The 57,671-nt window shown below is 35.8% G+C and carries 43 protein-coding genes (1 of these 43 running past the window's edge); 19 read left to right on the top strand and 24 right to left on the bottom strand.

What is annotated here, in order from left to right:
* Positions 1 to 263: 263 nt before the first annotated feature.
* A complete protein-coding gene (locus tag HNS40_RS09720; RefSeq protein ID WP_172280200.1) occupies positions 264 to 6,344 on the bottom strand; it encodes a LamG-like jellyroll fold domain-containing protein in 6,081 nt (2,026 codons plus the stop codon).
* Between the two features lie 350 nt (positions 6,345 to 6,694).
* On the opposite strand from HNS40_RS09720, the gene HNS40_RS09725 reads away from it, so the two are divergent.
* Positions 6,695 to 8,464, top strand: coding sequence for a tetratricopeptide repeat protein (locus tag HNS40_RS09725; protein WP_172280202.1), 1,770 nt, complete (start codon positions 6,695 to 6,697; stop codon positions 8,462 to 8,464).
* Between the two features lie 63 nt (positions 8,465 to 8,527).
* Positions 8,528 to 9,121, top strand: a complete 594-nt coding sequence (locus tag HNS40_RS09730; RefSeq protein ID WP_172280205.1) for a hypothetical protein — start codon at positions 8,528 to 8,530, stop codon at positions 9,119 to 9,121.
* Between the two features lie 18 nt (positions 9,122 to 9,139).
* Here HNS40_RS09730 and HNS40_RS09735 read toward each other — a convergent pair whose 3' ends face one another.
* The 6 genes from HNS40_RS09735 to HNS40_RS09760 all read right to left on the bottom strand — a co-directional run bounded on the left by HNS40_RS09735 (position 9,140) and on the right by HNS40_RS09760 (position 19,678).
* Complete coding sequence (locus tag HNS40_RS09735; protein WP_172280207.1) at positions 9,140 to 12,388, bottom strand: FtsX-like permease family protein; 3,249 nt, start codon at positions 12,386 to 12,388, stop codon at positions 9,140 to 9,142.
* Positions 12,389 to 12,842: 454 nt separating this feature from the next.
* A complete protein-coding gene (locus tag HNS40_RS09740) occupies positions 12,843 to 13,541 on the bottom strand; it encodes an ABC transporter ATP-binding protein (RefSeq protein ID WP_172280209.1) in 699 nt (232 codons plus the stop codon).
* Positions 13,541 to 14,827 carry a glycosyltransferase family 4 protein gene (locus tag HNS40_RS09745; protein WP_172280211.1) on the bottom strand — a complete coding sequence of 429 codons (1,287 nt, stop codon included), beginning with the start codon at positions 14,825 to 14,827 and terminating at the stop codon, positions 13,541 to 13,543. The genes HNS40_RS09740 and HNS40_RS09745 overlap by 1 nt, the downstream gene beginning before the upstream one ends.
* Before the next feature lie 566 nt (positions 14,828 to 15,393).
* Complete coding sequence (locus HNS40_RS09750; RefSeq protein WP_172280213.1) at positions 15,394 to 17,739, bottom strand: TonB-dependent receptor; 2,346 nt, start codon at positions 17,737 to 17,739, stop codon at positions 15,394 to 15,396.
* A 147-nt stretch (positions 17,740 to 17,886) separates the two neighbouring features.
* Positions 17,887 to 18,642 carry a LytTR family DNA-binding domain-containing protein gene (locus HNS40_RS09755; RefSeq protein WP_172280215.1) on the bottom strand — a complete coding sequence of 252 codons (756 nt, stop codon included), beginning with the start codon at positions 18,640 to 18,642 and terminating at the stop codon, positions 17,887 to 17,889.
* On the bottom strand, positions 18,623 to 19,678 hold the full coding sequence (locus tag HNS40_RS09760; protein ID WP_172280217.1) for a sensor histidine kinase: 1,056 nt from the start codon (positions 19,676 to 19,678) through the stop codon (positions 18,623 to 18,625). The genes HNS40_RS09755 and HNS40_RS09760 overlap by 20 nt, the downstream gene beginning before the upstream one ends.
* A gap of 547 nt (positions 19,679 to 20,225) precedes the next feature.
* Here HNS40_RS09760 and HNS40_RS09765 point away from each other — a divergent pair.
* The 4 genes from HNS40_RS09765 to HNS40_RS09780 all read left to right on the top strand — a co-directional run bounded on the left by HNS40_RS09765 (position 20,226) and on the right by HNS40_RS09780 (position 24,588).
* Positions 20,226 to 20,402 carry a MarR family transcriptional regulator gene (locus HNS40_RS09765; RefSeq protein WP_172280219.1) on the top strand — a complete coding sequence of 59 codons (177 nt, stop codon included), beginning with the start codon at positions 20,226 to 20,228 and terminating at the stop codon, positions 20,400 to 20,402.
* Positions 20,403 to 20,514: 112 nt separating this feature from the next.
* Complete coding sequence (locus HNS40_RS09770; RefSeq protein ID WP_216664168.1) at positions 20,515 to 21,537, top strand: acyl-CoA thioester hydrolase/BAAT C-terminal domain-containing protein; 1,023 nt, start codon at positions 20,515 to 20,517, stop codon at positions 21,535 to 21,537.
* Between the two features lie 78 nt (positions 21,538 to 21,615).
* Positions 21,616 to 22,524: a cation diffusion facilitator family transporter gene (locus HNS40_RS09775; protein WP_172280221.1), complete on the top strand. Its 909-nt coding sequence runs from the start codon at positions 21,616 to 21,618 to the stop codon at positions 22,522 to 22,524.
* A gap of 180 nt (positions 22,525 to 22,704) precedes the next feature.
* Positions 22,705 to 24,588, top strand: a complete 1,884-nt coding sequence (locus HNS40_RS09780) for a LysM peptidoglycan-binding domain-containing protein (RefSeq protein ID WP_172280224.1) — start codon at positions 22,705 to 22,707, stop codon at positions 24,586 to 24,588.
* A gap of 116 nt (positions 24,589 to 24,704) precedes the next feature.
* Here the strand turns inward: HNS40_RS09780 and rsgA are convergent, their stop codons facing one another.
* The 17 genes from rsgA to HNS40_RS09865 all read right to left on the bottom strand — a co-directional run bounded on the left by rsgA (position 24,705) and on the right by HNS40_RS09865 (position 43,169).
* A complete protein-coding gene (gene rsgA / locus HNS40_RS09785; protein ID WP_172280226.1) occupies positions 24,705 to 25,769 on the bottom strand; it encodes a ribosome small subunit-dependent GTPase A in 1,065 nt (354 codons plus the stop codon).
* A gap of 59 nt (positions 25,770 to 25,828) precedes the next feature.
* On the bottom strand, positions 25,829 to 26,206 hold the full coding sequence (locus HNS40_RS09790; protein WP_172280228.1) for a hypothetical protein: 378 nt from the start codon (positions 26,204 to 26,206) through the stop codon (positions 25,829 to 25,831).
* Between the two features lie 342 nt (positions 26,207 to 26,548).
* Positions 26,549 to 26,989, bottom strand: a complete 441-nt coding sequence (locus HNS40_RS09795; RefSeq protein ID WP_172280230.1) for a C-GCAxxG-C-C family protein — start codon at positions 26,987 to 26,989, stop codon at positions 26,549 to 26,551.
* A gap of 24 nt (positions 26,990 to 27,013) precedes the next feature.
* Positions 27,014 to 28,648 (bottom strand): M28 family peptidase, encoded by a 1,635-nt coding sequence (locus tag HNS40_RS09800; RefSeq protein WP_172280232.1) that lies wholly within the window; start codon positions 28,646 to 28,648, stop codon positions 27,014 to 27,016.
* Between the two features lie 118 nt (positions 28,649 to 28,766).
* Entirely contained in the window at positions 28,767 to 29,303 is a 537-nt protein-coding gene (locus HNS40_RS09805) for a TetR/AcrR family transcriptional regulator (RefSeq protein ID WP_172280234.1), read from the bottom strand.
* A gap of 133 nt (positions 29,304 to 29,436) precedes the next feature.
* Positions 29,437 to 29,913: a hypothetical protein gene (locus HNS40_RS09810; protein WP_172280236.1), complete on the bottom strand. Its 477-nt coding sequence runs from the start codon at positions 29,911 to 29,913 to the stop codon at positions 29,437 to 29,439.
* A gap of 85 nt (positions 29,914 to 29,998) precedes the next feature.
* Positions 29,999 to 31,069, bottom strand: coding sequence for a 3-isopropylmalate dehydrogenase (gene leuB / locus HNS40_RS09815; RefSeq protein WP_172280238.1), 1,071 nt, complete (start codon positions 31,067 to 31,069; stop codon positions 29,999 to 30,001).
* A gap of 14 nt (positions 31,070 to 31,083) precedes the next feature.
* Positions 31,084 to 32,652: an alpha-isopropylmalate synthase regulatory domain-containing protein gene (locus HNS40_RS09820; protein ID WP_172280241.1), complete on the bottom strand. Its 1,569-nt coding sequence runs from the start codon at positions 32,650 to 32,652 to the stop codon at positions 31,084 to 31,086.
* Between the two features lie 9 nt (positions 32,653 to 32,661).
* Positions 32,662 to 33,261 (bottom strand): 3-isopropylmalate dehydratase small subunit, encoded by a 600-nt coding sequence (leuD, locus tag HNS40_RS09825; protein WP_172280243.1) that lies wholly within the window; start codon positions 33,259 to 33,261, stop codon positions 32,662 to 32,664.
* Between the two features lie 12 nt (positions 33,262 to 33,273).
* On the bottom strand, positions 33,274 to 34,659 hold the full coding sequence (leuC, locus tag HNS40_RS09830) for a 3-isopropylmalate dehydratase large subunit (protein ID WP_172280245.1): 1,386 nt from the start codon (positions 34,657 to 34,659) through the stop codon (positions 33,274 to 33,276).
* Between the two features lie 184 nt (positions 34,660 to 34,843).
* Complete coding sequence (locus HNS40_RS09835) at positions 34,844 to 36,361, bottom strand: 2-isopropylmalate synthase (protein ID WP_172280247.1); 1,518 nt, start codon at positions 36,359 to 36,361, stop codon at positions 34,844 to 34,846.
* 102 nt (positions 36,362 to 36,463) lie between these two features.
* On the bottom strand, positions 36,464 to 37,510 hold the full coding sequence (gene ilvC / locus HNS40_RS09840; RefSeq protein WP_172280249.1) for a ketol-acid reductoisomerase: 1,047 nt from the start codon (positions 37,508 to 37,510) through the stop codon (positions 36,464 to 36,466).
* A 44-nt stretch (positions 37,511 to 37,554) separates the two neighbouring features.
* Complete coding sequence (ilvN, locus tag HNS40_RS09845) at positions 37,555 to 37,911, bottom strand: acetolactate synthase small subunit (protein ID WP_172280251.1); 357 nt, start codon at positions 37,909 to 37,911, stop codon at positions 37,555 to 37,557.
* An 11-nt stretch (positions 37,912 to 37,922) separates the two neighbouring features.
* Positions 37,923 to 39,620 carry a biosynthetic-type acetolactate synthase large subunit gene (gene ilvB, locus HNS40_RS09850; RefSeq protein WP_172280254.1) on the bottom strand — a complete coding sequence of 566 codons (1,698 nt, stop codon included), beginning with the start codon at positions 39,618 to 39,620 and terminating at the stop codon, positions 37,923 to 37,925.
* A 13-nt stretch (positions 39,621 to 39,633) separates the two neighbouring features.
* Complete coding sequence (gene ilvD, locus HNS40_RS09855; RefSeq protein WP_172280256.1) at positions 39,634 to 41,454, bottom strand: dihydroxy-acid dehydratase; 1,821 nt, start codon at positions 41,452 to 41,454, stop codon at positions 39,634 to 39,636.
* A 574-nt stretch (positions 41,455 to 42,028) separates the two neighbouring features.
* The gene (locus tag HNS40_RS09860) at positions 42,029 to 42,778 is read right to left on the bottom strand and encodes a copper homeostasis protein CutC (RefSeq protein WP_253916309.1); all 750 of its coding nucleotides are present in this window, start codon (positions 42,776 to 42,778) and stop codon (positions 42,029 to 42,031) included.
* On the bottom strand, positions 42,762 to 43,169 hold the full coding sequence (locus HNS40_RS09865; protein WP_172280260.1) for a YkvA family protein: 408 nt from the start codon (positions 43,167 to 43,169) through the stop codon (positions 42,762 to 42,764). Before HNS40_RS09865 ends, HNS40_RS09860 begins: the two co-directional genes overlap by 17 nt.
* A 194-nt stretch (positions 43,170 to 43,363) precedes the next feature.
* On the opposite strand from HNS40_RS09865, the gene HNS40_RS09870 reads away from it, so the two are divergent.
* From HNS40_RS09870 to HNS40_RS09930, 13 genes are all read left to right on the top strand, one after another.
* The gene (locus HNS40_RS09870; RefSeq protein WP_172280262.1) at positions 43,364 to 45,016 is read left to right on the top strand and encodes a DUF6377 domain-containing protein; all 1,653 of its coding nucleotides are present in this window, start codon (positions 43,364 to 43,366) and stop codon (positions 45,014 to 45,016) included.
* A gap of 316 nt (positions 45,017 to 45,332) precedes the next feature.
* Positions 45,333 to 46,802, top strand: coding sequence for a glycoside hydrolase family 30 protein (locus tag HNS40_RS09875; RefSeq protein WP_172280264.1), 1,470 nt, complete (start codon positions 45,333 to 45,335; stop codon positions 46,800 to 46,802).
* Between the two features lie 250 nt (positions 46,803 to 47,052).
* A complete protein-coding gene (locus tag HNS40_RS09880; protein WP_172280267.1) occupies positions 47,053 to 47,259 on the top strand; it encodes a hypothetical protein in 207 nt (68 codons plus the stop codon).
* 375 nt (positions 47,260 to 47,634) lie between these two features.
* Complete coding sequence (locus tag HNS40_RS09885) at positions 47,635 to 49,488, top strand: glycoside hydrolase family 2 protein (RefSeq protein ID WP_172280269.1); 1,854 nt, start codon at positions 47,635 to 47,637, stop codon at positions 49,486 to 49,488.
* Between the two features lie 199 nt (positions 49,489 to 49,687).
* Positions 49,688 to 50,332: a B12-binding domain-containing protein gene (locus HNS40_RS09890; protein ID WP_172280271.1), complete on the top strand. Its 645-nt coding sequence runs from the start codon at positions 49,688 to 49,690 to the stop codon at positions 50,330 to 50,332.
* 10 nt (positions 50,333 to 50,342) lie between these two features.
* Positions 50,343 to 50,804 (top strand): hypothetical protein, encoded by a 462-nt coding sequence (locus HNS40_RS09895; RefSeq protein WP_172280273.1) that lies wholly within the window; start codon positions 50,343 to 50,345, stop codon positions 50,802 to 50,804.
* A 55-nt stretch (positions 50,805 to 50,859) separates the two neighbouring features.
* On the top strand, positions 50,860 to 52,116 hold the full coding sequence (locus HNS40_RS09900; protein ID WP_172280275.1) for a sensor histidine kinase: 1,257 nt from the start codon (positions 50,860 to 50,862) through the stop codon (positions 52,114 to 52,116).
* Positions 52,117 to 52,118: 2 nt separating this feature from the next.
* Positions 52,119 to 52,757: a response regulator gene (locus HNS40_RS09905; protein WP_172280277.1), complete on the top strand. Its 639-nt coding sequence runs from the start codon at positions 52,119 to 52,121 to the stop codon at positions 52,755 to 52,757.
* A 146-nt stretch (positions 52,758 to 52,903) separates the two neighbouring features.
* Positions 52,904 to 53,311, top strand: coding sequence for a cell wall metabolism sensor histidine kinase WalK (locus HNS40_RS09910; protein WP_172280279.1), 408 nt, complete (start codon positions 52,904 to 52,906; stop codon positions 53,309 to 53,311).
* Between the two features lie 409 nt (positions 53,312 to 53,720).
* Positions 53,721 to 55,487: a tetratricopeptide repeat protein gene (locus HNS40_RS09915; RefSeq protein ID WP_172280282.1), complete on the top strand. Its 1,767-nt coding sequence runs from the start codon at positions 53,721 to 53,723 to the stop codon at positions 55,485 to 55,487.
* 184 nt (positions 55,488 to 55,671) lie between these two features.
* Positions 55,672 to 56,649: an NAD(P)-dependent alcohol dehydrogenase gene (locus HNS40_RS09920; protein ID WP_172280284.1), complete on the top strand. Its 978-nt coding sequence runs from the start codon at positions 55,672 to 55,674 to the stop codon at positions 56,647 to 56,649.
* A gap of 103 nt (positions 56,650 to 56,752) precedes the next feature.
* Positions 56,753 to 57,466 carry a YafY family protein gene (locus HNS40_RS09925; protein WP_172280286.1) on the top strand — a complete coding sequence of 238 codons (714 nt, stop codon included), beginning with the start codon at positions 56,753 to 56,755 and terminating at the stop codon, positions 57,464 to 57,466.
* Between the two features lie 67 nt (positions 57,467 to 57,533).
* On the top strand, positions 57,534 to 57,671 hold the start of the coding sequence (locus HNS40_RS09930) for a WG repeat-containing protein (RefSeq protein WP_172280288.1). Its footprint extends 930 nt past the window's final position; only the first 138 of its 1,068 coding nucleotides appear in the window; its start codon is at positions 57,534 to 57,536; the stop codon falls past the right edge of the window.

The following is a 57,671-nucleotide window of genomic DNA, read 5'->3' on the forward strand; positions in this document are numbered from 1 at the left end:
TAAATCACAAATACTATCTGCTAATGTAGGTTCCTTACGTATTTTCATACCATAAAAATACAACTTATTTATCTGATATACAATTATATAAGGTGATTTATTTTGTTAATTACCATGCAACGGTCTTTAATAGTTAAAATTGAGTCTGCAAAATGAATGATCTGTGAGATCCCAATTTTTGCTATAAATATCAGGCTTATTAATATTAGATATGATGTGTTTATTTTCATTTTTGCAAAGATTTTGTCTGTCAAGGTTTAAATCTAATGAGCTACAAGCATTTTTTTTGTTTTTGTGTGGTTGGGGGTTTTTAGTGTATAAAAGTATATTCCTGGTTTTAGGACAGAAGTATTTATATCTATTTGATATTCACCTGGTCTTAGGTCTTGTTGGAGTATGTTACCAACAACAGTTCCATTGATGTCGTAAATATCGAGAATAACTGGAGTGTTATTAGGTAGATAGAATTTAATGCAGGTATTGTGAGTACAAGGATTTGGAAAATTCTGTTCCAAAACAAAATCTGCATTTTCTATAATCTCATCTTTAATATGGAGTAAATATCCTTCATCTACATTTTCAATTTCGCCATCTTCGTTTATAACAAAAGACCTTAAAACAAGATTCATTTTTGGATTTGCAAACTGGACCCCATTCGTTGGGACATAATCCATATTACTGGCAACCATAATAAACTCGTGGCTTAAAATCAATAGGGTATCACCTCCAGCATAAGCAATGTCTATATCAGAAATTTGTTTGGTGGTATCACATACAAGTTTGTTAGCCTCATAATGATTCCAATTTTTAAAAGACTTAGAAATATCACCTACAAAGAGATCTATCTGACTATATCTGATATCAGCACTTTGCAAACCGGGTTTCCCAAGTTTGATGGCTATGGCAGCATTATTTTGGTTACCAATGGTCATTTTTGCTAAATTGAGCTCATTCTGTCTGTCGCTGTAAATTTTAAAGGGAGGCTCCGAACTCCATTCTGAACTTGTGTTTTCCCATGGAAGTATATAAAGGCCTTCTTCGTAATCCGTATTTATATCATTTGAGAAAGTGGTAAATACAAGCGCACCATTGTCATTCTCGAAACAGATGTCAAATGATTTATAGAAAACACTGGTGTCTAATGCAAAAACAGCCTGAGGTTCAGACCAATGTTCACCATTAAAATAAGAAGTGTATAATTCATTGTCAATATTCCCATCATTAAAAAAGTTTTGCCAAATGGCAACGGCGGTATTTTCTTTTGGGGAGGCAATTCTGATATTGGTTTGTATTCCTGGAGGTTCAGCAAATACTTCTGGACTCGAAATACTCCAATTTGAGTTTGCCTTTTCAATTATAGAATAATATAGGTCAGATTTATTCGATTCCAGATTACCTACATGCCATGTTATTAGTGCTTTGTTTTCTGATATTTTTGTGATGTGAGGATTGGCTTCAGCACGTCCTGAGTATAGGCTGGATCTATCATCATCAAGGTTGGAAATAAATACGATTGAGTCAACATCTTCAGCATAAACCGCTACATATATGTCTTGAGATTGTGCAATGTTTTCTAAAATATTTTCCGGGTCTGTTCCTTGAATTGAATAAGGAGTATGACGTGATTGCATCCAAGTATAAATAACTTCTTTACTGCTGACTTGTGCAGTTGATGGGTTATGAATCAGATTCTTATTGACAGCAATCGTTTTTACACTATCAAATTTTGCATTAGCTATTGAAAACTTCCTCATTTGAAGTTTGCGCTCCCCATAATGACTCCCCTCTTCTATCCAGCTAAATAACAGCGAGTTGCTGTTTCTGTCTATTTCTTGATTGGGTTGTGGTAAAGGAATTTTATGATACCAACCTACAGGGTTGATTTGAGACATGGTTATATCAAAATCTGAATCTACCACATTTATATTGGTCTTATTATCATAAGGAGGGAAAGTGGATCTCATATCATCACCAATTTTCCATCTAAATAGTGGTTTGGGGCCGTATAAATCTACCTCGTACCAATCCCATAGGGCTGTTGCATATACTCTCCAATACATTTGTACTACTGCCCCAGCAAGGAAGTGTTTAGCGTTTTCAGGAATATCTGTATATGAATAACCCATGCCAATATATGCTCCGAGTGATAAGCCTACATAAAAATCAATTAAGCCAGATGCAATGGTTGCTCCTATTGACAATTCTCCGCTTATTCCCATATCACCAAAGTGGTATGATGCACTATTATTATGTTCTTCTTCATGGTTTGGATTGGCATCAACTTTTAATTCTCCTTGAGAACCCCATCCACCATTTACAGTATCGGTAATATAATTTAATCGTGATGCATATCCCAATGCAGGAGAAATCGTGAAGTTGGCTGTGGGACCAACAATTTCACTTGCTTTATAGCCTTCGGCCAATTTTGAAAATTCTTTAAATGGATTTTCTACAATCCGCTTAATGCTTAGCGTAAGGTCAACAGAATTAGCAAAATCTTGTTTTGCTATTAAATCATTGTCTTCATCAAGAAAATAAAAATCTTGTTCGGTAGATTGAAAATCTAGTTTCACTAGTCCGGGATTTCCAAGATGAAAATTAAACAATTCCCTATGGAATTCAGGAGGACCGTCTAACATTAATTTGTTCTGAGATTTTGTAAATTTTAAGTTTGCTTTTATGGAAGGTGTGGGGCTTTCGAAATCAGTACCTCCTAATAAGGGTACCATTTGTGGAATGGTAAAGTTATTTTCCACTACTTTATTGTTTTTACTCAAATAGGTAGAGATAGAAAAGCTAACTGTATCTCCGATTTCTTGAATGTCCTCAAAATCGGAATTATCCATAAAATCGAACCATTTTGGTCTGGTCCTGTGAATGGTTATTGAAAAAGGACCCTGTATAATCACAGGTTCTGTATCATCACCAAGATAGTATTCAACTTTCATAAACGAATGTGGAGGTTTTAAGCTGGCCATATCAAAGCTTAGATGCCAGATGGTATCATTTATTTTCACCGCATCTGCTTGCCCTAATTCATGCTTGTTATTGGTATAGAACACCCCTCTTATTTTGCTTATATCGTTTAAGTGGCTTTGTGTTTTTATGGTAAAAGTATTAGTCTGAGCCATGGTACCTGGAGCTATGGATTCTTCAAAAGGGCCATCAAAATCACCACTTATGGTTGGAGCCACCATTTTATTAATGTTTATTGGTAGAGGAAAGGAATGCATTACGATGTTTCCTAAGCTGGTAACATAACCTGTTTCAACACTCATATAACTGCCCTCAGGTGCATCTCCCATATCGAATGTAAATTCTACTTCATGCTGGCCTGTAAATGTTTGTGTTTGTTGATCGATGATAGTATGGTCGGGAGTAACAAATACGAAACTTATAAAATCACTTTCGTAATACTCATAAGCTGAACCTGTCCAGTCGGTTGCCGCATTAAAACGATTTTCAACTCTCATGCCTTCATTAAAATATCCAATACCCATGCCTGGGGAGTAGGAAAAGTAATGATTAGGAATGGGGTCTTTAATATGAAAACGCCCTAAATGATAAGAGACACCTTCTTCTGGCCCTCCTCTATAAAATATTTTAGTAGTGAAATTATAATTTCCTGGGTTTTTATTTAGCAGGTTTCCTTCCCATTTTATGAACGAAAGTTTGTCTGAAGTATTACTCCAGTCTGGGCTTCCCCCTATTATGTTGCCCTTATTGTTTCCCGAATGGTCTTGAACCTCTGTACCCAATGCATCATTTAGCTTATAATGTGTTTCAGAAGGACTACTCCCGGTTTGAATTATTTTTATTTCAGCGAGTGTCCCCTTGAAATAGTTGGATATGTTTTTCTGTTGCTGAAATTTTGTTGATGCATTCTTTCCTATTATCCAATAGCCTGAATAGGATTCTAAATCTTCACTATTTTTAGAGTCCACCACCGACCCATCCATAAATAATTCAATTTGGGGATACCCATAACTTACTACGATATGATGCCATTGACCGTCATTATAGGGGTGGTTTGCGTATAATTGTAGTTCTTCGCCTGCATTAAATTCGATAACACCCGTTTTTAGCATGGTAATTTCTCTTTCATTACGACTGCTATTTTCTCCGTTTTGAGTTTCGGAAAATCCAATGATTTTACCTCCAGATTGACTAGATGTTTTAAACCATAAATCAATTTGACCTTGTGGTGGTGCTGTTACCTGATGATTGGTTTCTATATAATTGTCTGTTCCATTAAGAGTTAAAGAATAAGCATATGGAATACTACTTTTAGTAAAACTTAGGGTATCATAATATTCCCCATCCTTTTCCAGTGAAATGAATACTTTATAGATGTCATCGGGGAAGTTGCTGCATAAAATATCAGTATTTAAAACATCTGATTCGCTATCGCTTTGGTAAACTTGGCTCCAATTAAACTTTGGAGTAGCAATAGGTGCCGGAGGATATATGGATAAATCATAGTTGGTCATAAATCCTGAATCAGGACAACCCGGATAGTATTCATTAATATTTAGATGGTCTACTTTATATGTTTGATTAGAAATATCATCAATTAATTTGGCCATACTTTCCTCTGGCAATACGGTTTTTGAAAAAATAATTCCGTCATTTTCATCAATAAATCTAAACATGATGGAATCCACATCAGCATGACTTGAGATGAGGCTTAGCGTATCTTTCATCCTTGCTAAATCTGCTGGCTGTGGAGAAAAATAGGCGCCTTTTTTTAATACTCCTCTATTGTTTTTATAACTCAGGTCGGAAACCAGATTTTGGCGGTTTCGTAAATCATCAAAATTCCAATAGCCTACAATACTATCATTTTGTAGCATGGTTTGATACCTATTGTTGATAATCATTTGCTGACTAATGTCTACATTCCAAATTCTTAATTCATCAATGGCAGTAATGAAATTATTCATGATTCCTCCGCCACCAATTTTTAGAGGATAGGTCTTTAGTTTATTTTGGTAATGCGGGTAATTTTGTTCAATAGATTGAACCATATTTTCATCTATATACACATCGAGAGCCAGTCCATCGATATAAAATTGGGGCTGTTTCCCTTTGTTAGCTGTAAATGTAATGGCCACATGGTGCCAATCAGTTTTTTCTAATTTGGAATATTCAAAATCTCCCTCATAAAGCATATCGAAAAAACCTCTAGCACCTGTATAAATTCTGAGTCCAATTAAATCACTTTCCATTTGGATGATTAGAGATGCAGCAAATGCTGTGTCAACAGAAACAAAATAAAATTCTCCATTCGGATTGGAGTTGATTTCTACAGTATCAAATCTTAACCAGGCTTCTATAGAAAAACTCCCCTGAAGCACATCTAAGCTATAAGGACCCATATACATATCAACATTTCTTTCTCCTGGTCCATTGCTGACCAATGCGTATTTTGCTGTATCTATATTTAATATTTGACCGGAATTTTTATTCTGTATAAATGTGGGAATAGAATCATTGAAATAGCCTTCATAAGCATTGCAAATTAGTTTGGGTTGTTGTGGGTTTATTATAAGTTTATTCCATCTTAACAATCCATTATCGGGCCCGCCATCACAATAAATAGCTGTTTCTAAGTATCTTGTCGACAAGGGAAGCTCATCCATCCTGATATTGTTATACATGGCGGAATCAAGGTAGAAACCTTCTTCAGCATTTACTATCAAAGAGTCTATTACGGTGGTGTCCTTACTGAGAATGTTAAACTTTACACTTGTAGTGCGAGGAGGTAGGTTTTCGACTTTAATGGAATTGCTTATTTCTGGAACAGGCTGCCAATAGTCGCTTGTAAAGGAATAATTATTAGAAGTAAAAGGCCCCCAGCCTTCGCTTGCCTGTATGAATAAGGTGTCGGGATAAACAACATATGGTATGCGATAGGTAGCATTACTGTCACTCTGATAAACAACTTCTACTTGTAGAGTAGGAGAAAGCGGAAACCCCATGGTGTCAGATTCAAATTCCCAATTGGCTGATTCCAAATAATTACCCTCCTCAATATATGGTTGATTTATGATTTGATTTTCATTATCCAGCATTTTAAAAGTAATTTTTGAAGTATTTGTTGGTAGGCTATAAACCATTATGTAATTACTTCGTTCTGTTCCGATGGTATAAGGGCCGTATCCATTCAGGGAGTTGATGGTGATTTTAGGAATTTTATTGGTATCACTATCGTTTAATGCTGTTAGTATTTGAGGATATTTTAAATGAGCTGTTTTATAGATTTCGGACGTCTGGGCAAATCCACTTATGAATTGCAAAAACAGAATAAAAGTGAGGAGAAGATTTATTGAAATTGATTTCATAAGGATATTTATTTGGTACGAATAATTTCTACAGGATTTTTTTGGAATGGCCACCTCAACAATTCAATTTTATAGCGGTCATTTAGATTTAGTAAAATTAAAGCAAACGCAGGATTTAGGTCAAAATATCACTACGGTATGACTACTGTAATCTTTCATTTTAGCTTATTAGGATTCAATATAAATAACAGGCTCATGTATCTAGTAATACCCACTGCGACAGTGTGTTGTAATTATTGAGTTTTGATTCAGAGCAATGTTTTATGTGTTTTGATTGAATTTATTTACTATTGTAAAGTAGAATTTTACTACAGTAATATAGTTTCTATCATTTTTAAAGGAAATATAAAATGCGCATCCTATATAAATTATTGTTAATAGTTTTATTACTATTCATCCACTTTAATTTAGCATCGCAAGAGCAAAATGAAGATGTATTTTTAGATGCTAAAGATTTACCCTTCGAAGAACAGCCCGTATTTTTGCATCGTTCTGCAGAGCGATATTTCAGATCGGATATAAAACTGGCTGATACGCTATGTAAAGAGGCGCTGAGAATTTCCGAAGATATAGGAAATGATACACTGATTGCAATCTCCAATAAATATCTTGCATTTATTAATAGAAATATGGGGATGTATAAACTCGCATTGAATTATGCTCATCATTCTCGTGAAGGGTTTGAAAAACTAAAAGATAGTCTTGAATTGGGATTTACATATAGTTTAATAGGCTCAATAAATAATCAATTGGGGAGTAAAGATAAAGTATTGAATGCTTTTTTAAATGCTGAGAATATTTATTTGAATCTGTATAAGAAAGATAATAGTAACAAACCCTATATCAGCCATTTGGCGGTTTTGTATAATGATATTGGTTTGTTTTTTTTATCACCAATTAATGATTATGAAAAGGCACATTCCTTTTTTAATAAGGGCTTAAAGCTAGCAGAGCAGATTCCAGATAGTATGCAAATTACTTCTTTGATAGCAAATATCGGAATGACTTATCTTAAAGAGAAAGATTATGAAAATGCGCTTGTGTATTGTGAGCAAGGATTGGAACTATCAACTAGTTTAAAGAACCATATCTTTTCTGCAAATATTACTAATAATATGGCACAGATTTATGAAGAACAGGGTAATATTGAAACGGCTAGAGAATACTATTTGAAAACCCTAGATATTTATAAAAAACAAAATTCTGTTTATTTATGTGGCCTTACAAATAAAAGTATTGCAGATTCTTATTTAATTGAAGAAGAATATGAAAAAGCACGTAAATATTATTTGAAGGCCAAACTATACTTTGAATCAAGTGGAGCAAATCGGAAATTAATATCAACATATAATCAATTATCTGATATTTATAGTAAACAGCATAAATTAGATTCAGCCTATTATTATTTAAAACAATATTCTGTTTTGAATGATTCGATAAACAAAAATGAAAATGAAACCCGCTATCAGGAATTGAACATTAAATACGAGACAGAAAAGAAGGAAAAGGAAAATGCAATTTTGAAAAAAGACAATGATAAACAAATTGCCATTCAAAGGTTTTTATTTCTATTGATTACGGCAATCATTATCATTGCTAGTATCATGATGCTTTATTATCGTCAATCGAAGAAGTTGCTCATGCATAAAAAATTAATAGCTGATAAGGAGAATAACGACCTCAAATTAAATTTAGAATTTAGAAATAAAGAACTTACTAATAATGCCTTGAAATTAGTCAACCTTAGCGTTTTTACAAATAAGATATTGGTTAACATAAATGAGGTTTTACCAGATACAAATGACCATGGAAAAAAGAAATTACAGGATTTAACCAAAGAAATAGAAACAAATTTTCAGTTAAGGAATTGGAAAGAGTTTGAAACCCATTTTATTGAAGTACATAATGGATTTTATGAAAGGTTACAAATGAAATACCCCAAATTAACACCTACCGAAGTTAAAACTTGTGCTTTTTTGCGACTAAATATGTCAAGTAAAGACATAGCTGCTTTAACCTATAAAAGTCTTCGAACTATTGAGAGCGTTCGAACAAGCATTCGAAAGAAAATGGCTTTGTCACATGATGTTAATCTAGTGAGCTTTTTGATGAAACTCTGATCATAAAATGTTTAAGCGACCAGCTGTTATCCCGTGTCATTTATTGCTAAATTATCAAAGGAAATGAGTATTGAAGATTACTATAAAACGCTAGGCTTAAAACCTAATGCTGGTCAAGTTATAATTGCTGTTCATTATTTAAAACTGGTGAATAGTAATTACTCAATTATTGAGATGAATGGAAATAAAGAAGATTTTTATAGAATTAATAGGGCTATTGAAGTATTACGAAATGAAGCAATACGTAAATACTATGATATAATCTATAATGAAAAAGAAAATAATACTCTGGATCAAAACAACCTGACAATTAAGAAATATTTGAAAGTAATAAATAAGGCGGTAACTTTAGCCAATAAAAAATCGGACATGCTACTCGCAAATTCAGAATATCGTAGTCTTTCTGGAAAAATTCAAAACACAACTACTTTTTGGTTGAAATATCTAGTTTATGCCATCCCCCAACAAACTTTAAAATATATTTCCCTGCCAATACTCACTTTGGTCTATTTATTTTTTGGATTGACGCTAATTTTCAAACAAATAGAAATTTTCGATAGAGATTACTTAATAATCGGTGTAATGGTAAGTTTGTCCAGTATTGTTTTTTTATACCTCAGTTTTGTATCATATATTTTTAATAAAATCAATAAATAAGAATGGTTCAATAAATCCTCACCCCCTACCAAAAACAACCCGCCAAGCACCAACAACAATCCAAAATAAACCACTAATAAACACTCCCAATAGCAACACAAATAAAAAGTCACTGGGAATATGAAAAGCTGGGGAAATTAAACTGGGCAATATGCCAATTAATGCAGAAACCAGGCCAATAAAAATACCTAAAATGAGGAGGGCAATATTTTCAGTAAGGACTAAATTTAGAATCTGTTTCTTATCATAACCAATGGCCTTTAATAGGTCGAGTTCTTGGCGTCGTTCGAGCATATTGCGTACTAATACTATTCCTAGGCCAATCGTTCCTAAAATCACTCCTAAGCCACCTAGAATCATAAATATGCTCAGGTAGGTATTGGTGACCGAATAGAAATTAGCCAAACGAGTAGGCGCAGCTGTGATGACCATTCCATAGTCTGATAAATCATTATTCAAGACTTGTTTTAAGTCCTCCGCTTGAGCTTCTCCACAGCCTATCATCATATACTTTGAACCTGCTGCCGAAGGGAAATTGTCAATAAAAGCCTCCTCCGAAATCAAAATATTCCCTTGAAAAACACTGGCATTTAATCCGCCCACCAAAACCAATTTTATGGATTTTCCAGCTTCATTAAAATAAGTCAAAGTATCACCTATCTTTTTCATCAATCCCCATTGTATCACCGTTTGGTCGGCAATGGCAGGAATGATTCTAGCTTCTTTTTCACCTTGCAAAGAAAGCCAAGGATGTGAACTTTCTTCCAGTTGAGTAGCAAAAGAAAAGGCAGCCAAACTATCAAATAATACTGCATCTACACCTAAAATTTGTGGCTGCTGTACTTGATTTAAATTTAAACAACTGGCATCGTCACCATTTCTGCTGTGGAATTGAACAAAACTCGTTTGCTCAAAAAGCTCTTCTTCAAATAATCCTAAAGCTTCCCGGCCTTCTGCAGTATTTAGATTCTGCAAAATGGGAACTGTGGTCTCTGCCCAAAACTGAAATCCTCCGGTCCCAGAACTTCTTTGATTCTCACTGCCATCAAAAGTCTTTCTGTTGGCTCCAGTCACCATAATGGTAAATGTTCCGATGGCCAAAAGCGCAATGACGGCAATGCTCCTATTCTTGTTTCTTCGGGCATTAATAAAAGCCAATTTCCATTTATTGAATCCTCCAGAATTATTTGCTCCCAATTTAGGAAGTAGAAAAGAGACTAAAGCTGTCAGACCAGTAAGCAATAAAAATCCGGCCATCAACATTAAAGAAGCATTTTGTGCAATAGATTGGAAAATGGTATAAGCCAAAATTCCAACAGTTGAGATGATTCCAATTAAAGCCAGCCACAAATCTAATTTCCCAGATTTTACAGAAACGATTTCATCTTGTCCTTGGATGATAGAAATCGCTTGCTTCTTCAACATCTTTCTAATGACGAAATAAATAGAAAACAATGATATGATGATGGAAACTACTATTCCAATCATTAAGGTTTGGGGTAAAATAAAAACGGCTAGCATATCGGCATGTACCGCCTGATTCCAAACGCCATTTAATCCAGCTATCATCCATTGATTATAAAGAATCCCCACAAAACCACCTAAAATGGAACCTAGGATGATGGTAGCTAGAGATTCTTTTATTCTCAGCTTTAAAATCTGCTTTCGAGAATATCCCATGGCAAAAAGCAAACCTACTTCATGGCTTCGACTTTCCATATTTAGTCTATACATGAGCACCATCAGGAGGATGGCTGCCGCAATCACAAAAAAGCTCAGACTTAAGAATAGCTCTCCAAAATCCACTCCACTACTGGCGGCTCGTTTGCCTTCTGCTCTTACATTTTGAAAGCGGAATCCTAAATCTAAGGGACTCAAAGCTCCCATGATAGAATCCTCTAGTTTTTCTTTATTAGTTTCTTGGCTTGAAAATCGAATGGCCGTATAATTCCCATAAAGATTATTCCAAAGTTTTAATCCCATATTTAAGGAAATGATGGCTTTTGGAGTTCCTTGAAAATCATCCCAATAATCCTCGTCTTTATCTTTGATTTTTTTCAAATCGATGGGGATTCCTGCATCCCATTCACTACAATTTCCTGCGGAGGAAAGGCCCGGAAAATCGGGCATTAAATCTCTAGTGAAAGGAGCAGTCTCTAGAGGAAGAATATCCTTAATAATAAAATAGCTTTGCTGTTCATCTAGAGTTCTCAAAGGACCAATAATATAATACTTCAGCAAAAGGCTATCACCAATTTTTACATCTAAATCTTCTGCCAACCATTTATTAATAATGATTTCATTATCTGATATTGACACGCCTATAAAATCATCAGAAGCAGCAGTGACAAAGGAGTAGGGACAAGATTTCTGGTCAGAACTCAAACTATTTACGAAATAAGTGAGGATGTCTTGCTTTTGCAGTGCCAGTTTGTTCACTTTCTCAGCTATGGAATGATCAATAAATACTCTATCCGATAGCAACTCAAATTGCTTTTCCTGCTCTAAATATCGGAGCTGAAGGGCAGCATCTTTTAAGGTCCAGTTTTTCTGAAAAGCCTCCTCTAGTTTTTGAATATTTTCGTTTTCTTGAGCTAGAATAAGATTCGATAGCCCTGCTAAGTCCATTTCTTCTGCTAAAAAATCTAGGTTTAAAAATACGTTATAGGTATTGGCTTGTTGGTTTCTTAAACTGAAATTTGCTAATTGTTCTGAGGAGGCTATTCCAGCAACTTTTAGTCTTAAGGCTATAGATGGGTCTTCGTCACTGTTAAATGGAGCATTGAGAGGAATAATATCAGCATTTTGAATGCGTAGTAAAATGGTTTCCCCAGTTTGTAAATGAAGTTCACGAGCCACCTCCTCCGAGAGAATTACCTCGTTCTTCTTGATGTCAAATCCTTTATCATCAGAGAATTTCCAGAATTTATCATCCACACCTAAAACCTGAGTTCTGTTGATTCGTCTATCCGCATCGGGATTTATGGCAATTCCCTGAACCAATAATACAGAAGCTAGATTAGATTTGGTTTCTTTTGAAATCTCCTCAGCTAATTCAGAACGAACAAATCTATCTTGAGTAGAAAGCGCAAAAGTAGTTTTCCCCAATCGTTGGTCCACATTATTCTGTAAGCTCAGCTTTACACTATCTCCAACAATTAAAGCTCCAGTGAGCACTGCCGCACTTATTAATGTAGCCAAGAGTACCGCCAAATGTTGCTTTTGGAAGAAGCGTAGGCTTTTGGATATGTATGTGTTTTTGTTCATGGGACTTAAGGTTTTATTGGGCTTGGAAGTTCTTTGAGACAGATGACAGATGTTGGATGCTCGATGACGGATGACCGATGAAGAGTAACCACATACTTTGGGCTATTGTTAATCGTGTAGAGTTAGTTATTAACTTATTAGCTAGCGCGGATTTGCAATCCGTGCAATTTAACATATTTACAATGTGCAAATTACTCATATGTTTTTAACTCTGGTGTTTCTAATACAATATTTTAAAGAATCTACAATAGCAAATTTGTGGTTCTTTCTAGTAAATATATCTATCCATCCAACCGTGGTCATGGTGATAAAATATGCTTTATCTAGCTCGTACGTTTTATATTTGTCTGACATGAATTAAAAATAAAGTTCTTATGTTATACGCACAGATTGCAAATCCGCGCTAGCAGTAACTAATAATAATCACAAAGTTTCACAGAGAAACTGCACTAATCTAGCTCGAACGGAATTGCAATCCGTTCAACACTCCACCCTTCAATTCATAAACCTCACCAAACTTTTCCGCAATTGCAATAGAATGTGTTACCAGAACTAAAGCGACATTCTGCTCCTTAGTCAGTCTCAACAACAAATCCCCAACAATCTCTGCCGATTCTGAATCCAAAGAACCTGTGGGTTCATCGGCTAATATCAAATCTGGCTGATTGATGAGCGCTCTTATTACTGCTACTCTTTGGCATTCTCCACCGGAGAGATTTGAAGGAAACTGTGCTACTTTATCTGATAATCCGACCTCCTCCAGCCATTTTCTGGCTCTATCTTCTGCTTCCTGTCTGCTCTTTTTATCGCCATAAGCTATACTTGGAAGTAGGATATTCTCCAAGACATTCAATTGTGGCAGAAGATGATGGGACTGAAACACAAATCCTATTTTCTGATTTCTAAACAATGCCAATTGCTGGTCTTTAAAATCTTTTAGCTCTTTTCCATCATAAGAAATGCTTCCAGATGTGGTTTGGTCTAATGTCCCTAGGAGATTTAATAAGGTGCTTTTCCCAGAACCCGAAGGGCCAATAATAGCGATGGCTTCACCTTGTTTTATATTTATTGTAATCCCTTTTAATACTTCTTGCTCAAGTTTAGCATCCTTGTTAAAATAGGATTTGCATACATTTGATAATTCTATATTCATTATACAAGACTTTCGTAGATTTTCAATACCTGTTCACTCACTGGGTCGATGGCATACTTTTCTCGTACTGCTTGACTACCCATTTCACTCATTCTCTCAATTCCTTCTGGATTAGACAATACTTCTTTCCACTTGGCTACCAGAGCCTCAACAGTGTTTGGTGAATAAACGACTCCTCCTCCGGTTTGTTTGATAATCTCAGGGAAAGCGCCCAAAGCGGGCTGAACCAATGGAATACCTGCAGCCATAGATTCCAACTGATAGGTTCCAAAGGCTTCTCCTTTTAAAACAGGCACAGTAAGAAGCGTCAACTGATTAAAGAATTTGAAACGACTTTCTGCTTGATAGTCTTCAATAATCATCACATCCTCAAAAATGCCAGCCTTTTTCAATTTCTTCATTTGCTTGCCCACATATTTCTTGTCATCTGCGGTATATCCTCCCGACAGTTTCAATAATACATGCTTGAATTGCTCATCTTTTTTAAGCTCGATATAGGCATCAATTAATAGTCCAAAACCATGCTCTTCGTACATTCTAGAGATATACCCAATGGTTTGCGGTTCTTTTAATGGTTTGGCATATTTATATAAATCAGCCTCTACTCCAATGGGTACAATATGCATCTTGGAATCCGGAATTCTCATCTTCTGCTTCATCTCTTGAGCATAATAATCACTCACTGCAATAAAGGCATCCACATCCTCTCCTTTTTCGCTCATCAGATCCCAAACTATCTTTTTATAATGGTCGTTCATGGCATCTACCCAAACATCCTCATCTTGTAAAGAACAAACCACAGGTACGTTCAATTGTTCTCTGATTTGTTTGGCCAAACCCAGTAATAAAGCATTAGAAAGATGCACCACATCAGGTTTTTCATGAACCTTCAGAAAGTCTATCAGTTCCTGTAAATCTTCCCCTTGATTTCCATCTTTACCCTGAAGCATGGAGATGGTCATGGGCTCTAAACCTTCAGTACGAGTGGAACCCGCTTTTTTGGCCGCATAACGAAGCATAGATGAGGAGTTGAAAAGCTTTTCCATCCAATTAGGCATCTTTCTAAAGATTTTGAAATTCTGCTTGAGGTAGATGTTCACGGCGCCATAAAATATGGGAGCTGTATTTTCTTCTACACCATGTTCCATAGTTAATGGCAGATATATCGGCAGCATCATAGCATCATGGCCCAGCTTTATCAATGATTTGGTATATCCGCTATCGCGCAGACAATTACCACAATAAAAGGTACCACCAAAACCGGGAACTATATTTACAATCTTCATTTGGGATGTTTTTGTTTCTTGAGATTGTAAAGATAGGAAAGTTAATTATTTCTTGAGCTGACTTGTTTTAATCTTTATGGCCACAAAGACTCGAAGACACAAAGAAATACACCAATTAACTTCACAAATAAGCTTTTTCATTTAGTATGAAACAAAATTTCATCAATAACAAAAGAACTAGCCACGAATACTCGAATGAAACTAAGCATAATATAGCTTCTATCTCCACGAATATTCCATCACACACAAGCGCCTTAGAATCTCATCGTAAATATTTTACACCTCTCTAACATAATATTAAACCACCACAGAGACACTGGGACACAAAGGAAACACAAAGACCTCTTCACAAACATTTCCCTACATGAATATTTGCATTAATATTTCTTTGCGGCTTTGCGGCTTTGCGGCTTTGCGTGAGCAATATAATCTTCCACCATTGTGAATAACCACCACAGAGGCACTGAGACCCAAAGAAACACAGAGAAATTAAGACTACATGATTTCGCTAAATACTATATTATACGAATATCTCTTTGCGCCTTTGCGGCTTGGCGTGAATTATATTAAAACTGAATCTTATAGCTAACATATGGATAGATAATTTCTAGTCCATAGGGCTCCACAGTTTTGGTTTTGTAATTATAAGCATGACCTAAATTCTCTTCTTGCATTAATAGATTTTTGGCTTGCAGAATAATAGAATGGGCACATTTGGGTCTGTTGATGGTATAATTCAAACTCAAATCGACATAATAGCTAGTGGGTAATTGGTCTTCATAAAGTCTCGATTCATCATAGATAACGAATTGGTTTTCTAACGATTTCTCCATATCGACTGGCGATTGTCTTTTGCCTCCCAAAATGGTGAACTTTCCATTGATTCCAAAAGTGTGGTTCTTTTTTGTCTGCCATTCTTTACCTGCCAATACATTAAAAACAAAATTCTGATTATAACGGGTATTTCTCTCTATGCCATCCCCTCCTTTAAATTTCGATTCGTAGAGCGAGGCGGTCACCATATAGTAAAATCCATTATTGATGAATTGCTCTAGAGTGAAGTCGATTCCCATATTGGTTCCTGTTCCAGAATTGTCTAGTTCATCAGTAAAGAAAGTCTCACTGCTATAATTGATCATAGAAAATGAGCTATCAGGTGTTGTGGGAACATCATAAAGCATTTGATAATAAGGCTCGATGGTGAAATGTGTATTGGCTCCCAATTTCATATCATAAGACAAAACAAAGTGATGGGCTTTGGTCACATTTAAATTCTGGTTTAGTAGTTCGTAGCCATTAGTTGTTGGAACTTCTGTTTTATATATCCTGAGCGGTTCTATTCTGCTGTGCTTTCCATAAGCCAAGCTTAAAGTTTGCCTTGGGGTAACTTCCCAGTTAATCCCTAGTCTCGGCTCTGGAATAAACTCATTATTGGTATTAAAATAAACAAGGTGAAGGCCAGCATTGATATTCAGGTTCTCTCGTAGGTAGTATTTGGACTGGGAGTATAATTGTACACTCATCGCATTTCCTTTACTATCTACAAAGTAATCGGCCACCTCATTTTCTCCCACATTGGTATTATTGGCAATGTCTAAATCGTAGCTCAAGCGACTCACCACCACTCCAGTTCTATTGGTATGCCTGCTGTTAAATTTCACATTTAAATAGGAAGACAAACTCGCTTTGGTATTGATTTCATTCTGATTGGTGACAGGAATTTCCTGCAAGTTCAGATTATAATAATCATTTTTATTTCCATAGTCTGTAGCAGAAAAAGAAAGAGAACTAAATAAATAAGCCTTTTTGTTTAGGAAATATCTATGACTTAAACCGGAGGAGGTCAAGCGATAGGAAATATCGTATTGATAGCTGTCCATGGTGGTTTCCCATTTGCTGGTATCGGTTTCCATATCACTTTTAATTCTACCTATACCATTAATGCTCCAGAGTGAAAATACTCCTGCATTTTTGGTGGGGAGGTTAATCTTTAGAGATAAATCTTGATAGGTTGGCAAGCCCGTAATTTGAGGCATTAATACTTGTAAAAGTCCGATGGTGGAGTAGCGATAGTTGACGAGATAAGAAGCTCGTCCTCCCTTTTTAAAGGGGCCTTCTAAAGAGAAATCCACGCCTTGGGTTCCCACCTGAAAAGCATACTCTCGCTTATCGGCATTGCCGTTTCTAAAGCGCATATCGAAAACCCCAGAAATGGCATTTCCATATTCTGCTGGGAATGCTCCAGTGAAAAAATCGGAAGTGACCAACATATTATTGCTGAACATGGTATTAATACCACCACCTGAAAACATACCAGCTAAATGGTTTGGTGCAGGAATTTCCATGCCCTCTAATCGCCAGAGAATTCCTTTGGCTGCATTTCCTCTAATTACGATTTCGTTATTATCTACAGTGCTTGGCGTAACTCCAGCAAAAGTAGAAGCCAGACGAGATGGGTCATCCATACCTCCTGCAAAGCGCTTGGTTTCTTCAACAGAAATAGCTCGTGCAGAAACTGTAGCCATTTGATTTAAGGCTTCATCTTTACGCTCTGTAGCTTTCACTTCCACTTCTTGTAGACTCGCAAAGGATTCTTTTAGGGGAATATTCAAATCGAGCTCTTTACCTGAACTCAATAAAACTCCTGATATCACTGCATCTTCGTAACCCACATATGATACTTTTAGGGAAATTCTTCCTACGGCAACCTCCTCAAAACGAAACACTCCATTTTCATCGCTTATGGTTCCCAAAGGAGGATTGGTGTTTAATATCATCACCGATGCAAAAGCCAATGGCTGTTCACTTTCATTGTCTATTATTGTTCCTTTAATACTTTGAGTGGTTTGTGATTGCACCATCAAAAAACAAAGCATAAGGGTGGCCGTTATTATTACTTTTATTGTTGTCATTTGTTTAAGGATTATCTTGTTGGAAATCATATTTTCTTAGTGTTAAAACCTAGTATCATCCTGTATTTCAATTCGATTGCCCCGACCCTAAAGGGAGCGAATTGATTTTATCTAGAAATATAATATTCGGCTAAGCATCATGAGTTTCTAGTTGTTGAGCCAATCTTTAAACTCCTTAACTTTCTCTCTGCTAACAATGAGTTCCGTAGGTTCTTTCGGACTAGTTTCTATTTTTAATCTGGCATTGAACCAGCTACTTATTTTTTTTATTGAGGATGAATGTACTATACATTTTCTATTGATTCTGAAAAACTCATTCTCATCAAGCTGTGAAACCAAATCATTCATAGATAAATCGAGAGGAAACTTTTCATTCTGAAGATTATAGGCAAAACTCAATCCATATTCGAAAATGATAAAAGCAATTTGGTCAGTGGGTAAAACCTGATAATTTTCACCAATTTTAATCAAAAACCTCCTCTTGGCAATGGTTTTCTTTTGGCTAATAATATTCTCTAATAATTGATTTTCAGGCATTGAAAAATGCGATTTCATTTTCCCATATTTCTTAAAAACCTCTGCGATATCCTCTTTATCATAGGGCTTCACCACATATGCAATACTATTGAGCTCAAACGATTTTAAAGCATATTCGCTAAAGGCTGTTGTAAATACAATGGGCGCTTCAATCTTCTGTTGTTCGTAAATCTCAAAGCACAATCCATCGCCTAATTGAATATCCTGGAAAATCAAATCTGGTGCATCATTCTCTCTAAACCACTTCAAAGAATTCTCCACTGAATCGAGAATAGCCATCACTTCAATGTTTGAATCATAGGCTTTCACCAAACTCTCCAAATGATTGGCCGTGTGTTTTTCATCTTCAATAATTAAAATTCTCATAATCTTCTTGGTTTAAAATGGGTAGTTTCACAATAAACAAGTCGTCTTCTTCTCTAGTTATAACTTGTTTGTTGGCAATAAGTTCGTATCGTTTACTTATATTATTAAGTCCAATTCCTGTGGAATCGATGGATTCGGTTTTTCTATTCAAAGTGTTTTTTACACAAATATGATTATCGCAAATACAAATGCTAATATGTATAGGTTCTGCTGCACTTAGTTTATTATGTTTTATGGCATTTTCTATCAAAAGCTGAATACTCACCGGCGGAATATACACATCGCTAACATTCTCAATATCATTTAATAATTGAAGGTGAATTCCATCGTTAAATCGTGTTTTTAGTAGGAAGAAATAATCCTTCACCATGGCCATCTCGTCATTGAGAGTGACTAAGTCAAATTTGTTTTTCTCAATGATAAAACGCATGGTTTTTGAAAGCTTCACAATAAACTCTGAGGCTAAATTGGAATCGGTGTGCACTATAGAAGATAAAACACTCAGGCTATTGAAAAGAAAATGAGGTTCTATCTGATTTTTTAATGATTGATATTGAGCGAATATATTTTCTTTCTGTAGTTTTTCTTTTTTCAACTGCTCATCCTTCTTCTGAAGCTTCACGTTTAAATATTCATAAACTCCATAAACTATCATGTATATCATCAATAGAGCGACCACTAATTCAGGATTAAAAATGGAAATATCTTTCCAGGTTTCGGTTTTCCCAAAAAAGTAAACATCAATAAAACGATAAATGTTATTGGAGACAAAACCTGCGCTATAACCTATCATTAGGTTGATAAGTAATTTAACAAGCTCTCCTCTATGTTTTATTCTATCATTTACCCATTCGGCCAAATACCAAATCAACAACCAAAAAGTGATAAAAGTAGTAGAAAATACCAATCCTCTAAAGGTAAAATCGAAGAAATGTCCAAAGCTATAGTCAAAGCCTTTTATCATGAGTTGAACCATGTAGACGATGAATAATCGTATCACAAAATTGCTAATCTTATCGTTCCATTTTAATATCATCCAAACATTCATTTTTTTAAATCTCTTGTAAAGATACATTGAAAAACCATTCTGTGATTTATCTTTTATCTTCTGCTGGCAAAAATAGACTTTGCAAGGTTCGTAATGGGAAATAGGTGTTTGAACTGTGAAATGATTTTTTGAATTGTAATTTCTAGGCTTTAAATTGTTTAGCTGGATTTACATTATCATTCAAAATATCATCAATATGTGATTTGAGTTATACCACAAATAGTGACTCAAAGAAGACAAAAAACACAAAGGAAATAATTAATACTCAAATTGAAAACCTTGTAAAAACAAAAATCTATTTACACATTGGATTTTATCTATTTCAAGATAATTTCTACTTTTTTTTGAACCTTCGTGAACGTTTTGTGAACCTCTGTGTCATAGCTATATTAAAACATCAAATTGACTATATTTGCTTGATAACAAAAAAATAAATATTTTTTAATCTTTTCAGGAAATGTCAGGTTCTCAGCACAAGCGTAACGAAAAAGATGGCGTTTCATGAAAAGCATTTCACAACAAAAAACAATTCAAAATGGAAGCAAAAGACCAAGTACTAGAAGCCATGAAAAAAGACGGAACTCCTTTAAACGCAGGAAAGATTGTAGAGATTACAGGCTTAGAAAGAAAAGTGGTAGATAAAGCCATGAATCTTCTAAAAAAGGAAGAAACTATATTTTCTCCAAAGCGTTGCTTTTGGCAAGCTAAATAAAATTCCATTTGAGGTATTTCTTATGCTTTTTTATTCATTTTATTGTTTGACTACATACCAAATCGAAATAATCTAATAAAAATGAGTCTCTAGAACTAATCAATTCAAGACAATGACAGAAAGCAACCAAATAGAATATAAACGAAAGTTTACAGGTGTTATTGATTCGGGTATTCCACCTATCCTCCAGTCATATTCCAAAGGCTGCTTTAAATTTACAACTAATTTTTTACGAATGTCATTTATGGCTCAAGAACCTGTTTTTAATACCGATGATAAAGACAACTCAATAGGTGGCTCAATAGGTGATTTAACAGAAAAACAAGAAGTCGTTTTAAAGCTGATTATTGACGACAATAAGATAAGCTATAGAACAATTGCTAATAAGAGCTATGTAGGTTTATCCTTGCCCTATACCAGATTGGAAGGATTGCTAGACTTACCAGAAGAAATTCCATTGGAGTATTTTGAGAAAGCTATAGATTGGTTGGGCCAACAAGCTGAAGTTGACCCTAAGAAAATAATAGTGATGGGCGCCTCAAGAAATGCCGAATTAGCTTTGGTATTGGCCTCTATGCTTCCGAATAAAATTAGCGGAGTGATTGCTTATGCCCCAAGTTCAGTTTCATGGGCAAATAGAGTTCTTCCCTATAACTCAGATCACTTAAAAGCCTCTTGGACCTATAAAGGCGAAGACATTCCTTATATCCCTATGGAAAAAATCACTCCAAATACCTCCTCCGAAATTAACACTTTAGCTTATTGGAAATCGGGTTTAGAAAAAACTGAAGTTCGTGAATTAGCTTCCATTAAAGTTGAAAATATTAATGGTCCTATCCTACTCTTCTCAGGAAAAGAGGATGGCGTTTGGCCTGCTGCACAAATGGCAGATAGCATAGAAAAAAGGATAAAAGCTCATGGTTTTAAATATCCTTTCTATAATATTCAATATGAGAATGCGGGGCATCTTATTTCTCGAAATCCAGATTCAGACACAGACGTTTCCACTAGAATAGGACAAATGAACATCAAAGGCAAAAACTATGATTTTGAATATGGAGGAAGCATGGATGGGGATAATCAGGCAAAAAAACTAGCCAGACTAAAACTATTTGAGTTTCTTGCGACTTTGTAAGTGAGGATGCTTTTTTTGAATTTGCAACTCAGTTGTACTCATAAGTCTATAGGTTTGTAAAAATTAAAACTAAAAACCATGTCACAAAACCACCATCACCATCATTCCCATCACCATATTTCTGGTAAGAATATTGGAATAACCATCCTCCTAAATATCTTTATCACCATTGCTCAAATGATAGGAGGAGTCCTATCGGGAAGTGTAGCTTTACTCACCGATGCCTTACATAATTTCAGTGATGTGATTTCCTTATTACTTAGCTATTTCACTAATAGATTGGCCAAAAGAAAATCAACACTCAAGCAAACATATGGCTATAAACGAGCCGAAATTCTTTCTGCCTTTATCAACTCCGCTACTCTAATATTTATCGCTATCTATTTAATTATTGAGGCCATTGATCGTATTTACCATCCTCAAGTAGTATTGTCCGATTTGGTTATTTATTTCGCATTGGGAAGCATTATCATCAACTTTATATCGGTGCTCCTTCTTTCAAAAGATGCCAAAGAGAATATGAATATGAAATCCGCCTATCTTCACTTACTCACCGATGTGATGACTTCTATAGCCGTAATGATAGGCGGAATTCTGATGAAGTATTACGAGATCTATTGGATGGATAGCCTCCTCTCTATTTTAATTGCTCTTTATCTCATTTACAGCTCTTACCAAATTCTATGGGCCTCTACTAAAATCCTAATGCAATTTACTCCAGAAGAAGTAGATGTAAAAAAAATCAGTGAAGAAATAAAATCGCTCCCCAAAATAAAAAATGTACATCATGTGCACTTCTGGCAACTCAATGACAAGCAGCTTTTCTTTGAAGCTCACATAGATATGGAAGAGGACATTCGTATCACAGAATTCCAAATCATTCTAAATGAAGTAGAGGAGGTTTTAAAGAAATATAAAATCAGCCATTGCAATATTCAACCAGAGTTTCAACGTTGCGAGAGTTCTGCATTGGTAGTAGAAGAATAAGTATTATCCTGCTATTATGATTTTAGGCTAAAAAAACAATGCCATGCCCTAACAATAAGACCTTTACAGCCTTAATCTTTTTTAACAAAACAACCTTGATATAAACCTTCACCTACTATCCCTTTAAGCTTAATTTTCTATTACTTTTGCCGCAATTGAATTAATTGATACAAGCACCTTATGAACAGAAAATATAATATAGTAATACTAGTTGTTACCGTCCTCTTATTTAACTCCTGCCAACTTTTTAAGGGCAGTGCAAAAAATGAAAAACCTATAGAGGAGCCCACCAAAATAGCTCAAGATATTTTAGTTGAAGAAAACCCTATAAGTGAAGAATTAGCCCTAGAAGAAGGGAAGGATTTAGCCGAATTGAGTGGTGACAGTCTGAGCATAGTAAAACATATTTTTGATGATACCTCTGCCTTTGCAAGAGGCTTTGAAAATAGATTTGGTAAAAATGACAATATAGAGGAAGATACTCGTATGCTGAGTGGTTCTGCCCTTTTGCAACAACTAGATAGTTTAACTACTGTTAAATTCCTCAACAAATATACTTTTGAGTCAGACCCTGAAAAACTCAATATCTATGGCTACGATGCCAAAGAAGTACCACTTTTCAACGATAGTGTATACGAACTCCGCATTGAGGTTTTAAATGTTCAAACACCAATTGAACTGGTTTATAATAAGCATGTAAAAGCTTTTATTAATCTTTATGCCAAGAAAGGACGCAGTCAAACCTCGCGTATGTTAGGACTCAAAGAAATCTATTTCCCACTTTTTGAAGAGGTTTTAGATAAATACGACATGCCTTTGGAACTTAAATACTTGGCTATTGTTGAGAGCGCATTGAATCCTACTGCGGGTAGTTGGGCTGGAGCAAAAGGCTTATGGCAGTTTATGTATGGAACAGGAAAAATGTATGGCTTGCAGAGCAATTCTTTGGTAGATGATCGTTTCGACCCTTATAAAGCTACTGATGCTGCAGCTCGTCACCTAAAAGATTTATATGAAATATACGGAACTTGGGAATTAGCTTTAGCAGCTTATAACTCAGGGCCGGGCAATGTGAACAGAGCTATTCGCCGAGCAGGTGGAGTTAAGGATTACTGGGCAGTTTGGCCATTCCTGCCTCGCGAAACTCGTGGTTATGTTCCTGCATTTATTGCAGTGAACTATGTATTCAACTATGCAACTGAGCATAATATTTATCCAACAGACCCCGGCATTCTCTATCATGGCATTGATAGTGTAACTGTAAGAGAAGTGTTATCATTCGATCAGATTTCAGAATTCATGCATATCGATAAAGATGACTTGGATTTCCTAAATCCTGCATATAAGGAAGGGATTCTACCTGCTACTGATGGAAAAACTTATATCCTCCGTTTACCAAGAGAAAAAGTAGGATATTTCATCGATCATGAAGACAGCCTTTATAACTTCAAATCTGAAAAAGGTATAGAAAGAGATAAACTCTTGGCCCAAATTAAAAAAGCCAAGGAAAGAAGCATTCATATTGTTAGAAGTGGTGAAAACCTAGGTTTAATTGCTCGGAAATATCATACTTCTGTGGGTAAAATTAAGGCTTGGAACGGAATGAAAAGCACTAGAATTTATCCTGGCCAAAAACTGATTGTTTATTCTCCAGGTTCCGCTCCTTCAAAGTCTTCGGAATCCACCAAATCTTCCAGCTCTTACGCAAAAAGCACTGATGGATACCATACGGTCAGAAGTGGAGAAAACTTAGGCCTTATTGCTAAAAAATACAGCATCTCTCTGAGTAAATTGAAATCCTGGAATGGTTTATCAAATAATATGATTAAACCCGGACAGAAGCTAAAAGTAAGCGAAAACAGAGTGGTGGCTAAACAAGAGAAAGTAGAACCTTTACCAAAGGATGGAAACTACGTATATCATACCATCAAAAAAGGAGATACCCTTTGGGATTTAGCTAAGAAATACAATTCTTCAGTAAACAAAATAAAAACTTGGAATAGTATCACGAACTCATACAAGTTAAAGCCTGGAAATAAGTTGATAGTAAATATTAGAAGCTAGTAAATATTTATTTTCTAGACCAATTTGCAATCATATTTCATATCCATACATATTAGATAGATGATTCTATCTAGTTGGATAAGATGATTTTTAATTTAAAATCTATGGAAATACTATCAGTACTTATTATTCTTTCGATGCTTCTTTACATTTTTAATCATTTTGCCAAAGTCTTTATCTTTTTTCCTTCGCTCTTGGGTATCTGATTCAAAGTGCTGTTTTTCCTTTTCCATTTTCTGAAAATTGAGATAAGCTTCCTCACTTATTCCTCCATCTTCCACTGCTTTGAGAATCGCACAATCTGATTCGTGAATATGTGTGCAGTCTTTAAATTTACAATGTGCAGCATAATCTAAAATGGATTCGAAAGTCATTTCTAATCCACCTGAGCAATCCGTAATTCCCACTTCACGCATCCCTGGATTATCAATCAATATTCCACCATTTGCTAAAACGATAAGCTCACGATGGCTGGTGGTATGTTTTCCTTTATTCACCGAATTGCTGATTTCTCCAGTTTTCATTTCTTCTTTACCTAAAAGCCCATTGAGGAGGGTAGATTTTCCGGCACCTGATGAACCCAATAAGCAGTAGGTCTTTCCTGACTCAATAAACGCATCTACTTGTTCATAGCCAATAGACTCATTACTCACCATAAGCACAGGAGTTTTCTTAATGCGCTCCTCTATTTGTTGCTGAATGCTTTGTAATTCTGATTCGCTAATTAAATCTACCTTGCTTAATACAATGATGGGCTTCACTTTTGATGAATGGCAAATGGTGAGGTATCGCTCAAGTCTGTTGAGATTAAAATCCCTATCCACTGCCTGAACAATTAATCCATAATCAATATTGGTGGCTATGATTTGAACTTGTCCGGTTTTACCAACAGCTTTTCTTTCAATAATAGATTCTCGTGGGAATACAGCATGAATAATCCCTTTGCCATCATCATATTCCATAAAGGCAACCCAATCGCCAACAGCAGGAAAATCATATCTGCTCTCTGCTGTGAATCTCAAATTTCCCATTAGTTCAGCATCATATTCTTTATTGGGAGTTTTAATGATATAGCGTTCTTTATGCTCTAATATCACACGACCTACTTCAAATGAACTTAATCCATTTTCAATTCTGAATTGCTCTAGTTTGTTGTTATATCCTAGTTCTTTGAGGATCATAGATTGTTACTTTTGTTCATATTTAAAATTATTGCTCAGGTATTTTTCGTATTTATTGATTATTCAGATGATCCTTCCATCAACTTCTCCTCACCAAACTCATTAATCTGTTGTGTAGCATCCCAGCCACTGTCTTTTTCACTATGGAAATCCTCTTTATCCTGGAGCATGGTTTGCTCTAATAATTGCATCCTCTTTTTGGCTTCGGAGATCAATAGTGGTCTATCTTTATGAATCTTGCTGAGCTCAGGAATGAATTTTTCTAAATTTTTTCTATAGGTTTTTAGAGCTCTAAAAGACTCATGTCGACGATGTCCCAATTGACATAAAGCATCCACACCCATGCGTAAGGAGGAGTCTAAGAACTCCAGATAATGCCTTTCAATTCCCATCTCTATCAATTCGTAGGAATTAATAATGGATTGGCTTCTGACCATAATTTTCAGATTTGGGAAATGCTTTTGAGCTGTTTCAATGATGGCTTTTGTTTTTTTAGGCTCGTCAACGGCAACAACCAATAAATGTGCTTCTGAAGCACCTGCGGCATGTAATAAATAGTGACAGTTATGGGTTTTGCTGTGTCCTGTTATGTTACAGTGTTTCTTTTTAGGACGGTTATTTGGGAGAGTTTAAAGAAAAGAAACAAAACAAAAGACATAGTTTTCAAGGTGTTATTCATCTCTCCATGGTTGAATAATACTACGCTATTTCATTTGGGATAATTTATATTGTTGCCATATGGATTTGATATTTCTATTATATCATTAGAATAAATGACTTTATTTCACCACATCTACCAATAAATCAACCGCATCGGTAATACATTTCTGGCATACCTTTTTATGAAGATTTTTCTCTTGAAACATGGATTGTCCTTCTTCTGTGTTTAAATCACAATTCAGCAATTCTTTACAGGCTGTAGTACCATGCTTGGTTTTGAATCGTGTTTCAAATTCCTGAATCATTTTTGAAGTGATGTCATTACGACTTTCATTGAGCTGAAAAGCCAAGCTGTTATACAAACCAATAACCATAAACGCTCCGGTTACGGCGCCACAGGTTTCTTGTAAACGTCCCATCCCTGCTCCAAAACCACTGGCCATATTCAAAGCTTGTGCCTCATTTAAATTGAGATCTTCAGAAAATGCTTTGAGCACAGATTGTGCACAATTATAACCAGATTGAAATGAATCAATGGCTGTATCTTTTTTTAAACTCATATATGGAGGTCTTATCTTGAATTTCTATTTCTTATTTAAATCTTTTATTGCTTTGCGCTTCTCCTTGGCTCTTTTAGATTTACCTTCTGATTTCTCTTCAGAAGGCTTTTCTATATAATATCCATCGCGACTTAAAAGGTGATCGAGGTTTGCAATCCCATAAACCATAACAGCAGTGCAAATGGCAGCATGTTCTTGGTATTCAGGGATGCTTTTGTTGTAAAGATCTCTTTCCGTGTGCCAGATTTCGCTATAACTAAAATTATAACCTTTTGGATCTTCGCATTTGAATCCTATAGTTGGAATACCCTCTACAGCAAATGGGCCACTATCAGTACCCCAAGCTTTTTTTGGTTTCTCCCTTGCTTCTCTTTCAGTGATTTCAAATGGAAAATCAGGATTGATATCATTTATTGGTGCACAAATGGCTTCAAAATCAGCCATCATAGCTGGCGAAACACTCACTCCTGTCGGAACCGTTGGCCCACCATCTCTATTCACCATATTCGATACTTTATCATACTTATCAGCATTTCTATCTATCCAACTTTGAGAACCTAGTAATCCAAATTCTTCACCTGCCCAAAGCACTACTAAAATAGTTCTCTTTGGTTGTCCACCTGCTTCCATAATGAGTCTTGCGGCCTCCATAGTTGGCGTTACTCCAGAACCGTCATCCACTCCACCAGTAGCTACATCATAAGCATCTAAATGGCCTCCCATAATCACATATTCATCAGGAAATTCTGTTCCTCTAATGATACCTATCACATTATGATATTTAATAGGCCCGATTTTAAAGTGATTACGAATATCAAACTCCAATAGGAAATATCTACGCTCCTCAGCCATCCTCTTAATCTTCGAAAATTGCTTGGCATCTAATTTAATATCTGGAACAGTGGGTAGCGTTTCCCAAGTCATATCCATCGTGTTTTTCCTATCATACATGGCTTGTATTGGCGTTTTAGAAGATTGTATAATTCCCAATATTCCAGCATCACGCATTTCCTTATAAAATAGGGCAGGTTCTTCTATTAAAGGGAGCAGTTCTTTTTGGCGCTGATCCGTTCCTCTGGCTTGCCAGTTTTCACGTCTTATCTTATTATTCTCTTCTTCTATTTTAGCGTTCTCTGCTTTTATAGAATCTCTAAGAATATCTGCGTTCTCTGAAAAATCAATAGGATAACCTTTGTTTTCACCCGAAATCAAAACCCATTTTCCTTTTAAGGCGCCTTTCATCCTATCAAATTCAGCTTGTGTTTTTGGCTCAATCAAAACTTCACCTCTTTGTACTCCTTTAGTACCAGAAGTATAGGAAGGCGTAGCGAAATGTAGGTTCATACCTTCTTCACCTAGCATTCTTCCAAACCAAGGTCCACGATTGAAACCCACTGGAATCTCTCCTGCCTCGTCAAACTCAACTTCCATTCCCCATTCACGGAATTTATAAGCCGCCCACTCAGCTGCATTTTCATAGGCATCACTTCCTATAAGCCTTCCTCCAAAACGATTACATAAGACATCTAGATGTTGCATGCTTTGGTTATCAGTTTTTCCAATTTCAATGATTTTATCTACTACCGGATCGGTTTGAGCTTGTGTGGTAATTGGAATAAAAAAGAGGAGGTTGATGAATAAGAAGAATAGCTTTTTCATGATTTGTTTCTTTGATTTATGATTGGCTAAGATAACGATTTTGATCACAGCCTTAAACATGTGGGCTCACATTTATAATGACTTCTAAACAGAGGTGATTTCTATCTATTCTTATTTGCTATCTAATGGTTGATTTATATTTATCCCATATAAATTTAGAAATCCCATTAAGGTCAAAATCCTCCTGTAAATACAATCTCGTAACCAGTCCATCAAGCTGAATGATTAGCCATAGAGACTCTTGTTTTGGATTTACATACCCTAGTTTTTGAAAGGCTGCTGTCAGGGCAAACCTTAAAGGTTCCATTTTATGTGCTCCATATTCCTCCTTTGCCCATTTGGTTTTATACTCTAATTTCCAGACCTGAAATATTTCTTCATTCTCTCTAATGGCTATGACTAAGTCGATGGTTTTTCGAATGATATTTTCTGGGCCCGTTTCAAAGAGGATGGGTCTAAATAATGCCTTGGTTTTTTCTTCCCCTCTTCTGTTAAGGGAATGGAGTAATCCTTCTTTATTTTTAAAATGTCGGAAAATTAAGCCTTCACTTACACCGGCTAATTTGGCAATTTTGCTTGTGGATGTTTTATCAAATCCATCCTCTGAAAATAATTGCAAGGCCACTTGTAATATCTTCTCCTTTTTATCAGTCATATCTTATATAGTGAGTAATCACTTACAAATGTAAGTAATTCTTTTACATTTGAATACAAATAGTTTAATAAATTATTCTTTATTAAAGAAAATGAGGAGATAAAATCTAAACCCTAGAAATCCCAGCCCTCTTTTAGCCCTTTAAATCTTCTAATTCCACTTGAAAATCATACTGTAAATCTTCATGTAATTTGGGCAATTTATTCTTGATTCCGATGACTTGTTGCTGGTAAATTTTGAGGAGGTTTGGGTACTGCATGATGTCAGGTTTCATGTCTTTAAGTTGACGAGCGAAATAAATCATGAGCTCTACTTCTGTTTCTTTATGATTAGAATAGCGGCTATATTTTCGAATTTTCCTGATGATTTTCCTAAGGCTTTTTTTGATATAAAATGGACTCGCAGTATTTATTTGTTCGAAATCTTCATCCATTTCTTGCTTCACTCCTTCAATAAAAGTAGCTTCATCATGAGCCTCAAAAAGCAAATAGGTCAAGAGTTCTTTGTTCTCTTTTTTAAACCTAGATAATCTCAAAACCAATTCCATATATTCCTCTGGAGAACGATGTTTGAGTTCATCTTTTAATTGCTTAATACTGGCTGTTTTCATCTGGTGAAATTAATAAAAAAGAAAACAAGAAAAAGCCCCTATTGCAATTGAAGACAGCATTAGGAGTTTTATGGGGAATAGTACTTTAATGCTCTTGAATATATTTACAGATCCAATCTCCAACTTCATTGGTGCCATAAGACTGTCCATCTTTGGAAATATCCTCACAAACTATTTCCTGACTAATAGATTCCTCAACTGCTTTTCGAATGGATTCGGCCTCTTTTTCCAACTTAAAGGCAGTTTCAAACATCATAGATGCAGATAAAATGGTAGCAATTGGATTTGCAATATTCTTTCCAGTAGCCTGAGGATAAGAACCATGAATAGGTTCGAATAATGAAGTATGAACTCCCATAGATGCGGAAGGAAGAATTCCTAGTGAACCACTTATCACTGAAGCTTCATCGGTTAAAATATCACCAAACATATTCTCTGTCACTATCACATCAAAATGCTTGGGCCATTGTATAATTTGCATGGCTGCATTATCAATAAACATAAATTCCAATTCAATATCGGGATAGGAGGAGGCCATGTTTAGAGCAGTTTCTCTCCATAATCGGGAAGTAGCCAATACGTTTGCCTTGTCAACTACCGTCAACTTTTTACGTCTTTTTCCTGCCATCTCAAAACCTAGTTTGAGGATTCTTTCAATTTCCTCAACGGTGTATATACAGGTATCATAAGCGGTTTTGCCATCCTCCGATCTTCCCTGCGGCTTCCCAAAATAAATGCCTCCAGTCAGTTCACGAAGACAAACAAAATCGGCACCCTCGATAAGTTCTCTTTTTAATGGGGATTTATCTAATAAAGATGGAAAAGATACTAATGGTCGAAGGTTTGCAAATAATCCCAATCGTTTTCGCATCTCCAATAAGCCTTGTTCTGGCCGCACCTTGGCTTTGGGATCATTATCATATTTTGGATGGCCAATAGCGCCAAATAATACCGCGTCAGCATTCATGCATAATTGATGAGTTTCCTCAGGATAAGGCTGCCCAACTTTGTCAATGGCATCAGCTCCTGTTAAACCATATTTATAATGGAGTTCGTGTCCAAATTTCTCAGATACAACTTTCACCACATTTAAGGCTTGTTCTATAATTTCTGGCCCAATGCCATCACCAGGCAAAACTGCTATATTTAATTTCATAATGATTCTGTTTATTAATTTCCTATAAATGCTATTTGATTTTCTTTGGTTTCTATGGCCAAATAATTGTTCTCAATGATATTTAACATCTTCTCTGTGGCAATAATGGCAGCCGTGGTTTGATCAGGCTCCAATCCTCTGGTTTTAAATTCTCTTTCCAATTTCCAAGTGATGGTAGTCTCTACCAAAGCATCTGTTTTTCCTCCTGGAGGAATAGTTACAGAATAATCCACCAATTGCGGTAATTCTTTGTTCTGACGATTATATATCTTCTTCAAAGCATTCATAAAAGCATCATATTGACCATCTCCACCCGAAACAGCTTCATGATTCTCGCCATGAATACCCACTAAAACAGAGGCCGATGGTGACATTCCTTTAGACAGCGAAATAACATATTTCTTAATCTTTATTTTATCTGAAATACTTTCATTTCGTAGAACATCTGCCACAATATAGGGGAGGTCATCAATGGTCACCGTTTTCTTTAAATCCCCAAGTTCAATAACCTTATCCGTTACCTTTTTTATAGATTCCTTGTCTAAGGTCAAACCTAAGGTTTCAAGGTTTTTAAGGATATTAGATTTACCAGAAGTTTTGCCCAAAGCATAAGTGGTTTGTCTGCCAAATCTTTCAGGCTTTAGTTCGTTTTGATAGAGTTGGGCTTTCTGATCACCATCGGCATGAACGCCGCTACATTGGGTAAAAACAAATTCACCAATCAATGGTTTATTGGCTGGAATCCTAACACCTGAAAAGCTCTCCACTATTTTACTCACCTTTGATAGGTGTTGTTCATTGATGGAGGATTTCAAATGCAGCTGATCTTCAATAACTGCAACTACACTAGATATGGGCGCATTCCCAGCCCTTTCTCCTAATCCATTTACCGTGGTATGAATGCAGTTTATACCTGCTTTTATAGCTTCCATTACATTCCCAATAGCCAAATCATAATCATTATGAGCATGGAAATCAAAATGCAATTCTGGGTAATTCTTAAGCATCAACTGACAATATTCAGCCGTTTCTTGAGGATTCAAAACACCCAAGGTATCGGGTAGCATAAAACGTTCTATCTTTTCATTGCGCAATTCATCCAGTAAATAGAGTACATAGTCCGACGAGCTTCTCATGCCATTGCTCCAATCCTCCAGATAGATATTCACACGAATATTCATTTCTTCGGCTTTTACCAATAAAGCTTTAATATCAGCCACGTGTTCTTCGGGTGTTTTTCTGAGTTGATTTTGAACATGGTTGAGCGATCCTTTGCATAATAAATTCATCACTCGTCCTCCAGCTTTTTGAATCCATTCTAGAGATGCTACTCCGTCCACAAATCCCAAAATCTCAATCTTATCAAGCTCTCCAGCCTCTTTCGCCCATGAAGTAATTTTAGATACCGCTTCGAACTCTCCTTTTGAAACTCTTGCAGAAGCCACTTCTATACGATCTACATTCAGTTCGGAGATTAATAGCTTGGTGATGCTTAGTTTTTCTGAGCAGGTAAAAGATACACCTGTGGTTTGTTCTCCATCACGCAAGGTGGTATCCATTATTTTTATGATTCGGTTTTTCATCTTTGTTCTTTAAGTTTTCAGCACTGTTTGCTCGAAGTCATTCACTTCTGGGAGGATACTTTGTAGGTAATCGAAATCGTCGTATCCATTCAATAGGCATTGTTTTTTATAGGCATTGATTTCGAAACTATAAGATAAAGCTTCTGAAGGGATAGAAAGCTTTTGTTCCTCCAAATCAACTAGAAATTCTAGTTCAGGATTTGCATCAATCAGTTTAAATATTTGTTGTAGTTCTGCCTCTTCTAATTGAATGGGTAATAAACCATTATTCAGGACATTATTTTTAAATATATCAGCAAAATAGCTAGATACCACTACTTTAAATCCGTAATCTGCGATAGTCCAAGCGGCATGTTCTCGACTAGAACCACAACCGAAATTTTGCCCAGCGACTAAAATTTGACCTTGGTATTTGGGATTATTTAATGGAAAGTCTGATTTCTCTTTTCCTGAAGACTCAAATCTCCAATCTTTAAACAAATGATTGCCAAATCCTTTTCTTTCTACGGCTTTTAAAAACCTTGCAGGTATAATTTGGTCGGTATCAATATTTTCAATTGGTAAAGGAACGACTCTACTTTGGAGGGTATTAAATTTTTCTAAGCTCATGATGTTTTCTGATTAATTGAGTAAATCGGTTGGATTAGTAATCACACCCGTAACAGCAGCTGCTGCAGCTACCAATGGACTAGCTAATAAAGTCCTAGAACCCGGACCTTGTCTGCCTTCGAAGTTTCTGTTAGAGGTAGAGACGGCATATTTCCCTGCCGGAATTTTATCGTCATTCATGGCCAAGCATGCGGAACAACCGGGTTGCCTCATCACAAAACCAGCCTCAGCTAATATTTCTACCAAGCCCTCCTCTTGTGCTTGTTTTTCAACTTTCTTAGAACCTGGAACTATCCAAGCAGTGATGTTTTCAGCTTTTTTCTTGCCTTTCACTAATTCCGTAAATTGTCGCAGGTCTTCGATTCTTCCGTTGGTACAACTCCCCACAAAAACATAATCTACTTTTTTTCCTAATAAACTTTCTCCTTCCTCAAACCCCATATATTCTAGAGAATTCTGATAGCTTTTATCTGAACTCAATGGGATACTTTCATGGATAGCCATTCCCATTCCAGGGTTGGTTCCATAGGTAATCATGGGAGCCATTTCTTCCGCTTTATAATGATATTCTTTATCAAAAACAGCGTCCTCATCTGTTTTTAAAGTTTTCCAATAAGCCAACTTGTTGTCCCATTCCTTTCCTTTAGGACTGTGTTTTTTGCCATCCAAATACTTAAAAGTAGTTTCATCAGGAGCCACAAGACCTCCTCTTGCTCCACATTCTATACTCATATTACATAGGCTCATTCTGGCTTCCATGGAAAGGCTATCAATAGTAGAGCCCGCAAACTCAATAAAATATCCGGTTCCTCCACTACTGCTGATTTGTGAAATGATATAAAGAATGACATCTTTGGAAGTCACTCCCTGAGGTAGTTGACCTTCAATATTGATACGCATCTTTTTGGGTTTGCTTTGAAGTACGCATTGGCTTCCGAAAACCATTTCTACCTCACTGGTTCCAATGCCAAAAGCCACAGAGCCAAAAGCACCGTGAGTAGAAGTGTGACTATCCCCACAAACGATAGTAGTACCAGGTAAAGTGAGACCCAGTTCTGGACCTACTACATGAACAATTCCCAATGAATCGTGCTTTAAATTGAATAATTCTATTCCGTGATTGGCACAATTTTTCTCCAACATATCCACTTGATTTTGTGATAAATCATCACTCAAAGGAAGGTGTTGGTTAATGGTAGGGATATTATGATCCATGGTAGCCGTGGTTTGGTCGGGACGAAATACCTTTAATCCTTTTTTTTCCAAATTCCCAAAAGCCACGGGGCTGGTTACCTCATGTATAAAGTGACGATCGATATAAAGTACACTGGGTCCATCTTTAATTTTTTTGACCACATGGGCATCCCATATTTTATCGAATAGCGTTTTTGATTTCATTATAATTATTGTTTTTTATTCTCATTCTTTTTAAAATTCTGTATTAGAACAAGACTTCCTATTTCTAAATATTTGTGGTTCGAAGTCGGGAGCCTGAAGCTAGAAGTGAATCTTCTTCGGGCTTCTATCTTCCAGACATCTTTGATAATTATTACATCAAAATTATTCTGATGATTTAGACCTATCAACCAGCTTTACGTACTCTATTAACTTTCATCTTATTTATTGCATCTAAAAATGCTTCAACCGATGCTGTAACAATATCTGAGTGTACTGCAAATCCATAATATATGTCTCCCTCAAAATCCACTTGCATATGTACCTTTCCTAGATCATCACTACCACCAGACATAGCCTGAATTAAAAACTCATGTAGACTTACCTTTCGCTGTAGGATTTTTTTGATAGCAGATATGGCGGCGTCAACAGGGCCTTTTCCTGAGGAGGTTTCTGATAGTATTTCTCCTGAAATATCAAGTCTCACAGTTGCCATAGGGCTTACTTCTTTGCCACTTAGTACTTGGAGAAAATCGAGTTTAATCCTTTGGTCTTCGAGTTTGTTACCTCCCACCAATTGTAGGATATCATCATCGTTGATGTCTTTTTTGGCATCAGCAAGTACAAGAAACTCTTCATAAACTTTATTAATCTTCTCTTGCTCTAAATGATAGCCCAAAAGCTCTAGCCTGTTTTTTAAAGCAGCCCTTCCGCTTCTAGCTGTCAATAAAATGGATGATTCATTGATACCCACATCCGATGGGTCCATAATTTCATAAGTCTCTCTATTCTTAATCACTCCATCTTGGTGAATTCCACTGGAATGCGCAAAGGCATTTCGACCTACTACTGCTTTATTCGGCTGAATAGGCATATTCATTAAACTAGACACCATTTTACTGGTATGATAAATCTTCTGAGTGTTGATATTCGTGGATACACCTATGTTTTCGTGGCTTTTTAAAATCATGGCGACTTCCTCAAGAGAAGTATTTCCAGCCCTTTCTCCAATGCCATTCATGGTGACTTCTACTTGTCTAGCGCCATTTAAAACTCCCGAAATTGTATTGGCTGTAGCCATTCCTAAATCATTATGACAATGGGTGGAAAGGACCGCCTTATGAACACCATCCACATGTTCCATCAGGTATTTTATTTTTTCACCATACTGATGAGGGAGGCAGTATCCGGTGGTATCAGGAATGTTTACTACTGTTGCTCCTGCTTTTATCACTGCTTCCACTACGCGAGCCAAATAAGCATTATCAGTTCTACCCGCGTCTTCAGCATAAAACTCTACATCTTCTACATAGCGCTTTGCATATTTTACAGCTGCCACCGCACGTTCCACTATGGCATCCTCATTGGAGTTCAGTTTGTGATGTATGTGATACCAAGAAGTTCCAATACCGGTATGAATGCGTTTTCTTTTGGCATATTTGAGGGATTCGGCTGCCACATCAATATCATTTTCCACCGCCCTTGTTAAAGCACATATAGTGGGCCATGTTACGGCCTTAGAGAGTTCAACAATAGAGTTAAAATCTCCTGGACTTGAAACTGGAAATCCAGCTTCGATAATATCTACCCCTAATTCTTCAAGTGCTTTAGCTACTTCAATTTTTTCAACAGTATTCAATTGGCAACCAGGAACTTGTTCACCATCGCGCAAGGTGGTATCGAAAATAAATAGTTTGTCTGACATCTGTTTTGATTTTGTATTTGTATTAACCTTCTTTTGATAGAGGAAAAGAAAACCAAGCTTTCCGGCGAATAGAAAGTTGGCTTTCATTTAGCCTCTGAATACTTAATTATTTTCTGGTCTTAATTTTCTAACTACAGCTCCTGCTCTCCACATTTCACTATTCTTTAGCTCGTCTAACTCTGCGTTGAGTTTTACTCTATAATCTTCTTTGCTATTGGCTTCAATAGTTACAGCTGCTTCATGACCTTTTTCAACTTTAGAATACAAATCTTCGAATACTGGTTTGGTAGCATCTCTAAATGGTTTCCACCAATCGAGGGCTCCTCTTTGTGCAGTGGTGGAGCAATTGGCATACATCCAATCCATTCCATTTTCTGCTACTAAAGGCATTAAGCTCTGGGTGAGTTCTTCCACGGTTTCGTTAAAAGCTTCTGAAGGAGAGTGACCATTTTCGCGTAATACCTCAAACTGGGCAGCAAAAAGTCCTTGAATGGCACCCATTAAAGAACCCCTTTCACCCGTAAGGTCAGAATATACTTCCTTTTTAAAAGTAGTTTCGAAAAGGTAACCTGCTCCAACGCCAATTCCTAGTGCAGAAACTCTTTCTTTAGCTTTTCCGGTAGCATCTTGGTGAATGGCATAACTGGCATTTAATCCTCTATCTTGTAAGAACATCCTTCGTAAACTGGTTCCAGAACCTTTTGGGGCCACAAGGATAACATCTACATCTTTTGGTGGGATAATATTGGTTTGTTCTTTGTAAGTCACAGCAAATCCATGACTAAAATAAAGTGCTTTTCCAGGAGTAAGGTACTGTTTCACGGTTGGCCAAAGTGCTATTTGTCCCGCATCAGAAAGAAGGTATTGAATGATAGTCCCCTTTTCACAAGCCTTTTCTATTTCAAAAAGGTCTACTCCTTCTTTCCATCCATCATCTACAGCTTTGTCCCATGACTTGGAGTTTTTACGTTGACCTACAATTACACGGAAGCCATTGTCTTTTAAGTTGAGTGCTTGGCCTGGGCCTTGAACACCGTAGCCTAAGACTGCTATTGTTTCGTTAGCTAGAGTTTGTCTAGCTTTTTCTAAAGAAAATTCATCTCTTGTTACTAGACTTTCTTCGACCTCTGCAAATTTCATTGTTGCCATTATATTGTATTTTAAATTATTATTATATGTTTACTTATTAAACTCTATATCAAGGTTTTAATCACCTGATCACTTTGGTCTACAGGAACTAATTCTTCATGTAAATCCAGTGTTTTAGTAAAAAGCCTATAGAGAGAAATTTTCTGATTCATGACACTAGAGTTGGCATAAAAGAGTGTTTTGGTAACTCCTATTTGCTTGTCAATCTGTTTGGTGACTTTCTCTACAACGTCCTGAGTAGCCTTTATGACAAAAGTGATTTTACTAAAGCCTTTTTCATCGGCTTCTACCACCGTTAGACTTTCTACATTGATCATTTTTCTGGAGAAAACATTGAGGATTCTATATAAGATTCCAATATGGTCTTCGGCGAATGTGGTAATGATAAAATTCGATTTCATAAAATATGGTTTTAAGATTGTAATATTACTTCGTCAACTGCTGAACCCGAGGTAATCATGGGGAAAACATTGTCTTCCTTCTCCACTACTACTTCGAGTAAATATGGACCATCACAGGCTAACATTTCTGCAATGGCAGCATCTAAATCATCTTGATTTTCTACTTTTTGGCCTGGAATTTCGTAGGCATCGGCTACTTTCACAAAATCAGGGCTATGCATATCTGTAAAAGAATAGCGGCTTTTGAAAAATAGTTCTTGCCATTGGCGAACCATACCTAAAAAGCTATTATTAAGGATGACTATTTTTACAGGAATTTGATATTGTGCTATCGTGCCTAATTCTTGTAAGGTCATTTGGAAGCCACCATCTCCTATCACTGCAATAACAGTTCGTTTTGGAGCTCCCAACTGTGCTCCTAAGGCAGCAGGAAGACTAAATCCCATGGTTCCTAAACCTCCAGAGGTTACATTAGAACGTGATTCCTTAAATTGAAAATATCTAGATGCAATCATCTGATGCTGACCCACATCACTAACCAATATCGCTTCATTATTAGTTTGTTCACTTAGCTTTTTAACCACCAAGCCCATACTTGCTTTTTTGCTTTGTGGATGTAAATCCTTAGAAATCACCTGCTCATATTCTTCATTATATTTATGGATGAATTCTTGAGTCCAATCCTCATGTTGAGCACTATTTACTAGAGGTGATAAAGCTTCCAGTACTTCCTTGGCATCACCTAAAATTGGCACATCCACTTTTACCACTTTATTATGCTCCGCCTTATCTATATCCACATGGATAATTTTGGCTTGCTGGGCATATCTCGATACATCTCCGGTAACTCTATCATCGAACCTTAAACCTATTCCAATTAAAACATCACATTGATTGGTCATTAAATTAGGAGCATAATTTCCATGCATCCCTAACATTCCCATATAATTAGGATGATCAGAAGGTAGGGCCGATAAACCCAAAAGAGTGGATGCCGCTGGAATTCCAGATTTTTCCAAGAATTTTTTCAATTCTTCTTCTGCCTCTGATAATATCACACCTTGGCCAAAAACTACAAATGGCTTTTTTGCTTCATTGATGATTTGTGCCGCTATTTGCAGACTATAAGTATCTAATTCATTATGTGGCTGATAGGTTCTCACGGAGGAGGTCTTTGCATAATCAAAAGCCGCTGAATTGATTTGAGCATCCTTGGTAATAACTACCACAACGGGCCCTGGTCTCCCTGATTTGGCGATATAAAAGGCTTTAGATAATACCTCTGGAATCTCTTCCACTTTTGTAACCTGATAATTCCATTTGGTGCAGGGCACTGTCATACCTATCACATCAGCCTCTTGAAAGGCATCACTGCCCAACAGACTAGAAGGAACTTGCCCAATGATGCAGACCAAAGGTGTAGAATCGATCATGGCATCGGCAATACCGGTAATGAGATTGGTGGCACCTGGTCCTGAGGTTGCTAAACATACACCTACTTTTCCCGATGCTCTGGCATAGCCTTGAGCAGCATGAATCAATCCCTGTTCGTGACGAGTAAGGATGTGTCTGATCTGGTCGGTATAATCGAATAAAGCATCATAAACTGGCATAATAGCCCCGCCTGGGTAACCAAATATGGTATCAACCTTCTCGGCTATTAGCGATTTGATGACCGCTTCTGATCCTGTTAAATTCTTGGTTTTCATGTATAATTGGGTTTTATATTTTTCTGATGGCTCCTTGATCGGCGGAGGAAACATGAGCAGCATAAATCTTTAATGCTTGTGACACTTGTCTCTCTCTATTTTTGGCTTGGAAGGCTTTTTTACCTAGGGCCAATTCTTTATTTCTACGCTCCTCAATTTTTTCTTTACTTAGCTTTAATTCTATCTTTCTGGTGCTGATGTCGATTTCAATCTCATCTCCATTTTGAATCAATGCAATTTCTCCACCGGCAGCGGCTTCGGGAGACACATGGCCTATGGAAAGCCCTGAAGTTCCTCCTGAAAACCGTCCATCGGTGATGAGCGCACAATCTTTATCCAATTTCTTAGCTTTGAGATAGGAGGTTGGATAGAGCATTTCTTGCATGCCTGGTCCTCCCTTTGGGCCTTCGTATCTAATCACGACTACTTCTCCTGGCTTCACTTCATCGGAAAGAATTCCTTTGACAGCCTCCTCTTGACTTTCGTAAACCCTAGCTTTTCCTTTGAATTTCAAGATGCTTTCATCTACACCAGCGGTTTTAATGATACAGCCTTTGGTGGCAATATTTCCAAATAGAACTGCTAAGCCACCATCTTCTGAATAGGCATTCTCAAGAGAACGAATACAGCCCTTTTCGGCATCCAAATCCAATTGACGATAATAGCTGTTTTGAGAGCCCAACACCAAATTCTTAAATCCGCCAGGGGCTGATTTATATAGCGTTTCTGCTTTTTTTGAAAGCTCAGGATTATTCACATCATAATTCTCTAAAAGCTCCGCTAAACTGGGATATAAAACATGGGATACTTGAGTATTCAACATGTTTTGTTTATTTAACTCATTCAAAATCCTCATGACTCCTCCTGCACGATTTACGTCTTCGATATGATAATTTGAGTTGGGAGACACCTTACATAAAACTGGTGTTTTTTTGGATAAGTCATCCACATCTTTCATGGAGAAATTCACTTCAGCCTCATGAGAAATGGCCAATAAATGGAGGATGGTATTGGAAGAGCCTCCCATAGCAATATCCAATGACATGGCATTTAGGAAAGCCTCTCGGCTAGCTATAGACCGGGGTAACACCTTATCGTTTCCATTTTTATAATAATCAAAAGTATTTTTAACGATGGTATAGGCTGCTTCTTCAAAAAGCTTTTTTCTGTTGGCATGAGTAGCAACCACTGTTCCATTTCCGGGAAGGGATAAGCCTAGGGCTTCGGTAAGGCAGTTCATGGAATTGGCCGTGAACATGCCAGAACAAGAGCCACAGGTGGGACAAGCATTTTGTTCTATGGCTAAAGAGGTTTTCTCATCTATGCTTTCGTCCACTGCACTTACCATTGCATCTACCAAATCAATAGCTTTACTATCAACTATTCCAGCTTCCATGGGGCCACCAGAAACAAACACCGTAGGTATATTCAAGCGCATAGCCGCCATTAACATGCCTGGAGTTATTTTATCGCAATTGGAGATACAAATCATGGCATCCACCTGGTGGGCATTGCACATATATTCCACACTATCGGCAATTAAATCGCGAGAAGGAAGTGAATAAAGCATTCCACTGTGTCCCATGGCTATTCCATCATCGATGGCTATGGTATTGAACTCTGGTGCAAAGCAGCCCTGAGCTTCGATAAGCTTTTTTACCTCTTGACCAATTTGATGAAGATGGGCATGACCAGGAACCATTTGTGTGAAGGAGTTCACCACTGCAATGATAGGTTTTCCAAACTGGTTTTCCTTCATTCCATTGGCTCTCCACAGGCTTCTTGCCCCTGCCATGTTTCTTCCTAATGTACTTGCGTTTGATCTTAAACTCATTTTTCTTTCCATAAAAAAAGCCCTTCTCAATTTGAGAAAGGCTTTAGATTTTTACATACACAGTCCCTTCTCACATCCGAAATAGAATGAGAATAATCACGACGATAATAAGAATACTAGTGTATGTTTGTTTCATTGTTTTTGTCTTAAAATAAAAAAAGCCATCCTCTGTTTGAGGATGGCTTCTATTTTTTATCATATACTACACAACCTCAACTGATGTATTGAATCAGAATACTAATAATAATAACGAGGCTAATATGTAATTTCATTGTCAAAATTTTATTTTTTTTTGCTGAGCAAATATTTGAATAATTATTTCTAATAAGCAAACATTTGCCTTCAAATAAGTAAATAAAAACCATATCTACCTATATTACTGTTAATTACAAAATGTTAAATTTTGAATATGCATTCATTTCTTATGAATAAATATTTTTTGCCTTTATAATGTGTGCCAGAAGAATTAGGGAAATAGGATATAGATAGATTTTTACCTTCAAAATAGCACTTTGCTAATCAATAGAATGAAAATGAAGAATAATGAAATGGAAAAGACAAAAACCAAATTTCATCATTTTTGAACCAAGCTCATAGCTAATTTCAAATCTTCTAAGCTGTGAGTAGAGATTTTATATTCATCATCCAAGGATTGGGCTCCCATGGCTACAGATGTCTTTTTATATTCCATTTTGGAATCGGTTTTGATTCTTGCTGACATGTGATAAGCTGGAGCCTGTGTGTTCTTCATAAGCTCCTCTAGGTTGTGGGCTCGAACTCCACTTCCGGGCATGATTTTGATTTTCCCGTCCGACTTTTTTACCAATTCACTAATTAGTGATTCTCCATCTTTTGCTTTTGCTGCTTGTCCACTAGTTAACACATAGTCGATGCCCAATTCTTTAAGCTCCTCTAAAGCTTTTATTGGATCTTTACACATATCGAAAGCTCTATGGAAAGTGACTTTCATGTGACCAGCTAAAGAAATAAATCTTTTGGTCAAGTTCACATCAATATCACCATTGGCCAAAAGAAATCCTATGACCACTCCATGTACTCCCATATTTCGACAAGCTTCCACATCTCTTTCCATAATCTCTATTTCTTCGGGAGAATAGAGGAAGTCTCCGGAACGAGGACGGATTAAGACATGGGTTTGGATGGCTAATTTTTGCATAACTAGTTGGATGAGTCCGAGGGAGGGAGTGAGTCCACCTTCCCCTATCCCTGAACAAAGTTCCACTCTATTTACTCCTGCTTCATATGCTATTTGTGTCGATTGCCAACTGTCGCAGCAAACTTCTATTTCAAAGGGGTACTTCATTCTTATCATTAATTTGTTGCAATATTTTAAGTTCTTGCTTTTGTAATTCTTCAGCATCACCAAACCATTTAGTCATTCTGGCTTTTACTTTTTCGAGGAGCTCAGGCGTCACATATTTCATCAGTTGGGAGAGGCTCACCAATAAAATCCCTAGGTCATCACTGTATCCAACGATAGGTGTAATATCGGGAATACTATCAGCAGGAAAGATAAAATAGGCCAAAGCAGCAGCAATAATACTTTTGCTGGCCACCGGAACCGATTTCTCCTTGAAAAGATAAAACAAAACCATAGCTGGGTATATGACAATTATGCCAGCCGACTTGGCCACTTTTTCAATCTTTTTAAAGAGTTTACTTTCGCTGAAATATTTTTTATCCAATAATTTCATGTGACAAAGATAGTATTTTGCCGATTGAGAAACGATATAAGGATTTTTCGATGGATGTAGAATTAGCAGGACAGATTTAATTTTTAGATGTATTTTAGATATATAGCAGATTATAGACTATTCTAAAATAGATGAATTGGAAGACTTGACTTGCTTATATAATTTGTATTTTTGAGTAGAAATAAAATAATTTTATGAGAGTGTTTTGTCCTTTTTTTATTCTTTTGATGTATTCTTCGTTTGCATTTGCAAATCAGGAGCTTGATAGTTTGATAGGAGTGCTTGAAAAGACTATGGATCAAAGAGCTGAATTCGATGCGCAAAAGGATAATAGGCTTATTGAGTTAAAAAGGCTGTTCAATAAAAAAGGAATAAGCAAGGAACAGCAATTCTTCATTAATAATCAGCTCATTGACAACTATTTAAAATACACTTTAGATTCTGCCATTTCTTATTTGCAATTCAATATTCAATTGGCCCAAGAACTGCAAAACAAGGAATTACTGAATCAAACAAATATTATGATGGCTGATATCATGGCCACAACAGGTAAGTACTTCGATGCTATGGATTTTTTAAGTGAAATTGATAGCAATGCCATTCAAAAAAATCTTAGAATTTCATACTATAAGGCGCTAATAAAGATTTATAATGAAGTAAGTTTTTATTCCCCTTTTACTGATTCCAATCAAAAGTATAGTAATCAAGCTAAAGCCTATACAAATCGACTTCTTCCTTATTTGAATCCTCAATCAGACGATTATTTATCCATTCTCGAAAAGAAATATCGTGATGAGCGAGATTTATCTAAATGTCTTAAAATAAACAATCAACGCCTATCAAAAATGGAGATTGGCAGTAGTGAATTCTCATTGATTACTTATGAGCGCTCCCTTCTTTATCAATTGGAAAAGAATGAAGAAGAAAGAATGAAATATTTATGTTTATCCGCGATTTCAGATATTAGGGCTTCTATTAAAGATAATGCTTCTTTAACTGAACTTGCATTGGTTTTATATAAAAAAGGAGATATTGACAAAGCTAATCTATTTATCAAGTTTTCCTTTGAAGATGCTGCTTTCTTTAATTCAGAATTAAGATTCAAGAATATATCTGAAGTACTTCCCATCATAAACGATGCTTATCAGATGAAAATAGAGGGGCAGCAAAGCAAGCTTAGAATTTTATTGATGATCAGCAGTGGGCTATTGGTATTATTATTAATTGCTTTTTATTTTATTGTGAAACAAACAGTTAATGATAAAGTAAAAAAGAAAGAGCTATCCATTATCAACAAGCAATTAAATGTTCTCAATCAGAATTTGGCTGATGCCAATAAAAAGCTGAATAATACTAATAGTGAATTATCTGAATCTAATCATCTTAAGGAGCATTATATTGGAAACTTCTTGAGTATTTGTTCAGATTATATATACAAATTAGACCAGTTGAACAAAAGAGTAAATAAACAATTAGCCAACCGAAAAATAGAGGAATTATTTGCCGAAACGAAATCTAAAAAGCTAATTGATGCAGAGGTTAAGGAGTTTTATATAAACTTCGATAAGGCATTCCTTCATATCTTCCCCAACTTCTTAGTTGATTTTAATAAGCTGTTAATAGATGAAGAACAAATTCAGATTAAATCGGAGGAGCGATTAAATACAGAATTGAGAATTTTCGCACTTATTCGCTTGGGAATTAAGGACAGTTCTAAAATTGCTAAACTATTGCGCTATTCAGTAAATACCATTTATAATTATCGTGTTAAGATTAAAAATAATGGAAAAGGAGAACGTGAAAATTTTGAAAATGAAGTGATGAAAATCGATGCCGTGAAGAACTAGACTAGTCAAAAATATATCATCTCATCTCCAATAAAAATATTCAGATTTTATCTTTTTTTGGCTTCTTTTTACTTCAGATCATCCACTTTTTTTAAATGCAAGTGTTTTTCCTAAGTCCTGTATAATAGTATTATAGCATTTTTTTAATTTAAACCAATCCACTTTTTCACTACCTTGATTAGGACTCCTCTTTAATTTCGATTCTATTTGCAATAACAATTCATCTTTTCAAAATCAAATGGATTAATATATGCTAACAGCTATGTTGTCAATATTTTACTGTAATATTTGATTGGGAAAACTAAATTAAGAGTTTATGAGAAATATTTTTTTATTATTCCTTAGCATCTTTTTCGCTTCTTGCTCTCAGAATCAGGAAAAAAACTCCATTAAAAGTGTAAATAACAATATCATCAAAATGGATACCCCTTCAGCTATAAAAGTTTATACTACCGCAGAGGGAACAGATTTAAAATTATCATTCACCAATGAATTAGGGTTTACGCCATCAAAACAACCTTTAGAAACAGATATAGCTGTTTTCGTCAACCCAGAAAAGCAGTTTCAAGAGTTTATTGGCATTGGAGGAGCCATAACAGATGCCTCTTCAGAAGTATTTGCCAAATTAAGTAAAGACAAGCAAGAGGAGTTTATAAAAGCCTATTATGGTTCCGAAGGTATTGATTATAGCTTATTACGCACTACCATTCACAGTTGCGATTTTAGCTCTGAGAGCTATACCTATATAGAAGAGGGCGATAAAGAATTGAGCACTTTCAATATAGATCGTGATAAAAAACTCCGTATTCCTATGATTAAACGTGCTATGGCCGCTGCCTCAGATTCCTTGCTATTTTATGTGAGTCCTTGGAGTCCTCCAGCATTTATGAAAGGTAAAAAAGATATGCTAAAAGGAGGAAGTCTACTTCCTGAATATTTTGATTCATGGGCTTTATATTATGCCAAATTTATCAAAGCTTACGAAGCAGAAGGAATGCCTGTATGGGGGTTAACCATTCAAAACGAGCCCATGGCAGTTCAAACCTGGGAATCCTGTGTGTATACAGCAGAACAAGAGCGAGATTTCCTAAAAAACCATTTAGGTCCTATTCTGGAAAAAGAAGGTTTGGGAGATAAAAATATTGTAGTTTGGGATCACAACCGTGATTTAATTTCACATAGAGCCAATACGATTTTTGGAGACACTGAAGCTGCTAAGTATGCCTGGGGAATAGGATTCCATTGGTACGAACCTTGGGCTGGTGGAGAACCCATGTGGGATAATCTTAAGAATGTAAAAGAATCTTTCCCCGATAAGGAACTGTTGTTTACCGAAGGTTGTGTGGAGAAATTCCTCGAAACAGATTATCAACGTTGGTCTAATGCTGAGCGTTATGGAAAATCTATGATCAACGATTTTAATAGCGGAACCGTAGGATGGACAGATTGGAATATTCTATTGGACCATACTGGAGGTCCTAATCACGTTGGGAATTATTGTTTCGCGCCTATTCATGCCGATACTAGAACCAATGAACTCATATACACTCCGTCCTATTTTTATATAGGCCACTTTTCTAAATTTATCCATCCAAAGGCAAGACGAGTAAGTACTACTTGTAGCCGAAGTCATTTAATGAGTACTACTTTTATAAATGAAGATGGAACAATAGCGACTATTGTAATGAATGAAACAGAAGAGAAAATCAAATATAAAATCATAGTGGCTCAGAAAGAAACCGAATTGGTCATTCCTCCTCATGCCATACAAACTTTGGTTTATTAATTGGTGAATTCAAGGTTGTTATAGATTCCTTTCTATAGGGTTTATTGGCCTAAACCTTAAATACTTGGCATATTCTATATCCACTTTGTAAACCTCGTTTTTGACATTAATAAATTTTTAATTTGATACCCACAGATAGTCAGCTTATTGGATACTATTAGATATCAAAAAACATTGAAAACAAAGGCTTGAAGATAATATAGCGCATTAAGATGATACAGTGTTTATGCGCCTTAAATTGCTTGAAATTATGACAAAAGTTTGGAACGAGAGAAGTATATGGACTGAAGACCAAGTTGTTCGTGTAAAGCCAAATCAAACCCAAGATGGTGTTGTTTTGCAAATAAACGAAGAAGCAGATAAGAATTTTGAATGTAGATTATATCTCACCTACGAAGAAGCAAAATTACTTGCAAAACAAATAAACGATTTTGTTAGTGATAATTCTGAAGAATAGTTGTATTAGAGAATTTCGCTTGATTAGATGGCAGGGCAAACGCATACTTTTATTTTTCTTATTTTTTTACTAAAGCTAGCGCGGATTTGGTGAGGTTAAAACACACTCTATGATGCTAATATTTTCGCACGGAAAACATACTGATGTTACAATCAGTAGAACTTTCCGCGCTAGCCTTTTGTCTAAGATCGCTCTGTTTTCTTGTATCTGTAGCTTTATTAACAAGTGTGAGTTTGACCTGGTTTAGATGGCCATAATAAAGATTATTAGTTAATTAATTCCTATTGTGGAAATTTTTCGACAATTTTGCTTCACTATTGAAGGTTTTAGCAAGAACTGATTCAATTACTCAATAATTACTAAAAAACTAAACAGATGAGACCCATTAAACTTCTAATAATCCTAGCTATTTTTACCTTTTCTTTCAACTCCTTAAAGAGTCAAGAACTTAATATTATCAATATCAGTAATCGAACTGCAATGTCTTTAAACGGCAGTTGGAAATACGTTGTAGATCCTTATGAAACTGGATATTATGATTACCGTCGAGAGGCTAGAGATGAACGAGAAAATCCTAGTAAATCTGAAGCCTTATTTCTTGGGTATAAAGCCCAAGAACCTTCAGAAAGAGTAGAATATGATTTTGATAAATCAGAGAATATTATGGTGCCCGGCGATTGGAATTCACAAATAGAAAAATTGTTCTATTATGAAGGTTCAGTTTGGTATTATAAGAAGTTTGATTATGATTTTGGAGCCGAAGGAAACAGACAGTTTATTCACTTTGGAGCAGCAAACTATGAAGCTGATGTATATGTTAATGGTACAAAACTGGGTAAGCATATTGGTGGTTTTACAGCCTTCAATTATGAAATTACCTCTCTTCTTAAAGAAAAAGGCAATTTCGTTATTGTTAAAGTAGACAATACGCGTGGATTTGAAAAAGTTCCGACTATTAATACCGACTGGTGGAATTATGGTGGACTTACTCGTGATGTAAAAATCGTTGAGGTTCCAGCTACATTTGTTCAGGATTATTATATTCAGTTGGCAAAAAACGATCCCAATACTATTGAGGTTTCATTAGAACTAAATGGCCCTGATAAAGCTGATCAATCAATTACTATTGAGATTGCTGAAGCAGGGATAAAAGCCAGTTTCAAAACCGATAAAAATGGTAAAACAATAGGTGAAATTTCAGCAAAGAAATTACAGCTTTGGTCGCCTGAGAATCCCCATTTATATGAGGTGAAAATTTCACTACAGAACCATGAAATCGCAGATAAAATTGGCTTTAGAACATTGGATACAGAAGGTTCAGACATTTTGGTAAATGGGAAATCAGTTTTTTTACGTGGAATTTCTATTCATGAGGAAAATGGTATTAAAGGAGGAAGAGCACATTCTATAGAAGACGCCAAACTATTATTAGGTTGGGCTAAGGAATTAGGCTGCAATTTTGTGCGATTGGCCCATTATCCTCATAACGAAAACATGATAAGAGTAGCCGAAGAAATGGGTTTGATGGTATGGTCGGAAGTTCCTGTTTATTGGACTATTCAATGGAAAAATGAGGAGACTTACCAAAATGCTGAAAAGCAGCTTACTGATATGATATTTCGCGATAAAAACCGCGCTTCAATTATTATTTGGTCCATGGCCAATGAAACGCCTGTTTCTGCTGAAAGAACTGAATTTCTAACAAGTATGATCAATACCACTCGTTCTATAGATTCTATCCGCTTGATTAGCGCTGCCCTAGAACGACATACTCAAGAAGGAACTAAGAACACTCAGATTATTGCCGACCCTCTTCAGGAATTGGTGGATGTGATTAACTTTAATGAATATATTGGCTGGTATGCTGGACTTCCAGAGGCCTGCAATGATGCGGTATTTGATATTCAATTCAATAAACCTGTATTCATTTCTGAATTTGGAGGAGGAGCTTTATATGGTTATCATGGCGATAAAGCTACCCGTTGGACGGAAGAGTTCCAAGAAGATTTATACCTACAAACTACTCTAATGCTAGAGAAGATTCCTCAATTACGTGGAATGACTCCTTGGATATTATCCGATTTCCGCTCGCCTCGTAGACTCCTACCTGAGATTCAAGATGGTTGGAATAGAAAAGGTGTTTTATCGGAAAAAGGAGATAAAAAGAAAGCCTTTTATGTGCTTCAGAAATATTATGATTCTAAGAAACTGGAATATCTAAAAAAGTAAGAGGAGCATCGCTCATTTTATGATGTAATTCTGACAAATAATTGGTGCATCTTAAAAGCACTTGTTAAAACTTTCTTTCTTATACATACAAACCAATGTGTGACAATTTCTTATCGCTCTGATTAAAAGAGGCTCAGAGATTAAGTATTTGCTTATTCCTGTTTTTTTTCGTAAATTTAGATACCTAAAATTTGCGGCTATGATAGTACAATCAGTAAATACTTATAGGAATGATTATTTAGAGCAGCTACTTTCTGGTAACAGAAATGAGTGTTCTAGAATTGCCAAGCAATATATTTCCGAAAATCCTTCCATTAAAGACTTATATGAGGATGTCTTTAGAGGAGCATTATACCAGGTGGGTGTTTTATGGGAAACCAATAAAATATCTGTAGCTAAAGAACACCTGGCAACCGCTATTACCGAAGGTATACTAAACGAATTATATGGAAATCTAGAAGTACTAGAGAAGCAGAACAAAAAGGTCATTCTTACTTGTGTAGAAAATGAATTGCATCAGGTGGGGATAAAAATGGTTGCTGATATTTTTGAAATAAATGGCTGGGATACTTACTTTTTAGGAACGGGGATTCCTGTAACAGAATTAGTGAAGTATATCAAAGAAGAAAACCCAAGAGTATTGGCTATTTCTATGAGTATATTTTTCAATTATCAAACCTTGGTTCGTATGATAGATGTGCTGAAACAAGAATTCCCCGATTTAAGCATTATCCTTGGTGGTCAAGCTTTCTTACACAAAAAAGAAGGGGATTTTAAGAAAATTGAGGACATTAAATATGTCTCGGACCTCTATGAACTAGACCATTATTTAAAAACAATTTAAACCTATAGTGATGACAAAATCAGAATTATTAATATCTGCTCAAAAACTTGAACAGGTAAGTCAAGAAATGGCTGATGAATATTCTTCCAAAAGAGATTTATTGGTGAATTTAATGAATACAAAAATGCTAGAACGCCAAGATATAAAGGAAATGGTGGGAGAGGATAATGTAAATATGATGAAAGATAATCATGCAAATCACGCCCGATTTCTAGAGTCGATTTTTCTCAACCATAATCCTGAAGTATTACTGGATACCGTATTATGGGTTTTTAGGGCATATCGCTCCAGAAATTTCAGTTCTACCTATTGGTCGGCGCAATTGAATTCCTGGCTCGAAATTTATAAAGAGAATTTATCTGATGCTTGTTATCAGGCCGTTTATCCTTACTATAATTGGATGCAAATTAATATTCCTTCGTTTAATGCACTAGCAGAACAAGATTTTGATGCTCCACTTTCTTCTCATTAATGGATTTCAGGCCTCTATTTTTAGCATTCAATTTGACTTTTAACCTCCTCAGAAAATGAACCTATTATTAGAACAGTGGGAAGACCTTATCATTGAAATGAGTAAGAACTCAAATTCAATAGCCTATGGTATTGCAAATTTAAAAGGTGATTTTTTATATGCCAATGAAACCTTTTGCCACTATTTGGGGACTACAAAGGAAAAATTAGAACCCAAAAATCATCTTGTAAACCCTAGTATCGATAAGATATTATCTTTTAAAAGTGACTCTGAACAAGTTTTTGAGGGGATATTAACCATCGGAAACTTTATTGACACCAACTATGTATTGAACTCAAAAATCTTTAGACGTAATGATAGCTTTCTCATTTTTGCGGAAGCAGATATTATTCAATTATTCGAAGATAATAGTAAGATGAGTGCTTTAAATCAGGAGGTAAACAACTTACAACGTCAATTAATAAAAGAAAAGAGGGTGCTTCAACAAACGCTCGACCAACTCAAAGAAACACAACAAATGCTGATTCATTCTGAAAAGATGAATGCCTTGGGACAGATGATTGCTGGGGTTGCACATGAGATAAACAACCCCATAGCATTTGTTACTAATAACCTTTTTGAGCTTGATAAATATTCCAAAGAAATCATAGAGGCTTATGAACAATTAGAGTCAGAAGTTTGCAATAAAGCCTCCTCCGAGTTAAAATCCATTGTTCAGAAGTTGCGGGTAGAAAGAGACATGGATTACCTGACTGAGGATATCGGAGAAATGATTAGTGAATCCAAATCTGGTGTGAATAGAGTAAAGCAAATAGTGGAAGATTTAAGAAGATTTTCAAGATTAGATGAAGCCGATCGTAAGCAAATAGATTTGGTGAAAAATATTCGCTCTACCCTAAGTATCATAAATGCCGAGCTATCGAAAAAGAATATTCAATTTCATTTCGACCAGGAGGAGGGTATTCTTATAGATTGTTTTCCAGGACAGTTAAATCAAGCAGTTTTAAATATTTTAGTCAATGCCATTCAAGCAGTTGAGGAGGGTGGTGAAATTTCCTTAAGAATTGAAGAAGTGCAGGAAGCTATTTTAATTATTGTTGAAGATAATGGCCGCGGGATTAAAGAAGATGATATCCCGAAAATATTTGACCCCTTTTTTACTACAAAACCCATAGGAACGGGCACTGGACTAGGATTAAGCATTACTTATAAGATAATAAATGATTTACATAAAGGAAAAATTATTGTTGAATCTGTTTTAGATAAAGGAACAATTATTAAATTTAGCATTCCAAAGGTGATTAATATATGATGATGGACAACCAACAAAATTATGAACATAACCTTCTTGTTATTGATGATGAAGTGGAAATAACCAAATCACTTTTCAGACAATTTAGAAGACAATATAAGGTATTTATTGCCAATAGTGCCGAAGAGGCCTTACCTATTTTGGAAAAAGAGGATATTCAAGTTGTGCTATCAGATCAGCGTATGCCCGGCATGAGTGGTATCACATTTTTTAGTGCCATTAAAGATAAATATCCTAATGCTTTGAAGCTCATTTTAACGGGATATTCGGATATAGAAGTGGTTATTGAAGCCATTAATGAGGGGCAGGTTTTTCGTTACTTAACAAAGCCTTGGAATCCGGTGGAATTGAACTTAGCCATAGAACAAGCTTTTGAAAGACATGAGTTAATTAGCAATAACAAAGTACTCTTACAGAAACTAAAAGAAGCCAATTCCACCTTGGAAAAAAAGGTTCTGGAAAGAACTTTAGACTTAGAAAAAGCAAATGAAGACCTTACCAAACTAAATATTGAAAAAAACAAGTATGTGGGAATAGTGGCCCATGATTTAAGAAATCCAATTGGTAATGCCCTATCATTTGCCAAGTTACTTATTTCTGATTATACCGATTTTTCACAATCTCAACACTCAAATATTTAAAAGTCATTAATGAAAGATGTTATTATGCTTTAAATCTCATCGAAAGCTTTTTAGATATCACGAAAATAGAATCAGGAATATTAGATTTAAATATTGAGCAGCTCGAATACTGCGATTTTGTAAAATCATGTATAAAACAAAATGAATTGTTCGCTCATAAAAAAGCCCAAGGAATTATATTTAATTGTGAAAGCCCTCAAACTCTGATTTCAATTGATAAAAACAAAATAGAGCAAGTCCTAAACAATCTAATTGGCAATGCCATAAAGTATTCCTATTCAGCTAAAAGAATTTGGGTGAAGGTTCAAATTCAAGACAATTCCATCCTAACGCATGTTATTGATGAGGGGCAAGGTATTCCAGAGAATGAACTCCCTAATGTTTTTAAAGCATATAAAACCACCTCTTCAAAACCCACCGACGATGAGAAATCTACAGGTCTGGGACTTGCTATTGTAAAAAAAATTGTAGAAGCACACCAAGGCAGTATTTCAGTAAAAAGCACAGCAGGAATTGGTTCGGAATTCACATTTACATTACCCATAAAATTGTGAATTTCGATCAAAATAAAATATTTATAAAGATTTGGCTTAAAACCCAAGGTTGAAACCTAAGCTTATACCATGTGTACCTCAAAATGCTCCTTAATGTATTTTGCTAGTTACATGGGTTAGTGTCGATACATGATCAAGCTACACTTTTATCAAAACTAATTTAAGGTATATTTAGATTTGTCATTGGTATTATTTCTACTTTGTAGTCAATCAGGAACACTACACCTAAAATGGTCTTAAACTCATTAGACCTAAAGTTCTCAGAAGATTGATTTGGAGGTTAGTAATATAAAATACTTTGGTCAATTATTAACAATAACTAAAGAATCTAGCTCCTCCAGCATTCTTGTTATTGTTTATCTTTGAATAAAATAATTAAATCACTTTAAATCGATACTATAAAAAAGATATGACCATAGCCGTTTTGCCTTTTGCAAATATGAGTAGTAGCAAGGAAAATGAGTATTTTAGTGATGGAATTACTGAGGAAATAATTAATGCTTTGGCAAAAATTCCAAATCTAAAAGTGACTTCTCGCACCTCTTCTTTCTTCTTTAAAAACAAAAGCATCAATATAAAAGACATCGCTAAGACTCTTGGTGTATCTACTATTTTAGAAGGAAGTATTCGCCTGTCAAATGATACGGTAAGAATAACGGCTCAGCTGATACAAGCCGAGGAGGATTTTCATTTTTGGTCGGAAACCTGGGATAGAAAACTGGATAATATATTCGAAATACAAGATGAAATTAGCTTAATTATAGCTGATAAATTAAGAGAGGAGTTTGGCCATCTAGAAATACAGGAACACTTGGTCGACAAGCAAACGGAGAATATTAAAACCTATGAGTATTCCTTAAAGGCAAATTATTTAAGGAATAAATGGAATCCAGAAGATGTAAAAAAGGCTATTTTACTATACAAAAAAGCTCTGGAACTAGATCCTAAGCATTCCGAATCGCATCTTGGGCTTGCCGATTGCTATAGCTTTTTAGGAACAACAGGGTTTCTGCCTTTTCCTGAAGCTTGGGAAAAAACCCATCAATATACTCAACAAGCTTTAAATCTTAATCCAAACCTGTCAGGAGTTCATTATCAGCTTGCCAATCAAGCATTCTTTATTGATTGTGATTATAATAAATCGCTGCAGGAAATGAGCAAAGCAATAGAGATAAATCCCAATAGTGCCGAGGCTCAACAATTCATGTCCTTTCTTTATATTATTGCTGAAGAAAGAACAAAATCAAAAAAGCATTTAGATATTGCTAAAGCTCTCAATCCCTTATCGGAAGAAACTCAATTCTTCAATGCCTATTATCATTATATGATTGGGGACTTTGAAAAAGCGGCAGTTCTTCTTGACAAATGTATTAAAGCCAATGACAAGAATATTCCAGCCTATTCAGTAAAAGCACTCTGCTTACTCAAATTAGGTCTTTATGATGAAGTCATTAACTATTATGACCAAGTTCCTTCAGAAGTGATTGTTCTTGGTGAAAAAACTGGGGCCATAGCCCTTGCTTATGCTTTAAAAAAGGAGGAGGGAAAAACTCAAGAATATCAACATCTATTGGAGGAACAAGCTAAAGGAATCAATGGTTTTACTGCCGATTCTTTCCTCTTTATGTTATATGTGGTTTTAGGCAATCTCAATAAAGCATTTGATTGGATAGATGATGCCATCAAGAACAAATCATCATTGCTCTTGCTCCGTTTTGCAGATCCATTATTGGTAGCTCATAAAGATGATCCTCGGTATTTAGCTTATAAAAATATCATTTTCAAAGTTGAAAACAGCCCGAGAGCTGGTTCAGCAAAAAGGGCTTTATTAGACCCAGATACATCTGAACGATATCGAGAATTAGTGAATGATTATATAAAAGAGCATCAACCCTATTTAGACTCCTCTCTTTCGCTTCGTTCATTTGCTAAACAGATTAAAATCCATCCCAATCAGCTCTCTTGGTTACTCAACGAAAACTTTGGGAAAAATTTCAATGAGTATATCAATCACTATCGAATAGAGACTTTTAAGTCTTTGGCTAAGAATCCTCAAAATTCCAATATCACCATTATGGGATTGGCTTATGATAGCGGATTTAATTCAAAAACTGTTTTTAATACCTATTTTAAGAAGGAGACTGGTTTAACGCCCAAGCAATTTATCAATCAATAGAATATTGACAATATCATTTTGAGGACTAAACTCCTGAAAATAGGAAGGTTAAAAGACTCATTCCACTTCAATATATGAACAAGTACCGTATCATATATGAATAAGTTCGGAATTATAATCTAGAACAATCAACTAAGATGCTTACTCTATTTTTGCCAACAGAAAACAATAAATAATGAAGATTATGAAAGCAATAGAATATAATAAATATGGAGCTCCTGAAGTTCTTCAAATGATAGAAGTAGAAAAACCAAGTCCCAAGGCAAATGAGGTTTTAGTAAAGATTCACGCTACTACTGTAACAGCAACAGAATGCAATTTCAGGACAGGGAAACCCTATATGACCAGATTATTTACTGGTTTTTCAAAACCTAAACTAAAACGATTGGGAGAAGAATTATCTGGTGAAATTATAGAAATAGGAAATGCGGTGAGTCAATTTAAGGTTGGTGATTTGGTATTTGGTACCGCTGGTCCAGAGTTCGGAGCCAATGCCGAATACCTATGCATTCTGGAGGATGGTGTATTGGTGAAAAAGCCCGAGAATTTAAATTTTGAGGAGGCTGCAGCTAGTGTTGATGGCTTTTTAACGGCTCTTCCCTTTCTAAGAGACACCGGAAAAATTAAAAAAGGACAAAGCGTACTTATCAATGGTGCTTCAGGAAGTGTAGGTGCAGCAGCCATACAAGTGGCCAAGTACTATGGTGCAATAGTAACTGGAGTTTGCAGCACTTCTAACCTCGACTTAGTAAAGTCAATTGGAGCTGATGAGGTGATCGATTACACCAAAGTAAATTTCACTAAAAGTGGAAAGAAATACAATATCATCTTCGATGCTGTCGGGAAATTGAGTTTCTCTGATGCTAAAAAAGCCCTCACAAACGAAGGAGTTTTTCTAGAAGCAGGCATTGGACTAGGAATTATACCAAATGTTATTTACTCCTCCATCTTTGGTAAAAAGAAAGCCAAAATTGCTGCAACTGGTTTAAGAAAATCACAAGAAAGACTAAAAGACCTTGAATTACTCAAAGGCTTAATGGAAGAGGAAATCATTATCCCTGTGGTTGATAGAACTTATCCATTAGAAGAAATCTCAAAAGCACATTCTTATGTGGATCTTGGTCATAAAAAGGGGAATGTGGTGATTCGTGTGATTGAGTAATGATTTTGTTCATTCTTTTTTCATAAGAATCATAAGCTCGAAATTCGACTTGTTAAAGAATATCTCATATATTTGACTCCATAAGAAATGACTATTAAAACCTATGGAAGAAAAGCCAAGGCTAGCCAGACTCACCGCCATTCTCACTCAGCTGCAATCGAAAAGAATATTGACAGCACGAGAATTAGCAGAGCGCTATCAGGTTAGTATCCGGACTATTTATAGAGATATTAGAACATTAGAGCAATCTGGAATCCCAATTATTACAGAAGAAGGCAAAGGTTATTCTTTAATGGAAGGATTCAACTTACCTCCAGTGACGTTTACCGAAGCCGAGGCTCAGGCTTTAATCACGGCCGAGCAGCTGATTCTAAAGAATAAGGACCTTTCCTTTACTACACAATACCAGAATGCCGTTTCAAAGATTAAATCCACTCTTAGGCATTCTCAAAAAGAAAAAGTAGAGCTGCTCTCCCAAAGAATCTATTTTAGACAAAATATAGAGAACCTGAAAACCAGTGAATACTTAATGACCATTCAATCGGCCATTGCAGATTCAAAACTCATAGAATTGGATTACCTTTCGCTAGAAAAAAAGCAAAGCAAACGAAGTGTGGAACCTTTTGCTTTATATAGCACACAAGACAATTGGTTATTGATAGCCTTTTGCCGATTGAGAAATGACTTTAGAGCTTTTCGATTGGACCAGATTCAAGCATTACAAGTGTTGCATGAGCAGTTTGAGCCACAGAAAATCACACTTCAAGAATATTTTGAGATTTGTCGTGAAAAATCAATTTCAGATTCAAACGGTTAATAGGTTATGTTTTGTTGTTATACACTATTTTAATATATTCGCCCTGCAATAAATACCATTAAAAAGTATGAAAATCAAATTATCCTTATTCTTAAGCTTCTTTATTATCTATAGCCTTTCGGCACAGGAATATATAGTTAAAGTTCAAAAGGAGGGTTCAAAAAAGTTCAGCTACCTTACCATCAATGGAGAAAGCCAAATTGAA

The sequence above is a fragment of the Lentimicrobium sp. S6 genome (assembly GCF_013166635.1).
Taxonomy (GTDB): Bacteria; Bacteroidota; Bacteroidia; order Bacteroidales; family UBA12170; genus UBA12170.

What these genes read in the sequence shown, in the direction of transcription:
- HNS40_RS09720 (WP_172280200.1), bottom strand. Translation starts at nt 6,344, where the DNA reads ATGAAATCAATTTCAATAAATCTTCTCCTCACTTTTATTCTGTTTTTG.
- HNS40_RS09725 (WP_172280202.1), top strand. Translation starts at nt 6,695, where the DNA reads ATGCGCATCCTATATAAATTATTGTTAATAGTTTTATTACTATTCATC.
- HNS40_RS09730 (WP_172280205.1), top strand. Translation starts at nt 8,528, where the DNA reads ATGAGTATTGAAGATTACTATAAAACGCTAGGCTTAAAACCTAATGCT.
- HNS40_RS09735 (WP_172280207.1), bottom strand. Translation starts at nt 12,388, where the DNA reads ATGAACAAAAACACATACATATCCAAAAGCCTACGCTTCTTCCAAAAG.
- HNS40_RS09740 (WP_172280209.1), bottom strand. Translation starts at nt 13,541, where the DNA reads ATGAATATAGAATTATCAAATGTATGCAAATCCTATTTTAACAAGGAT.
- HNS40_RS09745 (WP_172280211.1), bottom strand. Translation starts at nt 14,827, where the DNA reads ATGAAGATTGTAAATATAGTTCCCGGTTTTGGTGGTACCTTTTATTGT.
- HNS40_RS09750 (WP_172280213.1), bottom strand. Translation starts at nt 17,739, where the DNA reads ATGACAACAATAAAAGTAATAATAACGGCCACCCTTATGCTTTGTTTT.
- HNS40_RS09755 (WP_172280215.1), bottom strand. Translation starts at nt 18,642, where the DNA reads ATGAGAATTTTAATTATTGAAGATGAAAAACACACGGCCAATCATTTG.
- HNS40_RS09760 (WP_172280217.1), bottom strand. Translation starts at nt 19,678, where the DNA reads ATGATATTAAAATGGAACGATAAGATTAGCAATTTTGTGATACGATTA.
- HNS40_RS09765 (WP_172280219.1), top strand. Translation starts at nt 20,226, where the DNA reads ATGGAAGCAAAAGACCAAGTACTAGAAGCCATGAAAAAAGACGGAACT.
- HNS40_RS09770 (WP_216664168.1), top strand. Translation starts at nt 20,515, where the DNA reads ATGACAGAAAGCAACCAAATAGAATATAAACGAAAGTTTACAGGTGTT.
- HNS40_RS09775 (WP_172280221.1), top strand. Translation starts at nt 21,616, where the DNA reads ATGTCACAAAACCACCATCACCATCATTCCCATCACCATATTTCTGGT.
- HNS40_RS09780 (WP_172280224.1), top strand. Translation starts at nt 22,705, where the DNA reads ATGAACAGAAAATATAATATAGTAATACTAGTTGTTACCGTCCTCTTA.
- rsgA (WP_172280226.1), bottom strand. Translation starts at nt 25,769, where the DNA reads ATGATCCTCAAAGAACTAGGATATAACAACAAACTAGAGCAATTCAGA.
- HNS40_RS09790 (WP_172280228.1), bottom strand. Translation starts at nt 26,206, where the DNA reads ATGGTCAGAAGCCAATCCATTATTAATTCCTACGAATTGATAGAGATG.
- HNS40_RS09795 (WP_172280230.1), bottom strand. Translation starts at nt 26,989, where the DNA reads ATGAGTTTAAAAAAAGATACAGCCATTGATTCATTTCAATCTGGTTAT.
- HNS40_RS09800 (WP_172280232.1), bottom strand. Translation starts at nt 28,648, where the DNA reads ATGAAAAAGCTATTCTTCTTATTCATCAACCTCCTCTTTTTTATTCCA.
- HNS40_RS09805 (WP_172280234.1), bottom strand. Translation starts at nt 29,303, where the DNA reads ATGACTGATAAAAAGGAGAAGATATTACAAGTGGCCTTGCAATTATTT.
- HNS40_RS09810 (WP_172280236.1), bottom strand. Translation starts at nt 29,913, where the DNA reads ATGAAAACAGCCAGTATTAAGCAATTAAAAGATGAACTCAAACATCGT.
- leuB (WP_172280238.1), bottom strand. Translation starts at nt 31,069, where the DNA reads ATGAAATTAAATATAGCAGTTTTGCCTGGTGATGGCATTGGGCCAGAA.
- HNS40_RS09820 (WP_172280241.1), bottom strand. Translation starts at nt 32,652, where the DNA reads ATGAAAAACCGAATCATAAAAATAATGGATACCACCTTGCGTGATGGA.
- leuD (WP_172280243.1), bottom strand. Translation starts at nt 33,261, where the DNA reads ATGAGCTTAGAAAAATTTAATACCCTCCAAAGTAGAGTCGTTCCTTTA.
- leuC (WP_172280245.1), bottom strand. Translation starts at nt 34,659, where the DNA reads ATGAAATCAAAAACGCTATTCGATAAAATATGGGATGCCCATGTGGTC.
- HNS40_RS09835 (WP_172280247.1), bottom strand. Translation starts at nt 36,361, where the DNA reads ATGTCAGACAAACTATTTATTTTCGATACCACCTTGCGCGATGGTGAA.
- ilvC (WP_172280249.1), bottom strand. Translation starts at nt 37,510, where the DNA reads ATGGCAACAATGAAATTTGCAGAGGTCGAAGAAAGTCTAGTAACAAGA.
- ilvN (WP_172280251.1), bottom strand. Translation starts at nt 37,911, where the DNA reads ATGAAATCGAATTTTATCATTACCACATTCGCCGAAGACCATATTGGA.
- ilvB (WP_172280254.1), bottom strand. Translation starts at nt 39,620, where the DNA reads ATGAAAACCAAGAATTTAACAGGATCAGAAGCGGTCATCAAATCGCTA.
- ilvD (WP_172280256.1), bottom strand. Translation starts at nt 41,454, where the DNA reads ATGAGTTTAAGATCAAACGCAAGTACATTAGGAAGAAACATGGCAGGG.
- HNS40_RS09860 (WP_253916309.1), bottom strand. Translation starts at nt 42,778, where the DNA reads ATGAAGTACCCCTTTGAAATAGAAGTTTGCTGCGACAGTTGGCAATCG.
- HNS40_RS09865 (WP_172280260.1), bottom strand. Translation starts at nt 43,169, where the DNA reads ATGAAATTATTGGATAAAAAATATTTCAGCGAAAGTAAACTCTTTAAA.
- HNS40_RS09870 (WP_172280262.1), top strand. Translation starts at nt 43,364, where the DNA reads ATGAGAGTGTTTTGTCCTTTTTTTATTCTTTTGATGTATTCTTCGTTT.
- HNS40_RS09875 (WP_172280264.1), top strand. Translation starts at nt 45,333, where the DNA reads ATGAGAAATATTTTTTTATTATTCCTTAGCATCTTTTTCGCTTCTTGC.
- HNS40_RS09880 (WP_172280267.1), top strand. Translation starts at nt 47,053, where the DNA reads ATGACAAAAGTTTGGAACGAGAGAAGTATATGGACTGAAGACCAAGTT.
- HNS40_RS09885 (WP_172280269.1), top strand. Translation starts at nt 47,635, where the DNA reads ATGAGACCCATTAAACTTCTAATAATCCTAGCTATTTTTACCTTTTCT.
- HNS40_RS09890 (WP_172280271.1), top strand. Translation starts at nt 49,688, where the DNA reads ATGATAGTACAATCAGTAAATACTTATAGGAATGATTATTTAGAGCAG.
- HNS40_RS09895 (WP_172280273.1), top strand. Translation starts at nt 50,343, where the DNA reads ATGACAAAATCAGAATTATTAATATCTGCTCAAAAACTTGAACAGGTA.
- HNS40_RS09900 (WP_172280275.1), top strand. Translation starts at nt 50,860, where the DNA reads ATGAACCTATTATTAGAACAGTGGGAAGACCTTATCATTGAAATGAGT.
- HNS40_RS09905 (WP_172280277.1), top strand. Translation starts at nt 52,119, where the DNA reads ATGGACAACCAACAAAATTATGAACATAACCTTCTTGTTATTGATGAT.
- HNS40_RS09915 (WP_172280282.1), top strand. Translation starts at nt 53,721, where the DNA reads ATGACCATAGCCGTTTTGCCTTTTGCAAATATGAGTAGTAGCAAGGAA.
- HNS40_RS09920 (WP_172280284.1), top strand. Translation starts at nt 55,672, where the DNA reads ATGAAAGCAATAGAATATAATAAATATGGAGCTCCTGAAGTTCTTCAA.
- HNS40_RS09925 (WP_172280286.1), top strand. Translation starts at nt 56,753, where the DNA reads ATGGAAGAAAAGCCAAGGCTAGCCAGACTCACCGCCATTCTCACTCAG.